This window comes from Niastella caeni (genome assembly GCF_004834005.1).
Lineage (GTDB): Bacteria > Bacteroidota > Bacteroidia > Chitinophagales > Chitinophagaceae > Niastella > Niastella caeni.
Genome location: NZ_STFF01000013.1, coordinates 57,672 through 115,342 on the forward strand (window position 1 = coordinate 57,672; position 57,671 = coordinate 115,342).

Annotated in this window: 49 protein-coding genes, 1 other RNA gene and 1 pseudogene (2 of these 51 cut by a window edge); 32 read left to right on the forward strand and 19 right to left on the reverse strand. The window is 42.7% G+C overall.

Annotated elements, in window-relative coordinates:
• From FAM09_RS28415 to FAM09_RS28440, 6 genes are all read left to right on the forward strand, one after another.
• Positions 1–557: the 3' end of a molybdopterin molybdotransferase MoeA gene (locus FAM09_RS28415; protein ID WP_136580559.1), read on the forward strand. It extends 628 nt beyond the left edge of the window; the window shows 557 of its 1,185 coding nt (coding positions 629–1,185); its start codon lies off the left edge, out of view; its stop codon occupies positions 555–557.
• 142 nt (positions 558–699) lie between these two features.
• Positions 700–1,485 (forward strand): sulfite exporter TauE/SafE family protein, encoded by a 786-nt coding sequence (locus FAM09_RS28420; RefSeq protein ID WP_136580560.1) that lies wholly within the window; start codon positions 700–702, stop codon positions 1,483–1,485.
• 130 nt (positions 1,486–1,615) lie between these two features.
• Positions 1,616–1,849 (forward strand): MoaD/ThiS family protein, encoded by a 234-nt coding sequence (locus FAM09_RS28425; RefSeq protein WP_136580561.1) that lies wholly within the window; start codon positions 1,616–1,618, stop codon positions 1,847–1,849.
• Positions 1,850–2,024: 175 nt separating this feature from the next.
• Positions 2,025–2,471, forward strand: coding sequence for a molybdenum cofactor biosynthesis protein MoaE (locus FAM09_RS28430; RefSeq protein WP_136580562.1), 447 nt, complete (start codon positions 2,025–2,027; stop codon positions 2,469–2,471).
• 136 nt (positions 2,472–2,607) lie between these two features.
• Positions 2,608–3,519 (forward strand): bifunctional molybdenum cofactor biosynthesis protein MoaC/MoaB, encoded by a 912-nt coding sequence (gene moaCB / locus FAM09_RS28435; RefSeq protein ID WP_136580563.1) that lies wholly within the window; start codon positions 2,608–2,610, stop codon positions 3,517–3,519.
• A 244-nt stretch (positions 3,520–3,763) separates the two neighbouring features.
• On the forward strand, positions 3,764–4,441 hold the full coding sequence (locus FAM09_RS28440) for an SRPBCC family protein (protein ID WP_166437296.1): 678 nt from the start codon (positions 3,764–3,766) through the stop codon (positions 4,439–4,441).
• Positions 4,442–4,534: 93 nt separating this feature from the next.
• Here the strand turns inward: FAM09_RS28440 and FAM09_RS28445 are convergent, their stop codons facing one another.
• From FAM09_RS28445 to FAM09_RS28455, 3 genes are all read right to left on the reverse strand, one after another.
• On the reverse strand, positions 4,535–5,032 hold the full coding sequence (locus FAM09_RS28445; RefSeq protein WP_166437297.1) for a response regulator transcription factor: 498 nt from the start codon (positions 5,030–5,032) through the stop codon (positions 4,535–4,537).
• A 99-nt stretch (positions 5,033–5,131) separates the two neighbouring features.
• Entirely contained in the window at positions 5,132–5,716 is a 585-nt protein-coding gene (locus FAM09_RS28450) for a hypothetical protein (RefSeq protein ID WP_136580566.1), read from the reverse strand.
• A gap of 211 nt (positions 5,717–5,927) precedes the next feature.
• A complete protein-coding gene (locus tag FAM09_RS28455; RefSeq protein WP_136580567.1) occupies positions 5,928–6,623 on the reverse strand; it encodes a FadR/GntR family transcriptional regulator in 696 nt (231 codons plus the stop codon).
• Positions 6,624–7,008: 385 nt separating this feature from the next.
• On the opposite strand from FAM09_RS28455, the gene FAM09_RS28460 reads away from it, so the two are divergent.
• The 5 genes from FAM09_RS28460 (at position 7,009) to FAM09_RS28480 (ending at position 16,767) form a co-directional block, all read left to right on the forward strand.
• The gene (locus FAM09_RS28460; RefSeq protein ID WP_136580568.1) at positions 7,009–10,353 is read left to right on the forward strand and encodes a SusC/RagA family TonB-linked outer membrane protein; all 3,345 of its coding nucleotides are present in this window, start codon (positions 7,009–7,011) and stop codon (positions 10,351–10,353) included.
• Positions 10,354–10,382: 29 nt separating this feature from the next.
• Entirely contained in the window at positions 10,383–11,855 is a 1,473-nt protein-coding gene (locus FAM09_RS28465; protein ID WP_136580569.1) for a RagB/SusD family nutrient uptake outer membrane protein, read from the forward strand.
• Between the two features lie 40 nt (positions 11,856–11,895).
• Positions 11,896–13,068 (forward strand): sialidase family protein, encoded by a 1,173-nt coding sequence (locus FAM09_RS28470; RefSeq protein WP_136580570.1) that lies wholly within the window; start codon positions 11,896–11,898, stop codon positions 13,066–13,068.
• A 22-nt stretch (positions 13,069–13,090) separates the two neighbouring features.
• Positions 13,091–14,032, forward strand: coding sequence for a dihydrodipicolinate synthase family protein (locus tag FAM09_RS28475; protein WP_136580571.1), 942 nt, complete (start codon positions 13,091–13,093; stop codon positions 14,030–14,032).
• A 137-nt stretch (positions 14,033–14,169) separates the two neighbouring features.
• On the forward strand, positions 14,170–16,767 hold the full coding sequence (locus tag FAM09_RS28480; protein WP_136580572.1) for a sodium:solute symporter family transporter: 2,598 nt from the start codon (positions 14,170–14,172) through the stop codon (positions 16,765–16,767).
• 119 nt (positions 16,768–16,886) lie between these two features.
• Here FAM09_RS28480 and FAM09_RS28485 read toward each other — a convergent pair whose 3' ends face one another.
• A complete protein-coding gene (locus FAM09_RS28485) occupies positions 16,887–17,723 on the reverse strand; it encodes an RHS repeat domain-containing protein (protein ID WP_136580573.1) in 837 nt (278 codons plus the stop codon).
• 121 nt (positions 17,724–17,844) lie between these two features.
• On the opposite strand from FAM09_RS28485, the gene FAM09_RS28490 reads away from it, so the two are divergent.
• Genes FAM09_RS28490 through FAM09_RS28500 form a run of 3 tightly spaced genes read left to right on the forward strand, consistent with a single transcriptional unit; the run spans position 17,845 to position 23,591 of the window.
• Complete coding sequence (locus FAM09_RS28490) at positions 17,845–19,017, forward strand: DUF3667 domain-containing protein (protein ID WP_166437298.1); 1,173 nt, start codon at positions 17,845–17,847, stop codon at positions 19,015–19,017.
• A gap of 12 nt (positions 19,018–19,029) precedes the next feature.
• Complete coding sequence (mazG, locus tag FAM09_RS28495; RefSeq protein WP_136580575.1) at positions 19,030–19,812, forward strand: nucleoside triphosphate pyrophosphohydrolase; 783 nt, start codon at positions 19,030–19,032, stop codon at positions 19,810–19,812.
• Positions 19,813–19,817: 5 nt separating this feature from the next.
• Complete coding sequence (locus FAM09_RS28500) at positions 19,818–23,591, forward strand: sensor histidine kinase (RefSeq protein WP_136580576.1); 3,774 nt, start codon at positions 19,818–19,820, stop codon at positions 23,589–23,591.
• A 182-nt stretch (positions 23,592–23,773) separates the two neighbouring features.
• On the opposite strand, the gene FAM09_RS28505 is transcribed toward FAM09_RS28500, so the two are convergent.
• The 4 genes from FAM09_RS28505 to rplU all read right to left on the reverse strand — a co-directional run bounded on the left by FAM09_RS28505 (position 23,774) and on the right by rplU (position 30,390).
• A complete protein-coding gene (locus FAM09_RS28505) occupies positions 23,774–25,453 on the reverse strand; it encodes a DNA polymerase/3'-5' exonuclease PolX (protein ID WP_136580577.1) in 1,680 nt (559 codons plus the stop codon).
• Between the two features lie 33 nt (positions 25,454–25,486).
• Positions 25,487–28,918 (reverse strand): pyruvate carboxylase, encoded by a 3,432-nt coding sequence (locus FAM09_RS28510; protein ID WP_136580578.1) that lies wholly within the window; start codon positions 28,916–28,918, stop codon positions 25,487–25,489.
• Positions 28,919–29,667: 749 nt separating this feature from the next.
• Complete coding sequence (rpmA, locus tag FAM09_RS28515) at positions 29,668–29,928, reverse strand: 50S ribosomal protein L27 (RefSeq protein WP_136580579.1); 261 nt, start codon at positions 29,926–29,928, stop codon at positions 29,668–29,670.
• Positions 29,929–30,087: 159 nt separating this feature from the next.
• Positions 30,088–30,390, reverse strand: a complete 303-nt coding sequence (gene rplU / locus FAM09_RS28520; protein WP_136580580.1) for a 50S ribosomal protein L21 — start codon at positions 30,388–30,390, stop codon at positions 30,088–30,090.
• 426 nt (positions 30,391–30,816) lie between these two features.
• Here rplU and FAM09_RS28525 point away from each other — a divergent pair, with 426 nt between their 5' ends.
• The 6 genes from FAM09_RS28525 to FAM09_RS28550 all read left to right on the forward strand — a co-directional run bounded on the left by FAM09_RS28525 (position 30,817) and on the right by FAM09_RS28550 (position 37,164).
• Complete coding sequence (locus FAM09_RS28525; protein WP_136580581.1) at positions 30,817–32,310, forward strand: GH3 auxin-responsive promoter family protein; 1,494 nt, start codon at positions 30,817–30,819, stop codon at positions 32,308–32,310.
• A 56-nt stretch (positions 32,311–32,366) separates the two neighbouring features.
• Entirely contained in the window at positions 32,367–33,536 is a 1,170-nt protein-coding gene (locus FAM09_RS28530) for a 1-deoxy-D-xylulose-5-phosphate reductoisomerase (protein ID WP_136580582.1), read from the forward strand.
• Positions 33,537–33,681: 145 nt separating this feature from the next.
• Entirely contained in the window at positions 33,682–35,043 is a 1,362-nt protein-coding gene (rseP, locus tag FAM09_RS28535; RefSeq protein WP_136580583.1) for an RIP metalloprotease RseP, read from the forward strand.
• A gap of 299 nt (positions 35,044–35,342) precedes the next feature.
• Positions 35,343–35,714: a transfer-messenger RNA gene (ssrA, locus tag FAM09_RS28540) on the forward strand.
• A 394-nt stretch (positions 35,715–36,108) separates the two neighbouring features.
• Positions 36,109–36,390: a hypothetical protein gene (locus tag FAM09_RS28545; protein WP_136580584.1), complete on the forward strand. Its 282-nt coding sequence runs from the start codon at positions 36,109–36,111 to the stop codon at positions 36,388–36,390.
• Between the two features lie 90 nt (positions 36,391–36,480).
• Complete coding sequence (locus FAM09_RS28550; protein WP_136580585.1) at positions 36,481–37,164, forward strand: ferredoxin; 684 nt, start codon at positions 36,481–36,483, stop codon at positions 37,162–37,164.
• A gap of 277 nt (positions 37,165–37,441) precedes the next feature.
• On the opposite strand, the gene FAM09_RS28555 is transcribed toward FAM09_RS28550, so the two are convergent.
• On the reverse strand, positions 37,442–37,651 hold the full coding sequence (locus tag FAM09_RS28555; protein WP_136580586.1) for a helix-turn-helix transcriptional regulator: 210 nt from the start codon (positions 37,649–37,651) through the stop codon (positions 37,442–37,444).
• Positions 37,641–38,030 (reverse strand): hypothetical protein, encoded by a 390-nt coding sequence (locus tag FAM09_RS28560; RefSeq protein WP_136580587.1) that lies wholly within the window; start codon positions 38,028–38,030, stop codon positions 37,641–37,643. The genes FAM09_RS28555 and FAM09_RS28560 overlap by 11 nt, the downstream gene beginning before the upstream one ends.
• Positions 38,031–38,349: 319 nt before the next feature.
• Here FAM09_RS28560 and FAM09_RS28565 point away from each other — a divergent pair, with 319 nt between their 5' ends.
• Positions 38,350–38,733, forward strand: a complete 384-nt coding sequence (locus FAM09_RS28565) for a DUF5946 family protein (RefSeq protein WP_136580588.1) — start codon at positions 38,350–38,352, stop codon at positions 38,731–38,733.
• A 55-nt stretch (positions 38,734–38,788) separates the two neighbouring features.
• Here FAM09_RS28565 and FAM09_RS30830 read toward each other — a convergent pair whose 3' ends face one another.
• Entirely contained in the window at positions 38,789–38,938 is a 150-nt protein-coding gene (locus tag FAM09_RS30830; protein WP_153825481.1) for a hypothetical protein, read from the reverse strand.
• Positions 38,939–38,958: 20 nt separating this feature from the next.
• On the opposite strand from FAM09_RS30830, the gene FAM09_RS31640 reads away from it, so the two are divergent.
• From FAM09_RS31640 to FAM09_RS28575, 3 genes are all read left to right on the forward strand, one after another.
• Complete coding sequence (locus FAM09_RS31640) at positions 38,959–39,150, forward strand: DUF6791 domain-containing protein (protein WP_394347843.1); 192 nt, start codon at positions 38,959–38,961, stop codon at positions 39,148–39,150.
• Between the two features lie 462 nt (positions 39,151–39,612).
• Positions 39,613–40,149: a sigma-70 family RNA polymerase sigma factor gene (locus FAM09_RS28570; RefSeq protein ID WP_136580589.1), complete on the forward strand. Its 537-nt coding sequence runs from the start codon at positions 39,613–39,615 to the stop codon at positions 40,147–40,149.
• 66 nt (positions 40,150–40,215) lie between these two features.
• A complete protein-coding gene (locus tag FAM09_RS28575) occupies positions 40,216–41,100 on the forward strand; it encodes a PhzF family phenazine biosynthesis protein (RefSeq protein WP_136580590.1) in 885 nt (294 codons plus the stop codon).
• A gap of 217 nt (positions 41,101–41,317) precedes the next feature.
• On the opposite strand, the gene FAM09_RS28580 is transcribed toward FAM09_RS28575, so the two are convergent.
• The gene (locus tag FAM09_RS28580) at positions 41,318–42,262 is read right to left on the reverse strand and encodes a T9SS type A sorting domain-containing protein (RefSeq protein WP_166437299.1); all 945 of its coding nucleotides are present in this window, start codon (positions 42,260–42,262) and stop codon (positions 41,318–41,320) included.
• A gap of 56 nt (positions 42,263–42,318) precedes the next feature.
• Positions 42,319–43,251: a hypothetical protein gene (locus FAM09_RS28585; protein ID WP_136580592.1), complete on the reverse strand. Its 933-nt coding sequence runs from the start codon at positions 43,249–43,251 to the stop codon at positions 42,319–42,321.
• A 235-nt stretch (positions 43,252–43,486) separates the two neighbouring features.
• On the opposite strand from FAM09_RS28585, the gene FAM09_RS28590 reads away from it, so the two are divergent.
• From FAM09_RS28590 to FAM09_RS28625, 8 genes are all read left to right on the forward strand, one after another.
• Positions 43,487–44,248, forward strand: coding sequence for a hypothetical protein (locus FAM09_RS28590; protein WP_136580593.1), 762 nt, complete (start codon positions 43,487–43,489; stop codon positions 44,246–44,248).
• Positions 44,249–44,399: 151 nt separating this feature from the next.
• Complete coding sequence (locus FAM09_RS28595) at positions 44,400–47,387, forward strand: ligand-binding sensor domain-containing protein (RefSeq protein ID WP_136580594.1); 2,988 nt, start codon at positions 44,400–44,402, stop codon at positions 47,385–47,387.
• A gap of 2 nt (positions 47,388–47,389) precedes the next feature.
• Positions 47,390–48,160 carry a LytR/AlgR family response regulator transcription factor gene (locus FAM09_RS28600; RefSeq protein ID WP_136580595.1) on the forward strand — a complete coding sequence of 257 codons (771 nt, stop codon included), beginning with the start codon at positions 47,390–47,392 and terminating at the stop codon, positions 48,158–48,160.
• A gap of 22 nt (positions 48,161–48,182) precedes the next feature.
• Complete coding sequence (locus FAM09_RS28605; protein ID WP_136580596.1) at positions 48,183–48,584, forward strand: globin domain-containing protein; 402 nt, start codon at positions 48,183–48,185, stop codon at positions 48,582–48,584.
• A gap of 324 nt (positions 48,585–48,908) precedes the next feature.
• Positions 48,909–49,301: an ATP-grasp domain-containing protein gene (locus FAM09_RS28610; RefSeq protein WP_262711688.1), complete on the forward strand. Its 393-nt coding sequence runs from the start codon at positions 48,909–48,911 to the stop codon at positions 49,299–49,301.
• Between the two features lie 225 nt (positions 49,302–49,526).
• A complete protein-coding gene (locus tag FAM09_RS28615) occupies positions 49,527–51,125 on the forward strand; it encodes a T9SS type A sorting domain-containing protein (protein ID WP_166437301.1) in 1,599 nt (532 codons plus the stop codon).
• A gap of 381 nt (positions 51,126–51,506) precedes the next feature.
• Positions 51,507–51,866: a hypothetical protein gene (locus FAM09_RS28620; protein ID WP_136580599.1), complete on the forward strand. Its 360-nt coding sequence runs from the start codon at positions 51,507–51,509 to the stop codon at positions 51,864–51,866.
• Positions 51,867–51,892: 26 nt separating this feature from the next.
• Entirely contained in the window at positions 51,893–52,114 is a 222-nt protein-coding gene (locus FAM09_RS28625; protein WP_262711689.1) for a type II toxin-antitoxin system ParD family antitoxin, read from the forward strand.
• Between the two features lie 64 nt (positions 52,115–52,178).
• On the opposite strand, the gene FAM09_RS28630 is transcribed toward FAM09_RS28625, so the two are convergent.
• The 6 genes and pseudogenes from FAM09_RS28630 to FAM09_RS28655 all read right to left on the reverse strand — a co-directional run.
• The gene (locus FAM09_RS28630; protein WP_136580600.1) at positions 52,179–52,811 is read right to left on the reverse strand and encodes a hypothetical protein; all 633 of its coding nucleotides are present in this window, start codon (positions 52,809–52,811) and stop codon (positions 52,179–52,181) included.
• Positions 52,812–53,149: 338 nt separating this feature from the next.
• Positions 53,150–53,884 (reverse strand): hypothetical protein, encoded by a 735-nt coding sequence (locus FAM09_RS28635; protein WP_136580601.1) that lies wholly within the window; start codon positions 53,882–53,884, stop codon positions 53,150–53,152.
• A gap of 261 nt (positions 53,885–54,145) precedes the next feature.
• Positions 54,146–55,189, reverse strand: coding sequence for a hypothetical protein (locus FAM09_RS28640; RefSeq protein WP_136580602.1), 1,044 nt, complete (start codon positions 55,187–55,189; stop codon positions 54,146–54,148).
• Between the two features lie 759 nt (positions 55,190–55,948).
• Positions 55,949–56,773 carry a helix-turn-helix domain-containing protein gene (locus FAM09_RS28645; protein WP_136580603.1) on the reverse strand — a complete coding sequence of 275 codons (825 nt, stop codon included), beginning with the start codon at positions 56,771–56,773 and terminating at the stop codon, positions 55,949–55,951.
• Positions 56,774–56,842: 69 nt separating this feature from the next.
• Positions 56,843–56,971, reverse strand: a pseudogene (locus FAM09_RS28650) (SDR family NAD(P)-dependent oxidoreductase); the annotation flags it as partial.
• Between the two features lie 19 nt (positions 56,972–56,990).
• A protein-coding gene (locus tag FAM09_RS28655) for an SDR family NAD(P)-dependent oxidoreductase (RefSeq protein ID WP_136580605.1) crosses the window boundary here: on the reverse strand, positions 56,991–57,671 show its 3' portion. 315 nt of this gene lie beyond the right edge of the window; 681 of the gene's 996 nt are visible here — the last part of the coding sequence; its start codon lies off the right edge, out of view; its stop codon occupies positions 56,991–56,993.

Consider the following 57,671-nt stretch of genomic DNA (forward strand, 5'->3'; position numbering starts at 1 on the left):
TGCAAATTGAAGACGTGCCGGTGTTCGAAGCAAAAGACGATCCGCAAACCGTAAAAGACATATTGCAAAACGCATTAGATAACAGCGACGTGGTTTTATTAACCGGGGGCGTAAGCGTTGGTAACTATGATTTTGTTCCTGAAGCGGCGGCGGCTTGTGGCGTAACCACCTTGTTCCATAAATTAAAACAACGTCCGGGCAAACCATTGTTTGTAGGTAAGAAAGAAAATAAATGGGTGTTTGGGTTACCCGGTAATCCATCGTCAGTGCTCACCTGTTTTTATGAGTTTGTGGTGCCCGCGCTGGAACAGTTGATGCAGTTACCGCCATTTTTGAAAACGATAAAAGCGCCATTAGCGAAAGCGTATTCCAAAACAGCCTTGCTCACCTTTTTCCTGAAAGGGTATTACGATGGAAAAAGCGTTGTGCCGTTGGATGCCCAGGAGTCGTATCGCCTTCGCTCCTTTGCCATGGCCAATTGTTTGTTGTGTTTGCCGGAAGAAAAAATGGATTTTAAAGAAGGGGAGGAGATTGAAGTTCACTTGATACCGGAATGATTAGGATTGTGTGATTTTGCGATTTAGTGATTTTGAGATTTGGAGATATTGCGTGAGGTTTCAATAAAAGAAATCACAAAATCCCGAAATCAGAAATGCCTTCAAATCTGCCATCTGAAATAATAAATAAGCTATGACCCCCATGGAACTACTATTTTATGGTCTTTTATTCTTAGTAGCCTTCCTTTATGCTTCTGTAGGCCATGGTGGCGCCAGCGGTTACCTGGCCCTGATGGCGTTGTTTGGAATAGCACCGGATGTTATGAAGCCAACAGCGCTCTTGTTAAACCTGTTTGTATCGCTCACCTCGTTCATTCAGTTCTATCGCGGAAAACATTTCAAATGGCAGATATTTCTACCATTTGCTGTTGCCTCTATCCCTATGGCGTTCGTGGGTGGGTTGATACATATCGATGGCGGGGTCTATAAAAAAATACTGGGCATTTTATTGCTGATACCTGTTATCCGTTTTTGGTTTTATAGTAAAGTGGATGTAACGGAATTCAGGAAATCGAATTGGGCTTTGTCGTTAGTCATTGGTGGAACGATCGGTTTTTTGTCGGGCCTTATTGGGATTGGCGGAGGCATTATTCTATCGCCTGTTTTGTTAATGCTCAGGTGGACCGACCAGAAGCAAACAGCGGCCATTAGCGCCCTGTTTATTTTTGTGAATTCAATAGCGGGATTGTTGGGTCAATTGCAGAAAGGCATTCACTTTAGCGGCGATATGTATATTTATGTGGTGGTAGCGTTTATCGGCGGACTGGCCGGCGCTTATTTTGGCGCGCTGAAATTTAAACAGGCGATATTGAAGAATATCCTGGCTTCCGCACTGCTGGTGGCTTCCATAAAATTGATCTTTGCGAGTACGGATGCAAAGCCAAAAGAGAAAAAGATCGATGCTCCCGCTGCAGTGAAAGGCGAGTAGTGTTTAGCTAGTAGCGAGTAGGGAGGGACCAGGTGAAAATTTTGAGTGGTGAATGGAAGCCCCCACTAGTCACTTACCACTAGCTAAAAATAAATAAGTAATTTTGACGTATTGAAATAAACTATTATTTATGCCGGTACAGGTTATTGTGTTTGGACAGTTGACTGATATAATGGGCAATAGTCCCGTTACTATCGAGAATGCCGTGGATACCACCGATTTGATCGATCAATTGAATCAACGCTATCCGGCATTGGTGAATAAACCATACATCATTGCGGTTGATAAACAAATTGTAACCGGACATACGACTTTATCTGGCAATAACACAGTGGCGTTGTTACCACCATTTGCGGGGGGGTAGAATCAATCCCCAAGCGAGTAGTAAGTAGTCCCGATTGCTATCGGGAGCGAGTAGGGAAGACAATAGTAACAAAAACTCTGTTGCAATTTATCGGGGCATTCGAAATTAAACCCTACTAGCCACTTACTACTAGCCACTAGCTTATGATATTGACCATTCACAAAAAAACGACATTATGATCACAGAACGCAAGCCAAAGAACATATTTACACAGGGGCCAATTGCGGCTTCCTTTATCGCGGATAGTATTCAAAAGCACGATACAAAAACAAATATTGGCGGTCATAGTATTTTTTTAGGGCAGGTAAGGGCCGATGTGATCGAAGGCAGCAAAGTAGTGGCCATAGAATATACTGCCTATGAAGAAATGGCCCTGGAAAAAATGCACCAGATAAGGGAAGCGATCTTTGCCAAATATCCGCTTGTATGCATGCATGTGCATCATAGCCTGGGAAAGATTGCCGCTGGTGAGATCTGCCTGTTTGTATTTACTTCATCAGAACATCGCAAAGCGGCCATTGATGCCTGTACGGAAACGGTAGAAAGAATAAAAGCCGAATTACCGATCTGGGGGAAAGAGATTTTTGAAGATGAATCCTACCAATGGAAGGAAAATAAATAATTTAAGGTGAGTAGCGAGTGGCAAGTAGCGAGTAGGAAATACAAACAGGTACTTATGGTCACTCTCGAATAACCTACTAGCCACTTACTACTTACTACTAGCTTGCTTTACAAACCACCCACGAGACAAACTAATAATGATAAATATAACTCACAAGATATCCAGTCTAAGACAAGCCATAGCCACCGCCATCGTAAAAGTATCTAAGCAGGAAACGATCGATGCCATACAGCAGCGGAAAGTGCCCAAAGGTGATGTGTTTGAATTCAGTCGCGCCGCCGGTTTGCTGGCCATTAAGAAAACAAGCGATGTCATTCCCGATTGTCATCCCTTGCCTGTTGAATATGCCGCTATTACACATGCCATAGAAGGGTTGAATATTATTGTAACCGTTGAAGTGCATACCATTTATAAAACCGGGGTAGAAGTGGAAGCCATGCATGGCGCTTCGGTAACGGCATTGACCATGTACGATATGCTGAAACCGCTGGATAAAGAAATTGAGATCAGCACTATTAAACTGGAGAATAAAAAAGGCGGCAAAACCGACTTTAAAGATTCGCTCACCAAAAGCCTGCGTTGTGCAGTGATCGTTTGCAGCGACAGTATTTCGGCCGGTGATAAAGAAGACAGGGCCGGAAAAGTGATCCTGCAAAAATTAAAGCAATACAACCTTACTACCGGTATATACGAGATCATTCCCGATGAGGTAGAGGTTATCCAGGCAAAAGTAAAGCAGCTTGTCAACGAACAATATAACCTGGTATTATTTACCGGTGGCACGGGCCTATCACCCCGTGATGTAACGCCCGAAGCCATTACTCCGCTGCTCGATCGCGTCATTCCGGGTATCATGGAAGCCGCCCGTCAATACGGACAACAGCGCACTCCTTACGCCATGTTGTCACGCGGTGTGGCCGGGTTTATTCAAAACACCCTGGTGCTTACCCTGCCCGGGTCTACCAAGGGCACTGAAGAAACCATGGATGCGTTATTCCCTTACCTGATCCATATTTTCAGGGTAGCGGAAGGAATGAGACATGACTAAAGACATTTTCGATTTAGTGATTTTGGGATTTTGGGATTTGCCTGTGTTCGGGCATTCTGTATTTATTTAAATCTCAAAATCTCTAAATCCCGAAATCAGAAATCTTAAAACTTCTTTTGTAGAAAAAAGGCCACAATTTCACTTTCCATGTAATATTGGTAACAGATGGTCCCCCCATGTGCTTGGTATAGTATTTTGATACTTAATGCTATTCTTTCATACTATCCACCTAAAATTATATCTTATGCACAGCAATCGCGATAAACTATTGAGCGCAGCCACCTGTCAAAGGCTGGCTTCCGTAGCAGGAGGAATCATGTTAATTGGCAGTGCATTCAACAGAAATTCTTCCAACCGTTTTTTAAAAGCCGCAATAGGCTGTTTCCTCACTTACAAAGGCATAGCCGGTAAGCGCACCTTTGGCGAAATGTATCATTCCTTTGAAAAAGTAGCCCATGGCCGTTCACTCAACATCAGGGTGTCGATGGTTATTAATAAACCACGGGAAGAAGTTTATGCACTGTGGAGAAATCTTTCGAACCTGCCATTATTCATGAAACACTTGCAGCGGGTAGAAGAACAGGATGAATTGTTTTCAAACTGGGTAATGGAGATCCCCGGCAAGTTAGGTACGTTCCAATGGCATGCCGAAATAGTTAAAGAACGCTATGGTGAAATGATCGCCTGGCAAAGTTTACCCGGCTCGTCTATCGACAATGCAGGTAAAGTAGGTTTTCGCGATGCATTGGGCGGACAAGGTACTACGGTAGATGTGATTTTAACGTATCATGCACCGTTAGGTAGAGCGGGTGAACAGGTAGCCCGGTTATTTACACCGGTATTCAAACGCATGGTAGAAGAAGAAATAAGAGGGTTTAAAGATTTTGTGGAAACACATGAAACGATTTTAATTCCGAGGTAATTTCAAGGTTTGAGAATTTGAAAATTTGAAAATGGAGTTATACAAATGGCTTCATTTTCAAATTACCTCATTTTCAAATTTCAAATTCTAATTCTAATTCGGCACATATTGTTTTAAATGCACCGACTCTTCAAAGAAAGAAGTAAGGATCAAAATATCTTCGGCACTGCACCATTTCATTCCCTTCACATCGAACACCGGTGCAACGGCCACAGGTGGCGCCGCCACAGGCATCATATTATGTAAATTTTCCAATAGCTTTTTTTCACTAAGTGTTACCATAGCTTTTTGTGCTACTGGTTCCGGCCAGATGTTCTCATATACAACTTCCTCATACGTTGTGCCCGACAGGAACATGATAGGTATTAATTTATTTACCTCCCTAATTTTGCCTGCCAGTGAAAAGTTGGCTTGCACCGACTGATTGTTATCCAGCAATACCAGGTCGGGTTTTTTATCAGCATAATATTGCCAGGCTTCTGAAGTATTCATACAATACCAAACCCGGTAACCAGCCTGTTGCAAAACTTGTTTAACAAAAAGGCCCAATACCAAATTATCTTCTGCCAGTAATATAGTCACAGGTTTCATAAAATGTATTAATGACATTTTCGAATAATAATTGTGTATTCTAACAATTATTTTAGCTACAGGTTTCACGATACAGCGGGAAACCTGTAGCATTAAGAGTTATTTAACATTACAGTAGGTAAGATCTTTATAGAAAGTAACCAAACCTTCCATGTTTACCTGCAACACAATCGTTTTGGAGCCATTTGATAATTCCACAAAATAATTGTCTTCATCTGCAAATGCATCGCCGTACAATATCATATCGCTTTGGTTGTACTCATTGTCATCAAACAGGATAACTTTTTGCGTTGTGTAATCACCATAATGTTTTTCAATATATTTTCTGGCACTGGCAGGCATGTCGAAATAGTTTGCAGGAGTTGTAGTGCCGATCAGTTGATTGTCATAGTCATAAAAAGCCTGCATATTTTTTCCATTCAGGGTAAAAGAGGCTTCTTCAAAACCATTGATCTTCCAGCTAACATTAGTAGCATCGGGAAATTGAGTCAGGAAATGCTGCCCGGTTGTGTAGTTCGGTTCGGTGTATTCTTTCATTCTTCTGCTGAACCGGTTCTCTTCTTTTTGTGATTTGCTAACCTTATGTATGCTATTACTGACTATAGCAATTGCCAGTTCGTCTTGTGAAAATGCGGTTGTAGCGCCAAAAAACAGCATGCTGCCGAAAATGATTACGTGTTTCATACCTTATATTTTTTAGTGTGAATGGTTTATTAACTATGGTATGACGTCGGAAAATTTAATTAGTTACTGCACAACGTTCCTGTTAACGGCAGCTTAACCGGTGTTAATTAAATGTATATAGTAAAAAAAGTGCACTACTTGTGATAGCACACTTTTGAAAAAGGTCAAATTCCAAAAATCCCAAAATCTCAAAATCAGCGATCTCAAAATCCTATAGGTGTTCCAAATGTGGCATCAGGTGTTTGCGCATGGCATTAGGATACGCTTCGGAATTATTACCATATAATATTTTAACCAGGTCGGCATGTGTTACAGAACCTACAGACGTATGATCAAGCTTCGATTCGTATTCTACTACGTATTCAAAAACGGGCATCAGGATATCCTGAAAACGTTTCAGGGTTTCATTGCCGGCCATATCATATAAGGTAGAGTGAAAGTCAATTTCACAACGAATGCGTTCTATTTGTGTAGTGGCTTTTTGCTCGCGTTCAACAATAGCATCCAGTTTCTTCAGGTGTTCTTCAGATTTGCGACGGAACAGCAGATCACCCAAACCTACTTCCAGCACCAGGCGCAATTCAAACAACTCTTTGCGAACGTTTTCATCTAAAATGGTAGGGTGAATAATCAGTTCAAGACCTTTCATCACATCAGGTTGGGTAAGTATCATTCCCCGTTTTTTGCGCGACTCTATCATGCCCAGCATGCGCAGCCGGCTGAGCGCTTCCCGCACCACATTTCTGCTAACGCCTAATGCCTGGGCAATCTCGGTTTCTTTAGGAATTGGGTCGCCCGGTTTTATGGAACGTTTAATGATGTATTCGCGCAGGTGGGTTTCAACCTGATCGGCCATCGTGGTATACGCGATAGGCTTCAGTTTAAATAGGTCTTTTTCAATGCTCATAAGTCCAAAAATAATAAAAGTTAGCTGATTATGTAATACTTAATGACGGCTATGTTTTTGTGTCACTTACATTGGACCCCAACCCAAGACAAACGTTTGCGTAAATCTGGGTCATGGTGGCTATACCTGATACTGCCTGCGGCAGTTCATTCCATAATGTATGGGTGTGATTTTACGTGCTTAAGATATTGAAACCGTGCATACTGTACATAAATCGCGAAGGAATTATCGTTCCTGGTCCGGGCAGCCTCCTGATGCTAAAAACTGTTTACAAAGTTATCATGGCCAAATTGTCAGACAAAATTATTTGCGTTAAATCTGGAGAGTTCTATATTTGTAATATGTAGTACATAACTACGTATTGCAAAACTAACGATAAGCCATTATGAAAAAGATTTTTACCTGGTTACTCATAGGCTGCTGGTTACAGATTAGTACCGATAGCTATGGACAAACCAATTCCACTGTTTCGGGAACCGTAACCACGACTTCCACTGCCGAAAAGCTTTCCAATGTTACAGTTACTGTAAAAGGAACCAACCGGTCTGCTATTACCAATAACAATGGACAGTTCCAGATCAGGGTAAATTCCTTAAACGATACCCTGGTGTTTTCGTACATAGGCACTCAACCAAAAGAAGTGGCTATTAACGGGCAAAATGTAATCAATCTAAAACTAGATGTTGAAGCTACCTCGCTTACTGATGTAGTGGTAGTGGGGTACATGACCCAAACAAGGAACAAAACAGCGGCAGCCGTTTCGAAGCTGGCCGCTGAAGAAATGGTTAATACCACAAACCCCAACCCCGTACAGGCCATCCAGGGGAAACTGGCGGGTGTTTCGGTGCCTATTGTTAATGGGCAACCCGGTTCAGGGGCCAATAATATTCTTATTCGCGGTGGTACCAAACTCAATACCTACGGTACAGGTTTGGGAACCAGCGGTGGCAGGGCCAACAGCAATGTAGATGTTTCCAACCCGCTGGTGGTGATCGATGGGGTGTTCCGTTCCATCAATGATATCAATCCCGATGACATTGAATCGTTCCAGGTAATGAAAGACGCAGCTTCAACTGCCGTATATGGCGCCCGCGGCGCTAATGGCGTAATTGTCATTAAGACCAGATCGGGTAAGTTTGGTTCCAAACCGGTTATTACATTCAACTATCGCCGTAACTGGGAAACCCAGATGCGCGATTATGATTATTTAAGCGCCAGGGATTATCTCACCCTCGCCCGCACAACGGTTCAAAATACCGCTGATGCTTTAAATAAAGACAACCTGTTGAACAAGGGTGGCTTCTCCGCAGGCACCACTACGTTTACTGCAAAAGGCCAGTACAGCAACTCTATTAACCTCACTGCTTTATACGATAACCTGGTGGCGGTTGAAGGGCAGGAGTATGTAGACAACCTGTTGGCCAAAGGATGGCAGGTGATGGATGATCCCATCAACCCCGGCACCAAATTGTTGTATGCCGATAACCGTTACCAGGATATGCTATGGAATACGGGCATAAGCAATAATTACAATGCCAGTGTTACCGGCGGCGGCGAAAGCGCCAGCTACAATGTATCGCTTGGCTATGTAAACCAGGAAGGTATTTTTGTTGGAACCGATTATAAACGATACAACGTATTAGGCAATTTTGGTTTTAAGGTCACCAGCAATTTTAAGCTGGATGCAATGGTGAACTATCAGAACGTGATCCCCAGCTATGTTGAATCTTACACCAACGACCTGGTACGGGCTACCCGCATTACGCCGTTGATCCGCATTTTCAGGGACGATGGTACGCCTACCTTTGGTGAAGTAACAAGTACCCGCAACCGTTTTCATACATTGAAGTACGACGATATGCGGGTGAATACCGAACGCATCATCTCGCGTTTGGGTGGTGATGTAACTATTTTGAAAGGGTTGCACTTCAGGCCGGCAGTTTCCTATGTAATGGATGATTACCGCAATATGTTGTTCAGAAAAGCATACCCTGGTTCGGTGCAGTTGTCTACTACCCGCCAGAAATATGAGAACACCAACAACCTGCGCCAGTTAATGGTCGACCAAATACTGCAGTATGATCATTCCTTCAATAACCTGCATAACATCAGCGTACTGGCCGGCTTTAACTATACACGCGAATCAAGAAGCGAAATAACGATAGGTTCACAACGGGCCACCAACGATTATGTGTATACTATTGAAGAACCTACGACGGCTATTGTAAACGGACAAACCGTAACCAATGTAACCGATCTGGGCACTAATTTGACGGAGAAGAAATCGGCCAGTTACTTTGCACAGTTCAGCTACGATTATGATAATAAGTACCTGCTAAGCGGTTCGCTCCGGCACGACGGCTTTTCCTATTTCGCGCCGGGTAATAAATATGCAACCTTCCCATCCCTATCTGTTGGTTGGAACCTGCACAACGAATCGTTCTGGAATAGTAAACATATTAATGCATTGAAGTTGAGAGCAAGCTGGGGTGCTACCGGTTTGAACGACCTTGATCTTGGCGATACGTATGGAAATTATGCAGGCACTACCTATGGCCAAACATCCGGTATCGTGCGCGGTAACCTGGCCAACCCAAATCTGAAATGGGAGTCAACCGAAACAATGGACCTTGCCTTTGATGCGGCCTTCTTTCGTAACCGCATTACATTAACGGTTGACTATTATAATAAATTAACGAAAAACAGGCTGGCTTCGAAACCATTGCCACTCGAAGGGCCTTTTGCTTCCATCACGTATAACAACGGAACATTGCGCAACAGGGGCGTTGAAGTGGAGTTATCAGCCACTGTTTTAAAATACAGGGAATTTACATGGAAAGCCAACTTCTCCTTTGCATTAAACCGCACCGTAGTTGTCGATCTGCCGGATAATGGTCGCGATAAGAACCGCCAGAATGGCGGCACGGTATACGATCCAGCCTCTAAGAGTGAAATAGAAGTAGGTGGCATTGCTGAAGGCGAGCGTCCATATAGTTTGTATGCATTTAAAGTCGATGGCATTTTTTCAACCGATGCAGAAGCGGCTGCCTGGGGTAAAAAAGACCTGATGGCTTCTCCTTCGGGTCAAACCGTAGGCAAACATGCCGGTGATTACATATGGGCCGATTTGAATGGCGATAACGTCATCGACAGCCGCGACATGGTATTCATGGGGTATCGCGCTCCCGACAAGATCGGTGGTATGCAAAATACCTTCAGCTATAAAAATCTAACCTTACGCTTTGCGGTTGATTATGCATTAGGTCATGTGATCAGCAATGGCGCATTGGCCCGCTCGTTAGGGCAGGGCAGGGCCTTCAATGAAGGCGCTCCGGCTGAAGCGCTCGGCAACGACATCTGGAAACAACCGGGTGATGTGGGAAAGAAATATGCCCGCTTCTCTTTTGCCGATTTTGATTTTGGCCAGCGCAACTACATTCGCCAGGTTACTTCTGTTGGAACCAACAGCTCTTATGGTGTTGATGTAAGCACGATGTTTGAAAAGGGCGACTTCCTGGCCTTCCGGGAAATTTACCTGGGCTACGAATTGCCGCGAGAGCTGGTGAAGAAAGCACACATCGGCGGACTGAATGTATTCGGCAGCATTTATAATATAGGTTATCTCACAAAATACAAAGGCGTGAACCCTGAAACATACAGCGGGTTCGATGCCATCGGTTATCCGCGTCCCCGCCAGTTTTCACTGGGCGCTACCGTTCGGTTCAAGTAAACTATTCATAACGATTGTAATTATAGAGTATGAACAAATTATTTTATCTGTTTATAGGCTGCTGGTTGCTGTTGATAGGAACCAGTTGCGAAAAGTTACTGGAAGCAAAAACTGAATCGTCTATTACCGACGCAGATTATTTTCAAAGCGAAAGTGATTTTGATCCATACGTTGTAGGCATATATATGTACCTGCGCGGTTCTGCAAGAACTGGTCCGCAAAACATTACCGGCATTGCCAACAACATTACCTATGGAACGGAACGCGGTGAAGAACTGGTATCGGCCCTCAATTCACGTTTTACGCAGGCCTGGACACAAAACATTACGCCTACGACCGGTGCATTCGATTACACCAACTGGTATAAAGCCATTGGTAATTGCAACCTGCTGCTGGCAAAAATTGAGGCGTTTACTTTTGTCAACGAGAACGCCAAAAAAAGAATAACCGCAGAAACGTATGCTTTACGGGCTTATATTTATTTCAGTTTGCTTCGCATTATTGGCGATACACCGTTAATGCTCGATGCCATCACCAATGAAAATGTGCCCCGGTTACCCCGGTCAAAAGCAACCGATGTAATGAAGCAGATCATCGCCGACCTTGACCAGGCAATAACCTTGTTCCCCGAAAAAACAATTCCGAGCAAATACCGCTTCTCCTACGCATCGGCACAAGCGCTGAAAGCAGATGCCAGATTATGGAGCGCCAAAGTACTGGCGGGTGGCGCTAACGATTTAAACGATGCCATCACCGCGCTGGCTGAAGTAGAAAAAACAACAGGGCTTGCCTTACGCGCAGATTTTAAGGAAGTAACTACTGCCCGGGCGAATAGCGAGATACTGCTGGCCGCTTATTTCAACCGCGATGAATGCAACGCAAATTATGCACTCAATGCATTGCCATACCTCACTGGTATAACCGGCGCCACTAACCTGGATAGCCTGCCTTACTGTATCATTACTTCAAACGGACAAGGGGCCTACCAGATAAGCGCCAAATCAAAAGCCCTGTTTGCCAGTGGCGATAAACGCATTCCGTTTACCTGGGTTACCGAGCGCCAGGGCGCTACCGCTAAAATTTCGTGGATCACCAAACTGCCCGGAACAAAATATGCAGATGACCGGGTATCGGACAATGATATTATTATGTACCGCCTCGGTGAAATATACCTCATGGCTGCAGAAGCCTATGCCGGTATTAACAATACAACAAAAGCGATCGAATACCTGAATAAAACCCGGGTACGCGCAGGGGTGGGTAATTATGCAGGCGCTACTGATAAAGCAAGTGTTGAAAAAGAGATCCTGGATGAACGTGGCCGTGAGCTGTTCTTTGAAAACAAACGCTGGTACGACCTGGTGCGTTTCCATAAAGGCGGCACCATTAATGTGTACACCTACGTGCCGAACCTGGTGGGAAAAACCACGCCGCTGTTCTGGCCGCTGGCAGCCAATGTAATGGCAAATAACGGCGGGTTATTGCAAACAGAAGGGTATTGATCAATGGGCAATAGACAATTTTCATACATAGCTTCAAACTATGCAAAAAATAAAAACGTATTGTTGGTTTATTGGTTTTGTGATGATCATATGGTTACCGATTCCCGTTCGTGCTCAGACCAATGACAAGCCAGATACCCTGGCGTTATTTGTGTCTGGCACGGACGGGTATAAAAGCTACCGTATTCCAGCTATTATAACAACCACAAAAGGCACACTGCTGGCATTTTGTGAAGGCAGAAAGAACAATGCCGCCGATGCCGGTGATATTGACCTGTTACTAAAACGCTCAACCGATGGCGGCCGTACCTGGAGCGCGCAACAGGTTATCTGGGACGATAGCACCAATACCTGCGGTAATCCTTGCCCGGTGGTAGATGAAACAACCGGCGCCATTTGTTTGCTAATGACCCACAACTTAGGCGATGATAAAGAAAAAGAAATTATAAAGAAGATCAGCCGCAGTACCCGCACCGTATGGATAAGCAGAAGCAATGATGATGGTATAACCTGGTCGGCGCCCGAAGATCTTACCGCTACCACTAAAAAGAAAGAGTGGGGTTGGTATGCAACCGGTCCGGGCATTGGTATTCAAATAAAGCATGGCCCACACAAAGGCCGACTGGTGATTCCCTGTGATTATAGTTTTGATGATTCAACCACCGTTCCAAAACAGGGCCATCCTAACATGGGTTCGCATAGCATTCATAGTGATGATCATGGCGCTACCTGGCAATTGGGCGGTACCATTACCCCAAAGATGAACGAATGCCAGGTAATAGAAGTGGCAGATGGCAATGGTACGTTGCTCATGAACATGCGCTCATATTTTCAGCGCTTTTGTCGCGCGCATGCGCTCAGTTATGATGGCGGCATTACCTGGACGGGCCCGTATGATGTACCCACGTTGGTAGAACCGGTTTGCCAGGCAAGTATTATCCGGTATGCGTGGCCCACAAAAAAAACAAAAAGTTGCATGCTGTTTCTGAATCCGGCTTCAGCCAAACGGCTCAACATGACCATCAGGGCAAGTTATGATGAAGGACAAACGTGGCCGGTGATCCGTACTTTATTTGCAGGCCCGTCGGCCTATTCCTCTATGGCCATTTTGCCCGATGGAACCATCAATTGTTTATACGAAGCAGGCCGCAAACATCCGTATGAAACCATCCTGTTTCAAAAATTGAAAGCAAAAGAATTGTTTAAAAGATAAAAAAACTCAATTTAATATAATAATGAGCACATCCACGAGTCACATTACCGGATTGTTAGCTGCACCTTTTACACCTATGCATGCTGATGGAACCATTAATTTCGACAAAGTACCAGATATAGTGAACCTTTTAATTGATAATAAGGTGAAAGGTATGTTTGTTTGCGGCAGCACCGGTGAAGGCCCTTCTCTTACCACAGAAGAAAGAAAACAACTGGCAGCAGCATTTGTAAAAGCAGCGAATAAAAGATTACTGGTATTTGTGCACGTTGGGCATAACAGTATAACAGAAGCGCGTGAACTGGCAGCCCATGCCAAAGAGATTGGCGCAGATTGTATTTCTGCTACGCCTTCCACATATTTTAAAGTAGATTCCATTGACCTGCTGGTATCGTGTTTACAGGAAATTGCAAAAGGCGCACCGTCATTGCCATTATACTATTATAATATTCCGGCTTTAACCGGGATCAGCCTCGATATGGTAAAATTGCTGGAGAAAGCAGGGGAGGCCATCCCTTCATTTGCCGGTATTAAATATACTGCCCCCTTGATCCATGACTACCAGGCATGTGTTAACTTCAACAATAATAAATACGACATTTTGTATGGTACCGATGAAATGTTGTTAGGCGCCTTGGCTACCGGTGCAAAAGGTTTTATTGGCAGTACCTATAATTTTATTGCGCCTTTATACAATGCATTGATCGAAGAGTTTAATAATGGTAATCTGAAAGAAGCGCAACGACTGCAATATATTTCCGTAGAAATGGTACGAATAATTGTAAAGTATGGCGGATTGCGGGCGCAAAAAGCGATGATGAAACTGATCGGTTGCGATTGCGGCAATGTGCGCTATCCGCTGAATCCGTTTGCAGTGCATGAATACAAATTGCTGGAAACCGATCTGAGAAATATTGGTTTCTTTGAGTGGGTTTGTAAGCCGAAGGCGGCTGTTGTATCTTAAATGGTGAGTGGCGAGTAGCTAGTGGGGAAAGCCAAAAAAGGAATAGCTGATAAAAGCGAGGCCCAATATTAATGGCGAGTGACCCGTAAGGTCCTTACTAGCCACTAGCCACTTACTACTAGCTTTAACGAACGAATATGAAAAAACGATTCTTACATATATTTCTTCTCCTTCTAAGTTTAACCAGCTTCGGGAATGATACCACCAAACCCTACCTCCAATGGGCGCAATTGACCGCTATTCCAGACCAGGTGGGTTTTGCCGGTTCTTTTGCCGGCGTATCTAACGGCGCGTTGCTGGTTGCCGGTGGTTCCAACTTCGGTGTAGGCGGTACGCCCTGGAATGGTGGCGTTAAAACCTGGTATGATAAAATATTTGTGCTGGAGCAGGCCAATGGCCAATGGAAAGAAGCTGGTCGCTTGCCCCATCCATTAGCATATGGCGTCTCCTGCACCTGGCAGGATGGCGTGATCATCGCCGGCGGCAGTGACGCTACAAAACATTACAGTGAGGTGTTGATGTTGCGTTATAAAAATGGAACAATCGAAACAGAGAACCTGCCTTCCTTGCCAGCAACCATTGCCAACGCCTGCGGCATTATTATCGGTTCCAAACTATATATAGCTGGTGGCATAAAAGAACCAGGGGCAACCCAGGCTGAAAAAAATTATTGGGTGTTGGATCTGTTACAACCTGCGGCACAACGGGCATGGACGACTTTAGAACCCTGGCCTGGTGCGGGTAGAATGTTGGCTGTAGCTGGTGCACAGGAAGGTGCTTTCTATTTAATAAGCGGTGTTGCATTGTCGAAACAGCCAGGCATTAGCACGGTTCACCGTACCTTTTTAAAAGATGCGTACAAGTATGTGCCCGGTAAATCCGCCGGCTGGCGGAGCATTGCCGATCTGCCACAATCAGTAGCAGCAGCGCCATCGCCTGCATTTACTACCGGACAAACGCATTTGTTGGTATTTGGCGGCGATAACGGAAACTATTTTGATCAGAATGCGTCGCTGCAGCAAAAGCATCCGGGCTTTTCGCGCGAGGTATGGATGTATAATTCTATTACCGATTCATGGAGCACAATAGGAGCGGTGCTTACCGAAAAAAAGGCAGATGTGGAGAGCAACCCCAATGCCAGTACCTGGGCGCCGGTTACCACAACTTCGGTTGTTTGGAATGGTAACCTGGTGCTGCCAGGTGGCGAAGTGCGCCCCGGTACCCGTACCAACCGGGTATTGATGGCAACTCCCATACAGCCTCCCGGTGGTTTCTACCTGTTCGACTGGACCATTGTTGGCATTTACTTTTTGCTGGTGATCGCTATCAGCGTAATTGTATCGCGCAATATGCAACGCACTACCAGTGGTTTCTTTTTGGGCGGCGGAAAAATTCCCTGGTGGGCAGCGGGGTTGAGCATCTTTGGTTCTAAATTAAGCGCCCTTACTTTTATTGCCATTCCTGCCAAAGCTTATGCCACCGATTGGGTATACCTGTTGAACAATGTAATGATTGTGGTGGTGGCGCCGATAGTCGTGTATTTTTATCTGCCGTATTTCCGTAAACTCAAACTCACCAGTGTTTACGAATACCTGAACATCCGGTTCAACCGAAAAGTGAAATGGCTGGGCAGCTTAACGTTTGTATTGTTCCAGGTTAGCCGGTTGGGCATTGTTATTTATTTACCGGCGCTGGTGCTGAGTGCGGTTACCGGTATCGATATTTTTGTTTGTATCATTGGCACCAGCCTGATCACTACTGCGTATAGCGTATCGGGTGGCATTGAAGCCGTGGTTTGGACAGAAGTAATGCAGGTGGGTGTACTGCTGGGCGGCGCGCTGGCGACCTTATTTTTTATTGCCAGCTCTATGAATGGCGGGTTTGGTCAATTGTTCACTGAAGCCATGCAGCACGATAAATTCCGGCTGGCCATCACTGATTGGACGATCACCGAACCGGTGTTATGGGTAGTGTTTATCGGTGGATTTCTTACCCAGCTTGTTACTTATTCTTCTGACCAGGTAGTGGTGCAACGCTATCTCACCACTTCTACCGAAAAAGAAGCTAAGAAATCAATCTACACCAATGCCATCCTGGTAATACCTGCCTCACTTATTTTTTTCAGTGTAGGTACTGCGTTATGGGTATATTACAAACACCATCCGGCCGCATTAAATCCGCATGGCCGTACCGACGATGTATTCCCCTGGTATATCAGCAACCAGTTGCCTTCGGGTTTGGCCGGGTTAGTGATTGCCGGGTTGTTTGCGGCCACCATGTCAACCATCAGTAGCAGCATGAATTCCATTGCCACGGTCATTACTACCGATTTTTATCAAAGTGTTCGACCTGCCAGTACCGACAGGCAACGGTTTGTTTTTGCCCGTTATGCAACCGTAGTGTTAGGCGGGTTGGGTTGTTTGATTGCAGTGTACATGGTTTACCTGCGCAATGCCTCTATTTGGGACCAGTACATTAAAATAATCGGGTTATTTGGCGGTTGCCTGGCGGGCATGTTCGTGGCGGGCATTTTCTTCCCGCGTATTCACAGTACCGGAATTATAACAGGTTTTATTGTAAGCGCCATCAGCCTGTATTTTATTCAGGCAGCAGGCATCATAAATTTCTTCCTGTATCCCGTAGTGGCAGTGCTCATTTGTGTGCTGGTAGCGTATATTACTAGTATAATGGTATCTGGTAAAAAAGCAACACAGTATAAGGCTAGTAGTAAATAGCAAGTGGCGAGTAGGGTTACTACTTGCTACCTTCCTACTCAATTATTTTCAGGCTTCGGTTTTTATCGGCCATCCCCTCAATTGGCCTTCCCCACTAGCTACTTGCCACTGACCACTCGCTAAAGTTTATAACTATACTCGATCTTCCCGATCAGCATTTTGTTCTTGCTAAAACACTCATCTTTCTGTTTTAATCCTTTTTCATCGTACCGGTAAAACCATTTCTGGTAATCTACGCCGCCGCTGGTAGTAACCAGCATCATGGCAATGCGGCCGGCTTCATCGTATTCAAAAATATAATCGGGTAATAATTTTTTAACGCGGCTATTGTATCTTACCACATCGGTTAACCGGTTCTTATCATCGTAATAATAATAAACCACTGGTTGTTCATTGCCGGCATGTACGCTTCTTTCTTCGCTCACATTCTCTTTTTCATCCAGTTTAAAATTCACAATAGTGGTATCTGAACCGCCCTTTATTTTCAGCATTTTTTCGGGCTTACCTGCTTTGTTGTAAAACCAGAAATGTTGTTCCCGGGTTGTATACCCACCGGGTGAAAACGACATATTGGTAATGCCGCTTATCTGGTTGTTGGCATCGTACGTATATTGAATAACTACCTTATTGCCGTCGGTGGTATCGATGCTCTGGATCAACTGTCCCTTATCGTTAAAATAATGCGTGATCTCGTCTTTACCGCTCAGGCTGGTGGTGGTTTCGGTAGTGATCGTAGCAAAGTTGGCCGATACGGTTTGCGAACCGCCAAAACCTTCAATGGGCTGGTTATTGTTATCGAAGCTGGTCATTTTCACCGAGCGCACTTTATTGGCCAGGTATACAGCCCGTTTTTTGACAATTTCATTGGTCATCACCAGGTCATTGTAATAGTGCTGGCTGTATGCTGTATGAGCAATAAAACTAATAAGAAGAGTTAACCCCAATATTCTGGTCATATTATAAACAGCTTATTTTTTTAGCGCTTTAGTAACGAATAATTTGGTCCAATAATACAACGTCTATGTGAATTTTTCTCTAAAATAACCCGTTTCCTTATTTTTAGTTAAAATTTCCACTTTGTCACATAGTAAAGAACGTCATGAGAAAATTTGCCTGAATTGTAATGCTGAACTAAATGGAAGGTATTGTCATATATGTGGACAGGAAAATATTGAGCCAAAAGAAACAGTATGGGGCCTCATCAGCCATTTTTTTTACGACATTACCCATTACGACGGCAAATTTTTCAGTACAACTAAATACCTGATAACCCGCCCCGGTTTCTTACCAAAAGAATACATTGAAGGCCGGCGTGCCCGTTACCTGCATCCCATCAGGATGTATGTTTTTTCTTCGGCTGTATTTTTTATTATTTTTTATTCCATGTTCACTTTTAACTGGGCCGAAAAGCGGGACCAGAAGAGAATGAAAGCAGACAATGCGAAAGTTGCCAAAAATACGCTTGACTCAGCTAAAATAGAGGCGCTGGCCAGTGCAAAAGACAAAAGCGATTCTGCGGTTATAGAGATCGCCTTCGACAATGCAGTTAAACCGTACATTTTAGCGCTGGAAGAAGATGAAGAAGATACAGTTGGCACAACTGATAAATGGAAGGAAAAGTACCGGAAGAAAAAAGAAGCAAGAGAAAAGAAGGAAAAAGAAAGAAAGGAAGGCCCTGATATCAATGTAACCTACTCTGAAACACAGTATACCAGCATCAGTCAATATGATTCTGTACAGAAAACCCTGCCTGCCGATCAGCGGGATAGCTGGCTTGAACGCAAGGTTGAACATCGCAAAATAGAATTGAAAGCACGATATAAGGACAATGAGCGGGCCCTTTGGAGTGACCTGCTTCAAAAATTCACCCATACATTTCCCTACCTGTTGTTTGTATCATTGCCATTGTATGCCTTTTATCTGAAGCTACTGTACTACCGGCGCAAACAGTTCCTGTATGTTACACACGGCATATTCTTAATATACCTGTATATCTTTACCTTCATTGATCTTTTAGTGTACTTTGGAGTAGACAAAATAAAGGATACCCTGGGCTGGGGCTGGATCGGCTGGCTGGAAGCAGTGGTATTGTTATACGGGATATTTTATGCATTCTTGGCTATGCTTAAATTTTATGGCCAGGGCATTGGAAAAACATTGCTCAAATTCATTATCCTGAACATACTTGCTTTCTGGTCCATCATATTTTTGTTCACGGTATTCTTTTTATTTGCCGTATATAAACTTTAACAAATTGAGATTATGCAACAACAAGCGGTGGGCGAAGCATTTATGCGACTGGTAACTATAATGGACGATCTGCGTGAAAAATGTCCCTGGGATAAAAAGCAAACCGAGCAAACATTACGGCCGTTAACAATAGAAGAAATGTACGAACTGGCCGATGCCATCACCGAAAACGACTGGAAGGGAATAAAAGAAGAACTGGGCGATCTGTTGTTGCATATAGTATTTTATGCAAAGATTGGGGCTGAACAGCAACAGTTTACCCTCACAGAGGCAATTAATGGCATTTGCGAGAAGCTCATCAGCCGCCATCCGCATATCTATGGCGATGTGCAGGTTAAGGATGAGGAGGAAGTAAAGCAGAACTGGGAAAAGCTGAAATTAAAAGAAGGGAAGAAGTCGGTGCTGAGCGGTGTGCCGGTTTCGCTGCCGGCAGTGGTAAAAGCCACCCGTTTGCAGGAAAAAGCCCGCCAGGTTGGGTTTGAATGGGATAACCGCGACCAGGTTTGGGATAAAGTGACCGAAGAAACGGAGGAATTGCATGAAGCGGTAGCCGCCAATGAAAAGCACCGTATAGAAGAGGAGTTTGGCGACCTGCTGTTTTCCCTGATCAATTACGCACGATTTTTGCAGATAGATGCGGAGAACGCACTCGAAAAGACCAATAAAAAATTTATTTCGCGGTTTACCCGCATGGAGCAGGTGGCGTTACAACAGGGGAAACCCCTGGCCGATATGACCCTGGCGGAAATGGATGCCATCTGGAACTCGATAAAAAAACAAAACCCCGATAATTGAAGCATTTGCAGCACAAATTATTAAACAGGCATACGTATACATTATTGGCTGCCATAGCCCTGTTTACCCTCGGTTATTTTTTGAACAGGTATGTTACCGATGTTACCTCGCCCCGTTATTTTGCCCGTCTTATTCAAAACAGGATCCAGGAAAAGGAAAAAGATTTTCAGCAACTGACCAGCGATACGACCTTAATGGGTTCGCTCGTTGATCAAACTTATACCGATGCCACGCTGCAGGGTTTGCTGGATACGGAAAAGGGGTACGGTTTATACATATACGATGAAACAGAGTTTGATGTACCACCTGCACTGCTTTTTTGGAATACACAATTAATTCTACCAGTTAAAAATTTATCAGAGGACAGTATGAGCAGCCGACTTGAGCGGCTCTCAAATGGTATTTATATTCATACTGCCCGCGTATTGTATCTGCGGAACGACCGGCGCCTGATCGCAGAAGCGCTGATACCGGTAATGAGGAAATGGCAGTATAATGTGGAAACGGAAAATCTGCAGAAGGAGTTTGTTGATTTGAAAGGCGCTACACGGCAGGTTGACATCTCCAATACGGTAACCGATTTCCCGATAAAAAACCTCGCTGGCGATGTATTGTTCTATCTGCAGCAAAACACGTTGAACGGCCGCCCACATAACACGTGGGTGATACTGGTGGTGATAGCCGGGTTTTCTCTATTGTTTTTATTTCTGCACCAGTTGGCCGATTACGTTTGCCGTAATTATGGCATCTGGTATGGCATAGCCCTGCTGGCCGGTGCGGTTGGCGCCATGCGGTTAATTGTGTATGGTTTTCCTGATATTCTTGCCTTGCGCCAGTTCGAGTTGTTCGATCCCTCTATTTATGGGTCCAGTTATATCTTAAGTTCGCTCGGCGATCTGCTGATCAATGCCCTTTTGTTATGCTGGGTGCTCACCTTCATTAACCGGCGTATAAATATCCCGGCTATCCACCCTTATCCCGAACCCTGGGCGAACTGGCTGGTGCTTGTGGTAACGGTAAGCGCCCTGGTAATTGTAACCTTTACGTTTGCCGCCATTTTGCAAACCATGGTATCGGATGCCAAGATCTCTTTTAACGTTACCAACTTCTTCAGTTTAATTGCAACACCATATAGTTTTGTAGGGTTTATGGTGCTGGCTGTGCTGGCGCTGAGCTATTTTTTCATGTCGCAGATCTTACTGACCGTGGCCGGAAAAATGGTAGGCGACCGGAATTACTTTATGTTCATAATTGCCGCTGCTATTGGATTAATGATATTGTCACTAACCGGTAACCACAGTATTGTAGAACTGAACCTGTATGTATTGCTCTGGTTGCTGGCATTTATGTGGCTGATGCAACAACGCATTTTTGCCGGCCTTAACTTCAGGCTGAATGTTTCGGAAGTATTGTTCTGGCTGTTTGTGTTCTCTTTCTCCATGTCGGCCGTGATCATTTTTGAGAACAGAAAACTTGAACTGGAAGACCGCAAACGTTTTGCAGCAAAACTGGCGTTGCAGGCCGATCCTACCAGTGAGCACCTGTTGAGTGTTAACATGGCGTATATCGACAGCAATTTCGTGGTGCAGAACATGGCCCGCTTCAGCAAGCCGCAAACCAATGCTTATCTTAAAGACAGCATTGTACGAAAAAGCGATCTGATAAATTATAAATATAATATCAGGATCTTCACGTTCGATTCTTCCGATGTGCCCCTGTACAATGATGAACAGGCCTCATACGATACCCTGAATACGATCTTCCAGATCCAGGGTAAGAAAACAGCCATACCAGGTATGCGGTTCTTTGAACGTTCGTTCGATAAATTCGCCTACATCTTCAAACGGGAAATTAACGATGGAAAGCAAAAACTGGGTTCTATATTCATACTGGCCGATCCACGGCGATACAAAACCGAAGCGTTAACACCGGAATTGTTCAGGCAAAACAGCGTCCTGCTGCCTGAACAGTATTCCAGCGTGTACTCATACGCCATTTACGACAGTACCCGCAACCTGATCCTGAATTACAACGATTATGCCTTTCCAACTCATTTGGCCAACTGGCTTATACCAACGGAAGAATTTGAACGCCGCCGCAATAATTCTTTTGAAGAATTGTGGCACCGGCCTTCTTCAGATAAAGTTGTGATCATTGCCCGCAAAAGGAATTCACTTATTGAGGCCATCACCTTGTTCGCTTACCTGTTCAGTACCTTTTTGTTCCTGCTGGCATTTTACCGGCTCGGTTCCATTATCATCCGAAGCCGCTTGCATTGGTCGATATTGAAACAGTACATGCAGTTAAACATCCGGTCGCAAATTCACAGTACGATCCTGATGGTAAGTTTGCTGTCCTTTATCGTGATCGGGGTGGCAACCATTCTTTTCTTCATTAACCGGTATCAGCGTAATAACCAGGACCGGCTTACCCGCGCCATGCAGATCATGGTGAACCAGGTGCAGTCGCATATTAACCAACAACATCCTTTGGGGGCAGACTCTTTATTCTATGAACCGGTGTTCAACGAGCAAATGGAGCGGTTGATACAGGAAATTTCTGAAGTGCATGGTATGGATGTAAACCTTTATGATACCGTAGGAGGATTAAGGGTTACCAGCAACCAGGAAACGAATATTTATACAAGCGGGGTATTAAGTACTAAAATGAACCCGCTGGCATATTACCGGTTGTACCATTTACAACAGATACAAACAGTGACCAATGAACAGGTGGGTAAGCTGGATTATCTGAGTATCTATTCACCCATTCGCAACGAACGCGGGCATGCCGTTGCCTTTTTGAATATACCATCGTACACTACGCAAACCGAGTTGAAACAGGAGATCTCCAACTTCGTGGTAACGGTCATTAACCTGAACGCATTCATCTTCCTGATAGCGGGTGGAATAGCGTTGGTGATTACCAACCGCATTACGCAATCCTTTACCATCATCAGTCAGAAAATGCGGGAAGTGGGCCTGCGTAAAGTGAACGAGGCCATTGAATGGAAACGGGATGATGAGATAGGGGTATTGGTAAAAGAGTACAATAAGATGGTGCAAAAGCTCGAAGAAAGTGCCGAAGCATTAGCCAAAAGCGAGCGGGAGAGCGCCTGGCGTCAAATGGCCCGGCAGGTAGCGCATGAGATCAAGAACCCGCTTACGCCCATGAAGCTGAGCATTCAATATTTGCAGAAAGCCATCGATAATAATTCAACCGATGTAAAAGTGCTCACGACCAATGTGGCCAAAACACTGGTTGAGCAAATTGATCACCTGTCGAAGATCGCTTCCGACTTCTCGCAATTTGCCAATATCGGTAATCCGAAAAACGAAGTATTTGATCTGCACGAAATGCTGCAATCGTTGGCCAGTTTATACAATACGGGCGGTAACCTCGACTTTAGATGGAACCCGGTTGAACAACGGGTATTGCTGTTTGCCGACCGTACGCAGTTGAACCGGTTGTTCACCAATTTACTGCAGAATGCCGTGGAAGCCTGTGCCAACCGCGACCAGCGGATCATCAGGATGAATGAGCAATTAAACGGTGAGTACATTACCGTAAGTGTGACCGATAATGGAGATGGTATTCCTGAACAAACGCAATCGCGCATCTTCACGCCCAATTTTACTACCAAAACTTCAGGCACGGGTTTAGGCCTGGCAATGAGTAAGGGTATTGTGGAACAGGCTAAAGGAGAGATCTGGTTTGTGACCAAGGAAGGCGCGGGAACTACGTTCTATGTTAAGATACCGTTGTTAAGAGCGAATTGATAAAAGTAAGTTTGTAGTTTGTAGTTTGTTGTTTGTTGTTTGTGGTTGCTCCGCATTTTGAGCAGGTTCATTAAATTAGAATTTCTGATTTTTGAAGTTTAGGGTGCTCAAATAAACAGGGCAACCCCGAATTAAAAGAACAACAAACCATAAACCACAAACAACAAACAACAAACTGTTCCCTATATATTCTTAGCTTTCTTTCGTTTCGCCAGATAATCTTCAAACTCAGCTAAACTAAAGCTACTAAGATTTTGCTGTTTCGATAATCCGCCTTTTTGTGCGGCCAGCACACCATAACGGCAATCGTCATATCCTTCTACCGAGTGCGCATCGGGGTCAATGGAGATCAATACGCCTTTTTCAATGGCATAATCAATCCAGCGCCAGTCGATATCCAACCTGCGCGGGTGGGCATTCAGCTCAATCACCACCTGGTGCTCTACACAGGCATTGATGATGGTTACATGATCAACCGGGTAACCGGGACGGCTGAGTAACAACCGGCCTGTCATATGACCTAAGATCGTTGTATGCGGGTTGCGGATGGCGTTCAGCAACCGCATCATCGCTTTTTCTTCCGTCATTTTTAAATTGGAGTGTACCGAAGCGATCACCAGGTCGAAGGTGCCAAGTACATTGTCGGAATAATCCAGTGCGCCGTCGCCCAGGATATCACATTCAATACTTTTGAAGATTTTGAACGGCTTCAGCTTTTCATTCAGCTCATCGATGTACCGGTGCTGCTCGCGAATGCGTTCTTCGGTCAATCCATTGGCATACGCGGCGCTTTTGCTGTGGTCGCTTATAACCAGGTACTCATAACCTTTATCAATACAGGCTTTTGCCATTTCTTCTATCGATTGCACACCGTCGCTCCATTGGCTGTGCGTATGAATGATACCTTTAATGTCTCCGGGTGTTATCAGGGTTACCGGATTGCTTTTTACCGTTTTCAGCACATTGGCCTGTTCGCGCAGCGGCGGGGCAATGAACGGTAATTGCAGGGCGGTAAAGATCTCTTCTTCCGATTTGTACGAAGCAGTACTATTCCATTCGGGCAAGGCCTGCGTAGCCGTTATAAATTCCTCGCTGCCGCTGGTTCGAAAGAGAATGGTATAGAAGTTGTCGGCTGTAGCTCTGTAGAATTTCAACAAAACATTCTCGGGGCCCATCACACTGAAAATATCTTCCAGCGTTTCGCGGGTGGTGTAGTTGTTGGCGCCGAGAAACGCGAGCAATTCTGTTTCGGTGGCTGTAGTTACCCATTCCAGCCGGTCAATGATCTCTGATTGACGTCTGAATTGTCCGGTAAGGGCAAACATCCGTTGCGGGAATTGCTTTTTTAACGTGGCGTCAATTACTACAGCATAGGCTTCAGTTTCAGCATACAGGTGGCTGCCCTGGCTTTTCATATAAAACTCAATGGACTCCTGTACGTTCTTCTGCGTTTTCTCACCAAAACCTTTGTATAGCAATAAGCGGTTCTCGTTGCAGGCATACAACAGCTCACCTACCGATTCAACGCCCATTTCTTTCCAGATCGTTGCCACTTTTTTAGGCCCCAGCCCTTTTATGTTCATCATTTCCAACACCCCGGGCGGCGTTTTCGCAATAATTTCTTCCAGTGCACGCAGCTTACCGGTTTGCAGGATCTCAATAACTTTTTTGGCTACCGAATCGCCAATGCCTTTGATAGATACCAGTTTTTCTTCCGGCATTTCTGCCAGCGGTTGTGTTACTTTCTCAATAGCAAAGGCGGCGCTGGAATAGGTCCTCGACCGGAAAGAATTCTCCCCATGCATGTCCATTAGTTTGGCCAGCAGGGAGAATTGTTCGGCAATGAAATAATTATCAACCATAATTGTGGTAGTAGGTTTGAACTGGGTGCTAAATTAAGAAATCTCCACCACCACATCATCCTGTTCAACAAACACCCCCTCATTCAAAACAACATTCCTCACTACCGCTGCCTGGGGCGCTACGATCGTAGATTCCATTTTCATGGCCTCGATAACGAACAGCGGCGTATTCTTTTGAACGCTATCACCGGTTTTCACCAGTATCTTGGAGAGCTTGCCCTGCAGCGGCGCGCCAATCTCATTGGCCGCGGTCACTTTCCTGTGGGTAGGCTTTATAGAGGTAAAGCTTTTGTCTTTTATAAAGATCGACCGGGTTTGACCATTCAGTTTAAAGAACACCTGTTTGTACCCATTCTCATCCACGTCGCTCATATGTAAAAATTTAATGAGTATGCTTTTGCCGGGCGCCAGTTCTATCAGCGTTTCTTCATTGGGCTTCAAACCGTAAAAGAAAACAGGGGAGGGAACATAGTACACTTCCCCGAACGTACTTTTAAACTGATGGTATTCATCAAATACTTTTGGATAGAACAACGCAGATAACAGATCGAGGCTGGAATACCGGTTACCATATTTGGCTTCAAATTTTTTCCATTCCTTCTCCAGGTTCAGCGGTTGTAAATGTGCGTTGGGCCGGTCGGTAAATGGTTTTTCATTTTTAAGAATGAGCTTTTGCAAGGTGTCAGGAAAACCGCCCGGTGTTTGTCCAAGGTCGCCGCGGAATAAGCCGATCACCGAATCGGGGAAAGAAATGGTTTCCCCTTTTTCAAAGATATCCTGTTCGGTATAGTCGTTGGCCGTCATGAACAGGGCCATATCGCCCACTACTTTCGATGAAGGCGTTACTTTAACAATATCGCCAAACAGTTTATTCACCACTACATAATTCTTCTTGATGTTGGTAAACTGGTTTTCCAAACCCAATGAGCGGGCTTGTGGGCGCAGGTTGGAGTATTGTCCACCCGGAATTTCATGGTCAAACACTTCCGCCGTACCGGCCTTTAATTGCGATTCGAACGGATAATAGTATTCGCGTACATCTTCCCAGTAGTTGGAAAGCTCGTTCAATTTATGCAGGTTCACCGGCAATTCGCGTTCGTGGCCCTTCATCATGGCCACTATGGAATTAAAATTAGGTTGCGAGGTTAGTCCCGACATAGATGCAAGCGCCACATCTATCACATCAACACCCGCTTCAATCGCTTTCAGGTAAGTAGCTGCCTGAATGGATGACGTATCGTGCGTATGCAGGTGAATGGGTATGTCAACCGCTTTTTTCAGTTCCTGTACGAGTATGCCTGCCTGGGTAGGCTTTAACAAACCGGCCATATCTTTTATGCCCAGGATATGCGCGCCCGCATCTTCCAGGCGTTTAGCCAGGTCGAGATAATATTGCAGGTTGAATTTTTGATTGCGTTGCGGATCAAGAAAATCGCCGGTATAACAAATGCAGGCTTCAGCCAGTCCGCCCGTTCTTTCGCGCACTGCATTAATGCTCACCTGCATGCCTTCGAGCCAGTTTAACGAGTCGAAGATGCGGAAGATATCGACGCCGTTCTTCCAGGATTCCTCAATGAAGGATTCCACCAGGTTATCGGGGTAGGCAGTATAGCCCACCGCGTTAGAACCGCGGATCAGCATCTGGAACAAAATATTGGGAATGCGTTCGCGCATCAGTTGCAGGCGTTGCCAGGGGCATTCATGCAAAAAGCGCAGGGCCACATCGAAAGTAGCGCCGCCCCACATTTCAAGCGAAAAGATCTCCGGGTGGTTTTTGGCCACGGTTTCCGCCACCTTCAACATATCGGTAGTACGTACCCGCGTTGCCAGTAGCGACTGATGAGCATCGCGAAACGTGGTATCGGTGTATTGAATGCTGCCCGTATTCTTCAGCCAGTGTATAAATTTTTCGCGGCCCATTTCGGTGAGCCGGTCTTTTGATCCCTTGGTAATATGTTGTTGCACGGTATCGGGTACTACCGGTGTGCGAAATGTTACAGTAGGATTTACAGTTGGTACATCGGGATGGCCGTTCACAATAATCTCAGCAAGGTATTGCAGCGCTTTGGTACCGCGGTCCATACGGGGCACCAATTGAAACAGCTCGGGATGATTATCTATAAAATCAACAGTCGCCTGGCCATTTTGAAACGTGGGATTTTGCAGCACGTTCTCCAAAAAGGCAATATTGGTTTTTACACCGCGAATACGAAACTCTTTTAACGTACGCACCAACCGGTCGCACGTCTCTGCCAGGTTGCGGCCACTGGCCGTGATCTTCACCAATAAAGAATCAAAGAAAGGGGAAATGCTAACGCCGGGGTAGGAGCTGCCTTCATCGAGCCGTATACCCGGGCCACCGGCATTGCGATACGCGATCAGCGTTCCGAAATCGGGTTTGAAATTATTGGAAGGATCTTCGGTGGTTACGCGGCATTGAATGGCCACGCCGGAGATCTGTAGTTGTTCCTGCGAAGTAATATTAATAGGCGCATCGGTAAGCGCATAGCCCTGTGCTACCAGGATCTGGCTTTTTACAATATCGATACCGGTAATTTCTTCGGTAACGGTATGTTCAACCTGGATGCGCGGGTTCACTTCAATAAAATAGATGTTCTCTGCTTTGTCAACCAGGAACTCCACGGTACCCGCATTATTATACTGCACCTGTTTGCAAATGCGAATGGCGTAGTTGTGCAGTTTTTGACGTGTGGCTGGTTGTAAAGAAATGGCCGGCGCTACTTCCACTACTTTCTGAAAGCGGCGTTGTACGCTGCAATCTCTTTCAAACAGGTGAATGATATTGCCATGATGATCGCCGAGGATCTGCACTTCAATATGTTTGGGCGATTCAATAAACTTTTCGAAGAACACGGTATCGTTACCAAATGCGGTTTTAGCTTCATTACGCGCTTCAAGCACGGTTTTCTCCAGGTCTTCATCGTTGCGTACCACGCGCATGCCACGGCCACCACCACCGGCAGCAGCTTTAATGATAATGGGATAACCAATGCGACGGGCTTCCTGTAATGCAATTTCGGTAGATTGAATATTTGCCTGGCTGTCTTCGATCATAGGCACGCCTGCTTGTTTGGCAACTTTCTTGGCGGCGATCTTATCGCCTAGTTGTTCCATGATGGGAGCGGTAGGGCCAACAAAAGCAATGTTTTCTTCAGCGCATCTTTGAGCAAACCGGGCATTTTCTGACAGGAAACCATAACCGGGATGGATGGCATCGGCGTTTTCGCGTTTGGCAACGCGAATGATCTCTTCAATATCGAGGTAAGGTTTCAGCGGATCATCGTTCTTACCGATCTGGTAGGCTTCATCGGCTTTGTAGCGGTGAAGAGAATACCGGTCTTCAAATGTGTAGACGGCAATGGTCTTAATATTTAACTCAGTAGCAGCACGCAGTACCCGAATCGCAATTTCGCCACGGTTGGCAACGAGAATTTTCTTAAACATGACAAGCAGTTGTAGTTTTTGTTTATTATTCGATAAAGGAAAACCTTTTTTTGAGCCATAAACTACGGCAATTGAGCAAGCGCCTCAACAATTTTCACATGTGACGATGAAAAAACGGTACCAGGGTGGTTGGGTATAGGATCTGATCTATAGCATCATCAGAAAGCAAATCACAACATACATCTGTGTAAACAATGGAAGAGTTCCCCTAAAGGTGGTGTAAAAATAAGAAGAGAATGGCTATCAGGATTTGTTTCTTCATTTTCATTTCCAATTCCTCCTTCACTTCAACATTCTACATTGAGCATTCAATATTCGATATTCCTGTATTCCCTTTTTCATTTCTCTGTTTTTCATTCTTAATTTTTAATTTCTGTTGAAACACAGGCTGGGGGCGGGTTTCAGCGATTGTTAAATTTTGAGCGGCTTGTCCTGAGCGGAGTCGAAGGATCGAAGGGGTACAAAAAAAAAGTCCTCCCGATCGGGAGAACTTTGATATTTTTTGCTTCCAAAAAGCTGAAGTTATTTCTTCTTCTTTGCAGCTTTCTTCTTTTTAGGAGCGGCTTTCTTTGCAGCTTTTTTTGCAGCTTTTTTCTTAGTTGCCATGATTTGTGAATTTTAACGGTTAGTAAAATAGAATTTAACTGGTGTAAAAATAAAAACTTATTTCAAACCGCCAAAACTTTTTTTACTTTTTGTAAAAAATTCACTATACACTATACAACTAACAGGTAATGCAACCGCTTAGGTTATGCAACTACTGCTGCTACGCTTACGATAGTTTTATCGTTCTTGGTCTTTCTGAATTCAACAACACCGTCAGTTAATGCAAAGATGGTGTAGTCTCTTCCGATACCAACATTTTTTCCGGGATGATATACAGTGCCACGTTGACGAACAATGATGTTACCTGCAATAGCAGATTGACCACCGTAAATTTTAACGCCAAGGCGTTTGCTTTGTGAGTCGCGACCGTTCTTTACACTGCCTTCCCCTTTTTTATGTGCCATGGTAGATAGATTGAAAATTTGAAAATGACTTATTTAAAAATTCCAAAAACCAAATAACAGAGCCAAATAAAAATCCAAGAACCAAATTTCAAATCCCAAATAAAACCGAATTCACTTTTTCTCTGAATTTGGAGCTTGAGATTTATGTTTTGGAATTTATTAAGCGATACCTGTTACCAGAATTTTTGTGTATTGCGTGCGATGACCGTGTTTCTTGCGGAAACCTTTTCTTCTTTTCATTTTAAAAGCGATCACTTTATCGCCTTGCACCTGGTCAAGGATCTCAGCTTTAACAGCACCTTTTACAGCACTACCTACTGACAGTTTCCCCTCGTTATCTAACAGGAGGATCTCAGAAAATTCCACTTTGTCTCCGGCTTTACCGTCAACGCGCGGTACATATAAAGTTTGGTCCTTTTGAACCTTAAATTGTTGTCCGGCGATTTTAACTATTGCAAACATAGGTTTCCAAAATTAGGAGTGCAAAGGTAAGGGTTTGCAGCAGATTGTGAAGGGTTTAACAGGGAAATTTTTAGAATTTATACAGTAAAAATGCAACTTTTATGAGATAAAATATCATAAATATTGATTTTTAGCAGTTTAGATGGCTGAATGGCTTTAATGGCCTGATGGGTTTGCCTGCCGAAAGCTGTATTATATTATATATTCTCCCCAATCCCTAAAAACCGGGAACCCAGTCATCCAGCCATCCAACAATCAATCCATCAAACTGGTCCTGAATTTCAAAAACTTGGGAACCTAGCCATCGAACAATCAGAAGTTGAAGCAGTTAATATTAACCGGGGTTTATTTTACAATAAATCACTCTTTGCGCATTTCACTAATTGACGTAGGTTTGTTTTTCCTAATGATGGAATACGGGATTCAATGAAAATAAAATCTTTTCTGGCAAAACCTTTTGCCCATTATATATATAAAGGTATTAGAAAGGGCATGACCACGGCAGTAGCCGACCAGGAAAACATCCTGAAAGAGCTGCTTAAAACAGGTAAGGCAACTGAATTTGGTAAAGACCACCATTTGCAGGACATAAACGTGCATGAAGAATATGTACAGGCCGTACCGGTGCGGGATTACGAACAGTTCAAGCCCTATATTGAAAAAATAAAGGAAGGAAAACACAACGTACTTTGGAAAGGACTGCCTATTTACCTGGCCAAAACCTCCGGCACTACCAGCGGGGTTAAGTATATTCCCATCAGTAAAGAATCAATCGACAATCATATCAACACGGCCCGCAATGCCTTGCTGTGTTATATTGCCGAATCGGGTAATACCAATTTTACCGACGGCAAAATGATCTTTCTATCGGGTTCGCCCGAGCTCGAGCGCATTGGAGGCATCCCCACCGGGCGATTAAGCGGCATCGTGAACCATCATGTGCCCAGTTACCTGCGCAAGAATCAATTGCCTTCTTACGAAACCAATTGTATTGACGATTGGGAAACCAAGCTCGATAGAATAGTGGCAGAAACCATTACCCAGGATATGACCCTGATCAGTGGTATTCCACCATGGGCCCAAATGTATTTCGACAGGCTGATAGAGAAGAGTGGAAAAAAGATCAAAGAGCTTTTTCCCAATTTCTCGGTACTGGTGCATGGCGGCGTAAACTTCGAACCTTATAGAAACAAATTGTTCGAGAGCATTGGCGGAAAGGTAGCAGCTATTGAAACGTTCCCTGCATCGGAAGGGTTTATGGCGTTCCAGGATTCGCAGGATGCCGAAGGTTTATTGTTGAATACAAACAGCGGAATATTTTTTGAGTTTGTTCCGGCTAATGAAATATTTAATGCCAATCCAACCCGCTTATCACTGAAAGACGTGAAGGTAGGGGAGAATTATGCCCTACTTATAAACAGTAATGCCGGGTTATGGGGGTATAATATTGGCGATACGGTTAAATTTGTTTCTACCAATCCGTACAGGTTGGTGGTAACAGGTCGTATCAAACATTTTATTTCGGCATTTGGCGAGCACGTAATTGGGGAAGAAGTAGAACAAAGCCTTATTAAGGCCGCAGAAGAAGAAGGTGTACATATTACGGAGTTCACTGTGGCGCCAATGATCACGCAGGGCAAAGGAAAATCGTACCACGAGTGGTTCATTGAATTTGAGAACAAACCCGAGAACCTCGACCGGTTTGCAGAGAAGGTAGATGTGAATTTGCGCAATAAAAATATCTATTACAACGACCTCATCACCGGTAACATATTGTTGCCATTACATATTCGCCCGGTTAAGAAGCATGGGTTCATTGATTATATGAAATCCATTGGTAAATTAGGTGGTCAAAATAAAGTGCCGCGTTTGAGTAATGATCGTAATATTGCATCGGCACTTGAAAAATATGTAGAGTAGTTTTAACGTTAAGGCTGTCTGATACTGCTTACTTAACAAATTATTGAAACCGGATCATGTCGAACAGTTTTCCACACAGACGCATTGCTATATTTGGCTCAACAGGCTCAATCGGCTGCCAGGCGCTTGAAGTGATTGCCGCCAATCCCGATAAATTCACTGCAGAAGTTTTAACGGCACACAGCAATGATGAGTTGTTGATAAAGCAGGCATTGAAGTTCAACCCCAATATCGTTGTAATAGGCGATACCACTAAATACCAAATTGTAAAAGAAGCATTATCCCAAACCGATGTAAAAGTATTTGCCGGAGAGAGCGCATTGGAAGAAGTAGCTGGTATGGATTGTTACGATATGATGCTGGCAGCTATTGTAGGATTTGCCGGCTTACGACCTACATTATGCGCATTGGAGAGCGGAAAGGCAATAGCGCTTGCCAATAAAGAAACGCTGGTAGTGGCCGGAGATATCGTGATGCAAAAGGCCATAGAAAAAAGAGTGCCCGTAATACCTGTAGATTCTGAACATTCAGCTATATTCCAGTGCCTGGTAGGCGAAACCCGCAACAAGATTGAAAAAGTGATCTTAACGGCAAGCGGCGGACCTTTCCTGGGCAAGAAACCCAATTACCTGGTGAATGTAAAACGCGATCATGCGTTGCAGCACCCTAATTGGCAAATGGGCGCCAAAATCACCATCGATTCAGCCACCCTTATGAACAAGGGGTTGGAAATGATAGAAGCCCGCTGGCTGTTTGACCTGGGGCCCGATCAGGTACAGGTATTGGTTCATCCCCAAAGTATTATACATAGCCTGGTGCAGTTTGAAGACGGCAGTATTAAGGCGCAAATGGGACTGCCCGATATGAAACTGCCCATTCAATATGCCCTGGCCTTTCCTCATCGTATACCCAACGATTTTCCCCGGTATAATTTCAAAAATCCCGCCCAGCTTACTTTTGAGGAACCCGATACTAAAACTTTCCGGAACCTCGTACTGGCCACCGAAGCCCTTTTTAAAGGCGGGAACCAGCCCTGTGTACTGAATGCCGCCAATGAAATTGCCGTATTTGCATTTTTACGCAATCGTATTGGTTTTTTAGATATGACTGACCTGATTGAACGCACCTTGCAACATGTGCCGATGATTGAGAAACCCACGCTGGAAGAATATTTTGACAGCGATGGGGAGGCCCGTAATTTTGCTGCCTCGCTGATAAAGCTTTAATTGGTGCCGGTTTCCGGTTTCCAGTTTCCCGGTAACCGGTAACTGGTAACTTTTTGAGAATTTTTGTGAGCGGTTAACCGAGTTGCGGGATAATTCGATATTTTGAGCGTATTATAAAACAAACACACCGCTTATTTAGCGTTATATGATCACATTGTTAGCAATAGACTGGGCTGTAGTAGGTATAAAAGCTGGACAGTTAATATTATGCTTATCTATACTTGTTGTACTGCATGAGATGGGCCATTTTCTGCCCGCCAAATGGTTTAAATGCAGGGTAGAAAAATTTTATTTGTTCTTCGATCCCTGGTTTTCCATTGTAAAAAAGAAGATCGGCGATACGGTATACGGTATCGGTTGGTTACCTCTGGGAGGCTATGTAAAGATCTCAGGGATGATCGATGAGAGTATGGATAAAGAGCAGATGAAGCTGCCACCCGAGCCGCATGAATTCCGCAGTAAGAAACCCTGGCAGCGCCTGATCATCATGATCGGGGGTGTTACGGTGAACCTTATACTAGGTTTCTTTTTATTTGCCATGATATTGTGGGTTTGGGGCGAAGAATACCTGCCGGCAAAAAATGCCGTTTATGGTGTATATGTCGACAGCCTGGGAAAAAGCATTGGCTTGCAGGATGGCGATAAGATCGTAGCCGTAAATGGAAAAGAGGTGGAGAATTTCAGCAGGCTGAGCACCGATATCATTTTAAACGAGGCCAAAACCATTCAGGTTGTTCGTAATGGACAGAACATGGATGTGGCCATACCGTCAGGCACCATCAGCCAGTTGATAAAACGCAAAGGCGATCCGCTGGCCTATCCCCGGTTCCCGGCAGTGGTAGACAGCCTTAACAAGAGCGCGAAATTTACCGCCGGCGCATTGCAGAAAGACGACCAGATCATTGCCTTTAATGGTAAGCCCATCAGTTCGTTTTATGAGCTGAGCGATATAAAAAAGAATTTTAAGGAGAAGGAAGTGGCGTTAACCGTATTGCGAAATAAAACCGATACGGCTGAAGTAAAAGTGATGTTAGCGAAGGATGCGAGCATCGGGTTCTATCCCCGCCCGCCCGATAAGTTCCTGAAATTCGCGGTAAAGAAATATTCGTTCTTTGAATCGTTACCGGCAGGTGTAGCAAAAGGCTGGAGCACCCTGGTAATGAACGTGCAGAACTTCAAACTGCTGTTCACCAGCAAAGAAGTAAAGGCCAGTGAATCGCTGGGTAGCTTTTTAACCATTGGTAATATGTTCGGCGCGCAGTGGGATTGGGAGCGTTTCTGGACGATGACAGCGCTGTTAAGCATTGTGTTGGCGTTTATGAACATTCTGCCTATTCCCGCCCTGGATGGCGGCCACGTGCTGTTCACGCTGTATGAAATGATCACCGGACGAAAGCCAAGCGATAAATTCATGGAGTATGCGCAAATGGCGGGCATGATCTTATTGCTGGGCGTTATGGCTTATGCGCTTGGGCTGGACTTCTGGCGATATTTGTTTAAGAATTAGTAGTTCAGTAAGATATTATATAGAATGACCCCCGACCAATTGGTAGGGGGTCATTTTTTGTCAGGTAATGTAGACAGTATGTTGCTGAAAACCTGCCTGCTGGCAGGCAGGTGAAAAAATTAGGGGATAGGCGAGGCAATATTGGCAGAAGCGGGAAAATAGCATTAATTTTGAGGTTTGTAGTTTGTTGTTCGTAGTTTGTAGTTGGTTTCCGACATTCATTACCCCAAAGAATATGCAGGAACTTTGAAATTCGGGAATTAACAACAAACCACAAACCAGAAACCACAAACCAATTCGGGGGTGTATGGTTTTGACAGCGTAGATCTTTGAAGGTGTAAGCATGTCGTGCGTTGGATAATTAGCACGTAAATCTGAATATTCAAAACTCAAATGGCAATACACAATTTGCCATGGCTGCCTAATCAGTGATTAAGTAGTCATTAGGGCCGCCGAGCAGGTTGTTCTGTTACCACGCTCCGCCGCCGACTCAAAACAAAAACAGGATGCTGCGACCGTAGGCTGTGCCGGTTGCTTAAGACTATCCAGCTAAGGAAATAATTGGTTCGTCCGTCTCCTGTTATTTCCCGACAAATAATGCCGGAATAAACATGTAGAAAGCTTTCGGAGGATATGTTTGGACACCGGTTCGAATCCGGTCACCTCCACGAAATTGTAAAACCCGCTCCTGTAGCGGGTTTTGTGTTTTAATATGTAAGCTTATTCTTTTTTGAAATGTTTTATCGCTTTTAAATGAATCGTTTACTGGTTCGAATCCGGTAGGATGCATGTATATAGATATCTGAATGTGTGTTTTGTACTACTTAACGTTTTCTTATTATTGCCAGGCTTAATTTATCTTTTTCGTTTAATATTTCGGATTTCCTGGAACGGCACCCAGATATCTTTAATAATTCCGATTCAGATAGATTCAACTGTATTTCTGGCTCAAGTTTGAGTATTATTGGGCTAAAAAGACCGATTTTTGAGCTTTAAATATAAATTTATTGAGCTTAAATGCTCTTTGAGTAAATTTATATGTGAGGCAGCACTAAACCATTTTCTATGGCATTAATATTTTTAGGCCAATCAACCTGTGCCCTTTGCGGTCAGCTTCTTATGCCTGGCGAACAAGTAAAAGGCCTGCCTGCAATATCTAACACAATCCATTCTTTATATAAATATTTTGACTGCGTCTTCCATTTGCAATGCTTCCAAAACTGGGATAAAAAGGAGGAAGCTTTAAATCTTGTTAAAGAAGAAAAGCAAAAGTTCAAGAATTCAGAATATTTTAAGGAGATGGCTGCAAAATATGGGATACCAAAATGGTTGGAAGAAGATGACTAAAATTTCAGGACAAACGCTGATGTGTACATGATTGGGTAAAATAGCGGCTGAATATTTTACATTTATACTATGAAACAATACGACTGACTGATGCAATCCTCTAATTACGACAGGCACCCATTTAATAAAGGCGATTTCTATATTAACAACGGTGTTTGTATTGCCTGTGGGGCACCTGAAGCAGAAGCCCAGGATATTATTGAACATTCAAAATCTGACAATCATTGTTATTTTAAAAAACAACCAGTAACTGAAGACGAAATTGATCAGGCTATAAAGGCTATGATGGTTTCTTGTATTAATGCTTTACGATATGGAGGGCAGGACGAAATAATAATAAAACGGTTATACCAAAATGGAATGGAAGATCTTTGCGACAATAAGGCGAAGGACAGATACAAAATATTAATCCGGGACAGAATACATTTTAACTTTTTAGGAACGCTCGCGGATTTATCAGAGCTTTTGGTTTTAAAATATAAATCAATATCTCCGTATGTGAAAGTTGAAGATTATAAAACCAATCAGGTTGACAGTTTTAGTTTTACTCAGAAGTGGACAAGGGGAGCAAGTGGAATAATTTATACTTGCCATTTAAGGGTTGATAAAACGTTTGAGATAACAATAACTCTTGAAAAAGGCCACGAACAAAAGAATATCATCGGAATTTCAGCAATGCTTCACGACTTCTTAAAATCTGATAATCGGGTAATAAATATAAAATGGTTTGAATTGGATAAGCCAAATGACTTGTGGTATGATAAACCCTATTGATTAACATGACAAATAAAACCGAGTACATTTTGGGCCAGAATGGTAATTACCACTGGATTGAATTCCCTGCGAAAACTTTTGATTTATATAGATTACTAAAAGATCATGCAAATGTCTTAATTGGAAAATATTTAGCAGTGGTTTGTTTTGACAGTGGCCCGTTGCGGCTCACGTAGAACAAATAGGGGCTTCATTGATGCGATGTAGCCCATAAGGGACATACATGGAATTGCTAATACGCAGCTTTTGAGCATAGCCAATTTCTATCATCGCCGGTTTACCCCTTCCAGTCTTTTTTTTCCAGGATGAACAATTCTTCCACACCCACCCCCAATGAAAAGGCCAGCTTTAACGCCATAATGGTGGTGGGTATATAATGCCCCTTTTCAATGGAGATAATACTTTGCCGGCTGGCGCCTACCAGGTTGGCCAACTGCTCCTGGGTATACCCGCATTGCTCCCGCATTTGCTTTACATTATTTATCATTGGTTAGCCCGCCCCAGATGGTTATATGAAATATTAATAAATAGAAAACCGACTCGCTCAGCAGGCAACTAAAAGTTGATTCAACCGCTATGACATCAAAGAAAGTAAAAAAACTACGGAATACATAAGACAGGATGCCTGTAATAAAAGCAAAGGCCGCTGCCCGCATCCGTGAGTACCGTATAAATTCGTCTTCCTTTTTTTCCCTGCTCAGGATGATCAATGCCAGGCACAGTATCAACAACAATTCGAAAATTTTTTTTAATACCGGATACTGGTGAGTGTAACCGGTAAAACTTTGTATAATGACAAGGGTCATTACAAAGGACACCGCGCAAACGGCGCCGATGTATTTGAAATAGTTAGGAAGCAGGTTCATATTGTAAACTATACTTTACGTCAAAAATACTTTACATTTAGATATTGACAAATTGCTAAAAACATATTTGTTCCTGTTATTTATAACCTTAACAGGAATATGTCTTTATTATTGAACCTGATCATTCGCCGACTGCAAAAGAGTATTTTATCTGCCCAAATGGGCGTTTGACCTATGATTACAGGGGATCTATTATATTGGTTGGGCTACCGTTTTGCCTGCGATAAACAAACAGGTGAAACAAAATATCAGATGGGTTATTTCAAAGTACATGTATTAATCTATTGCTGTATTTTAACTATGGGCAAAAAAGTAAGCTGTGTTTTACACACTTGGGCATACCGGTGGCATTTTTATTCACCAACATATTGTCGATGCGTTTACCGCACAAAACGCTGACAGGCATGCAAAACCCATTACCGGGTTCTTTGCGCTTGCCGGTCTTTATTTGTACCTGGAGAAAAATTATACGGGGTTGGAAGTAAGGGACGCCCACTTACAAATGGCAAAACAGACAAAGGCTTTTCCCGCCATCACGCTGCCGGACGACTGGGGCGCACTTACCGTCTGTGACGTGCTGGCTGCACCCCCGGGAGCCGACCGCGATGAAATGATCCGGCAATGGTGCCTCGCTGTATGGGATGCCTATGCGGACGAGCACCGTATGGTTATTACGATTACCAAACAGCTTTTAAACATCTAAACATCAATCAGGCAAGGCGGCGTGGGGCGTTTGCCTTTTGACAGGAGCTTCTACATTAATTTATGGAGATTGCGGATACGCATTTGTATTCCTTGATCTGCCAGAAATAAGCGCCATTCTGAATGGCAGCCTGGTAGTTCAGCTGTTTCTTATTGAGCACCTGGCGCAGCAAAGCAATAATATCCGCGTTACATTCAGTATCCATGACAGGTAGACCGGGTACCCATGTTATTTACTTCCAAGGCCAGCATCCCTGCAGAAAGGACGGTAAGATGTAATAGTACTCCGCAGCGATTAGGAATCGATACACATCACTCATTTTCCAATAAGCCGGCGGATGGGTATAATGATTACTATGATAAAGTCACACGTTACGTAGACATCATTTCCGCAGAAGCAATGGCAATTGATCCGTAAGTGACCGCCCAACCTTATAAAGCTGTTGTGGATACAGATGAAACAAGTCCGCTTTGTTTTATTGATACAATTCCAGTCGTGCCAATATCCATGAGATTACGAAGAAGCTGGAAGGCCAGGTAATTTCAATTGTAGGTTTGGGCGGTACAGGTGCTTATTTATTGGACTTCATCGCCAAATGCCCTGAAATTCCCATTTAATCTGACCGATCAGATATTATAATATACTATTTCAAAGTATATTGTATAACCAGTTCATTATTGAACCTGTTGAATTTTGCGATACTCACCTTGATGATTCAACAAATTGCAGCATTTACTGTTAACGGTGACTTTAGGAAGTTCCTTGTAATCGGTTCTTCTTAAGAGTTGTTATTATAGAAGACAGTGGTTATTTTCGCATCTGATGAAGACTCTGCCCATTCATCACCTTGTCATATTCTGTTTGAATTTACTCAAAACCATGAACATACGAATTCAAGAAATATGGACAGACTTATACCAGGAACTGAAAAAATTCATTTCAGGTAAGGTTAAGGATATTGACACTACCGAAGATATTCTTCAAGACGTTTTCCTAAAGATTCAACTTAATATTCACACACTTACCGACTGCACTAAACTTACTTCCTGGGTTTATCAAATTACAAGAAACACAATTGCCGATCATTACCGTAAAACAACAAATTTAGAAGTTCAGATTGACGGTTTTGACCTGGCAGAAAGAGATAACGAAGAGCCACTATATCATTCCTTAAATAATTGTATCAATCAGAAAATAAATATGTTATCTGATAAATACAAGCAGGCTATACTACTTACATATTTGAAGGATTACTCTCAAATTGAATTAGCAAAAAAGCTGAATATATCTTATTCAGGAGCGAAAACGAGGGTACAACGAGGCCGAGAAAAGTTGAAAGACCTTATCTTGAATTGTCCAAATGTTGAAACAGACAGTAAGGGAAATCTTTCTGCATATGAGGCCCCAAAAGAATAAAAATGCGTCTTTTTTGTCTTCGCCACGTCCATAGAGTATAAATGTTTAACAAACTAAAAAGCAAGTATGGACAATTCTAAAAAAATTGAAGTGCAGATCCTTAACGCCTTTGTTGATAATAATAAGGGCGGAAATCCGGCAGGGGTTGTTTTAAATGCGGATAATCTTACAAATGAACAGAAATTAAAAATTGCAACAAAAGTGGGGTTATCGGAAACCGCTTTTGTTGGAAAATCAGAAATTGCCGGCTTTAAACTTGATTTTTTTACTCCTACCCGTCAAATTGCTCATTGTGGACATGCGACAATAGCAACATTTTCATATTTATCACAGTCAGGCTTAATTAAAAACACGCTTTCTTCGAAAGAAACGATTGACGGAATAAGAGAAATTTTATTACAGGGAGATCTGGCATTTATGGAGCAAAAAGCACCTGAATATAGGAATGTTGACAAGCAGGAAGAGCAAATCTTAAAATCATTAGGTCTAACAAAAAGTGATGTTCTAAAGGATGCTCCAATTTCACTAGTTAATACGGGAAATTCGTTTGTAATAGTTGCTGTTAAAAGTGCGGATATTTTAAAAAATATCAAACCCGATTACGTCTTAATATCACAAATAAGTGATGAGTTGAATTTAATCGGCTATTATGTTTTTTGTACGGAGACCAGTAGCCATTTAAGAGATGCAACTGCAAGAATGTTTGCACCCAGATATGGAATAGAGGAAGAAGCTGCAACAGGAATGGCAGCTGGACCACTTGCCTGCTATCTTTTTGACATATTGGGAATAGGAAAAGACCGGATGCTAATTGAACAGGGTTGGTTTATGGCGCAACCATCGCCAAGTTTAATTATTGTGGACTTATCGCAGCTCAACGGAAAAATAACAAAAATTATGGTAGGGGGGAAAGGGATATTAATGACATCTTTGTCTGTAGAAATAGCCTGACCGGAATTAATTGTTTTACAGCATATATACATTTAAGGAATCCTCTCAATTGGTTCGACAATTTGCCGGCGGACTCCACGAAATTGTAAAACCCGCTCCTGTAGCGGGTTTTGTGTTTAATGCAATCAAATTGTTCTTTCGAAGATGCTTAATGTGTTTAGAGTGAACTGTTTACTGGTTCGAATCCACCAGAAATAAGTAGGTCAAAGCGTTTGTCTTACTGTACAATCACACGCTGATTAATATTCCTGTCACTTAAAAGTCTTAATACATAAACCCCCGGTTTCAGATCATTTACCTGTTGCGGACTTTGGCCCGTAATCGTAAATGATTTCACCAGCCTTCCGCCCATATCAAATACCTGTATCACATCTTTTTCGACACCTGTAAGGCTTACGGAAAAATTATTGATGGCAGGCACCGGCCAGGCTTTTAAGTGAATGTTTTTATTCGCTTCTCCTGCAACCCATCTGATAACAGAATACGTATACCGGCCATCGATATCCTGTTGCTTCAACCGGTAATAAGTGCGGCCCGCAAAATTGTTGGCATCTGTGAATGCGTATTCATTTGGAAAAATGCTGGTACCATTAAGCGCTTTTGTGTTTTCAAAAGCAACCATAGCAAAACCGGTATCAGTATCCTTTTTTCGTTCAACGAAAAAACCTTTGTTGTTGATCTCCTGAACAGTTTTCCAGTTAAGCCGGACCTCGTTGCTGTTTATGCGGCTGGCCGTAAAATCAAGGCCCGTTACCGGTAATGCAATTGAATTATAAGGTTGCAAAATACCCTGTGTAAGTAAAGTGCTTTGTTGCTGCAAACTGATACTGGCAACCTCGCCAACCGTATACTCAAGCATAATGCTGCCATTCAAAAAGGTACCACCGCCATTATCGATCCCTGCAAATCCGCCTGTTGTTTGCACATTGCCCACCGTAGGAATAGTTGTTGTTGTGCCTGCATCGGGTTGTAAAAAATCGGGTGTATACATGATGGCAGTACTGTTTACAGCCTCTGCCACAAGGCCGCCTATTGCATCTTCGAGTAACAACCCACCGGCGCTGCGGCTTTGCCCTGCATTATTGGTGGTTTGCGGAGTTAATTGTTGCGCTGATGCGGCGCCGTAAACCAGCAACAACAGAACCACGGTTTTTAATTTCATTACTGCCATCATCATATAAGAAGCTTGTGTGTTTAATAATATTAATTAACGGCAATTTAAAATACGACCTGTATATAACCGCTGTAGTAGTCATTACTGTTGAGTGTAACAGCCGTATTATTGCGTATGCAGGCGCCGACCTTTAAAGCACCTGTCCCAGGTACAACGGCTCCACTGAAACTAAATGTTCTACGGGTTGCATCTACTGGTGCTTCCGCGAAATTAGTAGGGTTAAATGATTGGACCGGACCGCCACTGAATTGATAGCAGGCACAGAACGATACATTTGGCGCGGTTCCATTTGTAGAGGCCAACACTCCACTAAAATTGCCGATAAGCGTTTGGCCTGTTATTGTTGTAGTAACATTTTGGGGTGTACCCACAAATACCCAATTAGTGCCTGAGGGAGCTACTTGGGGTAACTGTCCGGCAAATTTAATTATCGGAGTAGTGGTTGTTGTTATTATTGTTGAAGGCTGCCATGAACTTGTGCCTGAGTTCCAGGTTAACACCTGTCCATTGGTTGGTGTTGTAAGAGAATCTACAGCCCGGCCGCCTATTTTAGTACTGTTAACAGCTTTATCAGCAGCTAATGCAAAAGGCACCGATACTAATTGCTGGCTGCCCATATCGGTAAAAACACCGCTATTATTTACATCCAACTCTACTTTTATAGAGCGTGTTTTGCTGCCGTCTGTCCATTCTGTATTATTAATATTGCCATAAGTAGTGGTAGCGCCGGACGATCCTATCTGCACATTAAACAAACCGAGGGCATTTGTAGTAACGGTTCGGGTTTCGCTGTAAAAAGTAACAGCACTCGTTGCATCTGTCGCATTCAGGCTTATGCGTACTTTAATGCTTTGATTAACCAGTGCCTGCCCGCTGCTGTTGCGTGCCACTGCCTGATAGTTTATTAACTGAGGGGTTTGTGCTGTTGCCATTGTTGTTACAAACAATACAATCAAAAGAAGGTGTAATTTTTTCATTTCAATTTTTTTTTGATGATGCAAAGATTGCCTTCTCTGAAAAAGCATACAAACGGAGTTCAGTCATCAAACTATTCCATGCCCCCAAACGTATAAACAGCGCGGCGAAGTGTTTTGAAAAAACACCACAATTCTTCCCTTTTCACTTTAACCTGTCAAATATCCGTTTCAGTTGGTTACATTTTATCTGGTAAAATGCGCGATGCAGTTTTGCAGTCAAATAAAATAATCGAACATGAGCATTAAAAATTTGAAAACAGTTATTACAGGTCTTGTAATGCTGTCGATAGTAACATCGTGCAAAAAAGATCACTCAACACCATCTGTTACTGAAAAAAGAGTTTCAAAGCTGATGGATGGGAGTACTACTGTTTTTGCGTTTACATATAATGCCGATGGCAGGCTGAATACTTCGTACCAGGAAGTGCAGAAGTACAAAGCCATTTTTGATTACAGTAATCAGTCTTTTGCAATAAAATGGTATTCAAATGACATTTTGGAAACTGAAGCCAAAAATGCGGTTATAAAAAATGACAGGTTGCAGTCCCTGTTTTACCAGGAATACAACAATGGCAGTCCCTCATACAATTATACTTTCCATTTTGCCTATAACTCCGATAGCACTCTTGCCAAATATTATTACGATGATAATGTTTACGTGTTTGAATATAGTGGCGGCAATTTTTCAAAGGTAACGCACAGCGATAATGGTAGTATTAAGGATATAAATACTTATGAATTCTATACCAACAAGCCCAATAAATTCAATATGCCAATCCAGGAATTTTTTACGGAATTCCCTGTGCTGGCAAAAAATTTATTGGGTAAGCAAAATGCAAATCTTATGAAAAAGAAAACAAGAGTAGCAGGCGCGAATACGTATACCTTGACATTTACCTATCAATTGGATGCTGATGGTTATGTTACCCAATATACCCAGGTATATCAAAAGAACAGTGAAGCCCCTGTTACAACCACTATAGATGTTGTATATTAATGGTACATATGGCCCCGGTTTAACCTGCCGGGGCCGCATTTCAATGCCATTTTCATACGGTTTAAGGTCATTTTTATTCCTGTAGCTATCTTTTCATAGCACCTTATTGTATTCATTCGTATTTTGGCAAATTATCGACATCATTAAAATAATGAAGAACTATTGCCGCCTGCTTTGGGGATGGATATGGGTGTTCTTAAGTTTGGGTGCTTATTCTCAAACAGGCAATATCTTCTTTCATGATATAGCTGTAAGAACCGGTTTGAACGACGGTAATGTAACTTCCATTACCCAGGATAAATACGGATATATCTGGATTGCCACACAGGGTGGTCTCAATCGCTTCAACGGCACTACTATTGAACGATTTACCCATAAACATGGCGACAGTACATCGGCGCCGGCCAGTATTCCTTATTCAATTACCAGCGGGCCCGATGGTCGCCTGTGGTTTGGCTGCGACAACGGACTATATGAATTTGATTTTTCGACCAATAAATTTAAAAGGCATCCCCTGTTGCAGAATTGGTATATAGCGAAAGTAGTTGCCTCATACGATCAGTTATTCCTGATATGCAATGGTAGTTTGTACGGGTACAATACAATGCAACAACAACTGACCGATCTCAAAGCCAAAAATACTGTGATCAAACAATACCCCAATTATTCATTATTTCTAAACGGTGATATGCTATATATAGGAAGCAGAGGCGGGTATACAATATATAACATTGAAACCAAACAGGCTGTGTTTAAACCCGTTTCTGTATTGAATCAACTAGCCGTGAACCGCATTATGGCCGACAAATCGGGTTATGTATGGCTAAGTAATTTTTCGCATTTTAAATTAGTCAGGTTTCATACCGATGACGGGCAGGCCGAGATCATATCTGATCACCCTGCTATAAAAACATTGAACAAAACAACTTCTTATAACGATCTTATTTGCGATTCAAAAAATAATACCTGGATAACAACCAATGTTTCGGGTTTGCTTCAGTATTCACCGGCAACCCGGCAGGTGAATCATTATCTTAACTATAAGATCAAGGATTCGTATAGTGCCGACTACATTCTGAATTGCATATTTTCAGATGCCGGTGAACGGTTATGGATCGGAAAAATAGGAGGGTGCAGTTTTTTTTACCCGGATAAAAACCTATTTTCGACATTACTTCCCTTTCCCAAAAACGAAAGAATTCAGGCAAGCCGTATTGTAAGGCAGGACCAACATGGGAATTTCTGGTTCTCCACCGGGATCGGTATCTCATGCTATGATCCCATTAAGAATACTTACAGCGTATGGAGAAATGAACCCAATAAGAACAATGTCATTTATAATAATTCGGTTCGCGGACTTGAAATTGGCAGTGATGGCAGAATATGGATTGCCAGCGCCGGCGGTGTGAACTGCTATGATCCGAAAAACAAAAAGATGACGTTTTATGATGAGAAAGATTCCATTCCAAAGGTGTTCTATTTTACAGCCAACAAGGATCGTAAAGGACGCATATGGTTTGGCACCAACCGGTACGACGGCTTATATTATTACAGCGAAAGCGCCAATCAATTTTACAGTGTACGGCACCACCCGCTGCTCAAAAAATTCATAGGCTATCCGGTACGGATCGTTTATGAAGACAGCAAAGATCGCATATGGGTTGGTTATGGCAATGGACTGGCAATGGCAGATGAAAAAAACGGCGTATGCAAATTCTGGGATAATAACGACAGTAGCCGCAATACGATCATTGGCAATATGGTCATCGATATTAAAGAAGATAAGAAAGGTATTGTTTGGGTAAGCACTTTCAACGGCGTAACGGGTATCGATCTTGAGAAAGACCAATACCATTGGATAGATGAAAGCAAAGGATTAAAAACCAATATTACTTCTTCGCTGGCTGTTGATACTGCCAACCGTTTATGGATCGGCTCTGCCGCCGGCTTGTATATGATGGATGAAAAAAGAAATAACCTTTATTATTTCGACGAAAGTTCAGGGCTTGCGGGTGCTGAATTTACAGAACACGCAGGGTATCAGAAAGATGATATTATAATAATGCCCACTACAAAAGGTTTCATTCAATTCAGGGCTTCTGAATTCAAAAAGGTAGAGAGTAAGATCCCTTTTTATATAGCATCTGTTGAAATAAGGTCTGGAAAGAAATGGGTCGACAAGGGCAGTGACAATCACCTGCAACTGAATGCCGGTGAAAACTCGTTCACCTTATACCTCGAAGCGCTAAATTACAACAGCCCGTCGCACACGTGGTTTGCCTATAAACTATCAGGCTTTGAAAAAGAATGGCATTTTACAAAAAATGCGAGGGTAGTTTATACGAACATACCCGGCGGTAACTATACCTTTCATTACAAAGCGGCGATGCGCAACGAATTTGAGCATGTCAATGAAAAGCAATTAATAATTTCCATTAAAAAATACTTCTACGAAATGCTTTGGTTTTGGGCGCTGATAACCGTTTCCGTTGCTGTTGCACTGTATGTGCTTTATCGTAACAGAATGAACAAACAGCGGCATATTCTGCTTTTGGAAACAAAGGCCGAAACGCTGGAAAAAGAAAAGACCCTGGTGCAGTACGAAAGTTTAAAACAACAACTAAACCCCCATTTTTTATTCAACTCATTAACCTCCCTGCGCAGTTTAATAAAATCCGATACAAAACAGGCTACAGGTTTCCTCGATGGACTGAGTAAGGTATATCGTTACGTATTGAAAAGCGGGGAGCAGGAACTGGTGACATTACAATCTGAACTGGAGTTTGTTAGGGTATTTATTGAATTGCAAAAAACACGATTCGGGGAAGGACTTCGTGCAAATATTACAATTGATGAGGATAGCCCTGGAAGGTATATTGCACCGGTGAGTTTACAGAACCTTGTTGAAAATGCGATTAAGCATAATACAACCGATAAAGACAGTCCGCTGGTAATAGACATTTATACCGATGCCGGTTATATCGCTGTAAGAAATAACCTGCAAAAGTATCATATTGTGGAAACCAGCAACAAAAAGGGGCTTGCCGGTTTAAAAACGTTGTATAAATATTATACAAGCAAACCGATAGAAATAACAAGTGATGAAAACTATTTCATTGTAAAAATTCCATTGTTGTAAACATGAAAGCATTAATAATCGAAGATGAACAATTGATTGCAGCCGAAATGCGGGAAACGATTGCCGGTGTTGCGCCTGATATAGAAGTGCTGGATATCATTCCCAGCCTGAAAGCCGCCCGTAAATGGTTCATGAATAACAACGAGCCCGATATACTGTTTATGGACATAAAGCTAAGTGATGGCCTTAGTTTTGAATTATTTGATCAGTTTCAGTTTCAGTGCCCCATCATATTTTGTACTGCATATGAGGAATACGCTATCAGGGCATTTAAAGTAAACGGTGTAGATTACCTGTTAAAACCGGTTCAGGAGGACGATCTGCAAAAGGCCATCGGCAAAGCGCGTAACTTGCGGTCAGGTAACTTTGCTGAATCGGTGGACATGCAGTATCTGATGAATTTTTTCAGCAATCCGGGCGCACGTAAACAGCAATATAAAGAACGCTTTATTATCAATACCAATAACAAGTGGACGCCTGTTGAAACCAGCAACATCGCCGTGTTTTTAAAAGATAACCTTAATTACATATACACATTCAGCGGAGAAAAACATATCTACGACTATTCAGCACTCGATGAGATCGAGGAAGTACTCGATCCGCAGCTATTTTTTCGGGCCAACCGGCAGGCGATCATTCACATCAACGCCATTCAATCTGTTAAACCATTCGGCAACCAAAAATTGATGATACAGGTAAAGCCGCCTTTGAAACTCGAAATCGATGTTAGCCGTGAAAAAGCACCTTTATTGAGGAAATGGATGGATAGATAATTACAACTACACTAACAATACCATGACCCAAACACAAATACAATTAATAAAAAAAAGCTGGCGGCTTTTTCAGCAAATTAAGCCAGAGATCGTTGGCGACGTGTTTTACAGCAAACTATTCGCCATTCACCCGCCCCTGCGGAAAATGTTTGGCGCCGATATGAATACCCAGTACAAAAAGCTGATGGATATGCTGAGCATGATAGTTGCCAGGCTCGATAGCCTCGACGTTATTTCAACAGAAATTCATGAAATGGCTGTTCGCCATGTTAAATACGGAGCTACACCTGCCCATTATAAAATGGTAGGAACTGCCTTGTTATGGACGCTGGAACATGGCCTCGGAAGCGACTGGAGCCCTGAATTAAAAGAGGCCTGGGAAGAATGTTATAGAAAGCTTTCCGACGCAATGTTGAAATTATAATTTCTTTTTTGAAAAAGGATATCATGGAAAGTAAATAGATCTCATATAACGATTTGTGAAATAGTCGATATTTTATCTATCAATTGTTTTGCAGAATAAATACGCTTAAATAATTCCTTTAATTGGTTCAACAATCTGCCGGCGAACTCCACTTTTTTGTAAAGCCTTCCGCCAGCTGGCGGAGGGCTTTGTTTTTTATCTACACCGGATAAGTCGAACCTTTTGATTTCTATAGTATTAAATTTGTGACGTTTCACATTTGCATATATTAGCTTATATGACACCTTAGTTGCAAGACTGGAAGGGAAATGGACAATAAGGAGTATTCAGCTAAGACAGACCGGGCAATTGTCGGCCAGGGATTTTTCAACATTCATTAAGCCTGTTGTTCCTAACATATTTATTGCAGGGATTTTTCAAAATAAAGAAGATTTCAAAAAAGTAACCGAAGAACTGTCGGATGCGGAAGAGATCCTGATCTCAACTATTATTCCTGATATACAAGCCGAAGCCAGGTTTTATATCATGAACGGCGTCGTAATGGACCTGGCCTTTTATGAAGGTTCGGCCGACCTGCAAGCGGGTGAGAAATTTGCAGCCGACTTTATTGCTGAAAATAAAGGCGGCCTGCCCCAGGCAGTTGTTGTAGATATTACATTTAGTGGGCAAACCGGTTGGTTCGTTCTTGAATTTAATGCCTGTTGGGTGCAGGGCTGAATCATTGCAGGGCCGTATAGAACATCACCAATAATTAAGTATTAAGTACTACTTCCGTTACACTATTCTACCTAACATATTAAAGTACAAGCGCCAGACAGATATGGCAGGCGTTTATTTTCGTTGATGTTAATGGAATTCTTCTCAGAATCTTTAACCCCATCTTTAAATCCAATGTATCCTCACCTAACTCTTCCCCGAATTTCTTCAATCAGGATTTTCTTTATGTTTCTTCTTTGTAGTTATGTGAACACGTTGTCGGCCCAGTGTACTACGGGCAGCGCCGCTACCTCTTATACCAGTAATAATGGTAGTCGGGGCGCTATGTTCAATATTACGGCAGGCGCCAGCTCCATTACTATTACCAGTTTTGATGCGAATATATATGGTGGAACAACTGCCCGATATGAAATTTACTATAAGGCTGGTTCATATGTAGGATCAGAAACTACATCGGGCAATTGGACAATGGCGGGTGGCGTTAATAATCTTACTTCTTTAGGTAACAATGTAGCCACACCTATTCCCATCTCGTTGAGCATTACTATTCCCGCTGGCACCACGTATGGATTTTATATCACCAATACAGCTTCGGGCGGACTAAATTATAACAGTTCTGCGACAACAGGGGTAACCCTTGCCAGTAACAGTGATATGACAGTTACCGGCGGTGTAGGGAAATCCTATCCTTTTGGTTCTACTTATTCATACCGGCTTATCAATTGCACTGTACATTATTACACAGGCAGCGTTACCGAAAGCAGTACACTGGCAACAGGTGCCGCAACAAGTCCTGCTTTTACGCAAAATGGCAGCGGTAGTACATTATACAGCGCCGCCTGCGATGCCCTAATAGCCAAAGTAACCGGTACCGGCGCTTCTCCAGCCAACGGCAGCACATTGGCAAGGGTGTGGGTCGATGCTGCACAGCCGGTACAATATGTTAAACGGCATTATCAGATATCTCCTGCCGTTGATGGCTCAGGCAGAGTAACCCTTTATTTTACGGATGCAGAATTTAGTGCATTTAATACACAAAGTCCTGCGCCGCCATTACTGTTACCGGTAAGTACTGATGCAGGCACCATTAACAGCCGTAAAGCCAACCTGCTTATCGAAAGGCGCCCAGGCAGCAGCAGCGATAATACCGGTAACCCCAATACTTATTCCGGTACACCTCAAACCATAGACCCTTCCGATGGAGATATTGTATGGAACAGTTCTGCTGGCAGATGGGAAGTAACCTTTGATGTGTCAGGATTTAGCGGTTTTTTTGTAAAAACTACCTCCGGAATATTACCATTGGAATTACTGAACTTCAACGGCAGTCGTGTCAACGATAGGGTAAAGTTGCAATGGCAAACTGCGCAGGAAACGAATACCGGGGCGTTCATAATAGAAAGAAGCACTGATGGTAGTTACTTTACAGGGATAGCTACCTTAACTGCAAAAGGATACGGTAATAATACTTATGAATACAATGATATTTTGGGCTCAGGCAATCCGGTATATTACCGGCTTAAAATGACCGATCTGGATAACAAATACAAATACTCTAAAATTATACGGATCACCAGCGATGAGGATAAGAAAGAAGCATTACTGGTTGTGTATCCCAGTGTGATAAAAGGTAATACCCGTATAACTATTAAGAGCAATGCCGAAGCGGGTAGTAAGGCCTGTTTTACTGATATTACCGGCAGAATGCTGAAAACAATTACAATCAATAATACTTTCGAAACCGTAGATATAAGCCGGTTCCCGGCAGGTATATATATTCTACGGCTTAACAATGGCGTCACACAAAAAATAATCAAGGAATAGCAGCCGCAAAAAGGCTATTGTATGATCTGAAGTTGATTTATAAATAGTTTTACAGTATAAATACGATAAAAGAATCCTTTTAATTGGTTCGACAATTTGCCGGCGGACTCCATGATGGGAGTAATCGAAAGATTGCTCCTTTTTTTGTAAGTCTTAATAAGTAATTTCACATTTGGTACGCACTGCGTTCCCATTTCTATCGGTATATTCATCTCACCGAAACGAGGTCTTTTCTTTTTTGCACATTCTTCACCCGCTTTTCTATTTACTTTATCAATATCATTGACTTATGTTGCATTATTGTTTACGCATGAAGACGATATCAAGGTTATAAATGAACGAATCACTGTACTCATTATCTTTGCGGCATCTATGGCAAACATGACATACGAAGAACTGGTAAAAAAGCATCCTGGCTCTCTAGTAGAGAAGATCGTGACAGAAGTATTAAGCAAAGATACCGTTGACGTTTACTTTGAAGATGAGGGCGACGAACAGTGGGCAGTAATAAAAGTGCATATCTATGAAGAAGACAAGGAGATGGCGCTCCGGTTACTATCCGATAACAAATGGATATTGCAGTTTGGATACTATGACGACGAGGATGAATTTATTGAACTGCTTCAGCCGCTTACTCAGCCTGAAATCGACCTAATACCCAAGGGCCTTCAAAAGGTCATGCTAAAAGTCGTGACGAGTGAAGAAGGCTTACGGCTCCCGGGAAATTTTTTATCCAGATAGAGTCGGACTTTTATAATACTTCCATCCTGCCGGGTGAACATTTTGAAGAGTTCATTAATAACGAAGTATCTTCCGGTCGTTATAGCTCCGCCAGTGAAGTAGTCAGAACAGCTTTAAGGCTTCTGGAATCAGAAGAATCTAAAAAGAAACAGCTTAATAAAGCCCTTGCCACGGGAGAAACAAGTGGATTCGAAAAGAACTTCGATCCAAAGACTCATTTAAAAAAACTTCATAATAAGATCAAATGAAATCGCTGCGTTTGCCGGAAGATCTTTCAACGACACTGTAATAACCCATTTCGAACAACACTTTTCAATGCTCAGTTTGCTTTAATTGCAACCTGTTTCCTTTGGCTTCAGAGTTTTCATAATACCAAGGGACGCTATCTTTCATGATGATATGTGACTGTAATTCATTTTCATCCAAAGAACTGCAGGAATGAAACTGCATCTCATCAAGCACTACCCATCCTCCGTTTCGGAATGTGTAACAGGTAAGATCGGTAAAGCAAGTTATTTTGTGAATTGAAAAAACTGAAATTTCATCCTTTCCATCATGATTGAGGTCACCTTCATTGGTAACAGCCACTTCTACACCCGTGATATCTTTTATTTCCCCCAACCTGTTTCCCCCGAAACGAAGACTATAATTATAGGTAGCTGTGTCTTCATGATCATCCTCTTCCCCCTTTAGCTGTACTTCCTCCTGCTCCAATTCATGTCTGATAATTCTAACTAGCACCAGGTTTCCTGTATCTGGAATATTATCTCCATCAAAGTTACCGGTAACCTGGAAAATTTCTTTTTTCTCTTGTGCAGTTTTTTCATTAGTTGCCAATTGGGGAGAAAAAATGGCCTGAGTTGAATCAATATTGGTAATAACAGCGCTGCGAACAGATGTTGGTTGGTTGCTTTCATCTGAATTACACGCTATAATAAGTACCATAACAAGAGTGTATACAACTAAAAGAGATTTATGCATGGATCAAAAATAAAATAATAGATAGCTTAATGAATATATGAGCAACTGAAACTAAAAATATTATTGAAATATATTCAATGACTGGTTCGATAGAAGCTTTATATCTCCCATTTCAAGTGTGAGTTACGTTTAACTTAAATTAAACATCTGGTGAAAGTAATTCTAAAAAGACAATAATAGAATGTGCCAAATTTTATCTATCGATTGCTTTACAGTTGCCATACGATTAAATAAAATTTTTAATTGGTTCGAAAATTTGCCGGCTGACTCAACGATTTTATAAAGCCTAGCGTTGCAGGGCTTTATTTAACCGACACCTTACTTATTACGTCAGGTGGAACATGGTTAGATAGTACAGTCAACAATGAGCCTATTATTTGGGGGCTGTTGTCAAGGCCCATATCGGCCACTAACTCATACATATTATCGCCTCGTGCTATCAGTGAGTGTATGTAGTTAATCACCTTATCGGAATGGGTGCGGTTCCATGTGTTCGCAAAGTCTGCAATACCGCTATTCATGGTTTCAATTAATTGTTGCGAAGGAGGGTTTAAGAAAACGATTTGCAGGAAAATATCGGGAAAGGTATTGTAGTAATAGTCAACATCAAAGTGTAGGTTGGTTTTGTTTTTCTTTTCTTTTTTGTATGGCTTCACAAAGTGCATTACTTCTTCAATTGGAAAATTGCCACCCCAATGAAATGCTATGTCGATGGTCGAAACATCCTGGGTGTGAATATTAACTATATCTGCACCTGCTGCATTCCAGTAAATCCATGCCGAATGAGAAGAAGAAGCCGGAGAAATAAATGAAATCATCGCAAACATATTCTCATCTATTTGTTGCAGCCTCAAGTCTTCCTGGCCAACCAACAACATAAAATCATACTTTTCGAATCCACGAATACCTGTCTCTTTACTGCCTTTTTCAAAAAGCTGCCGAGCTAATTTTTGTTTGAAAGTAGGATGAAAATCTCCTGCATATTCATCAAAAAATGTAGCCCACTCAGTTGACCAGTTCTCGTTATTGGTTGTCATGTTCAAGCGTATTATGAGTTGGTTGTAACGTAGCTGTTATTCTTACGGTCAAGATACCTTTTTATCTAAGTGTTCCAACTAATAGAATAAGATACAAAATTTAGTTATATGAAAATATAGTCGTACATCTCATTTGTGGCTGTACTTTTTGCTATTAGAGAAGAAATAAAGAATGCCTCTCCTGATAGTGCTGTTGTTAACAAAAAGATCAAAAAAGCCCACCAGAGTGGGCCTTATACTATTTAATTATAGAGTAAAACATTACTGTCCTAATGCAATGGCATAAGCAAATGCATTATTTGTGGTGGGATTCAGTGGAACGGGTGTAATACTACCGGTGGGGCTAATAATCCAATACATTGCTTGCCCGGGATATTCGCTACCGCAAGCAAATATTTCACCAGTTTGTGTATCTACGGTTACTCCCATTCTGCCAGTTATTTGTTGTCCAAAACCTAAAATGTTAGGCGATCCAAAATCATTGGCCCAATAACAAATATTCTGGTTACTTGTGCCCTGAGTACCTACAACAACCGGATTGCCAAATCCATCAACCGCAACAGCATACCCATATGACATTGTTGGTGAAAGTAATTCAGACCGCACCCCATTTCGCCAAAGTACTCCCTTTTTTGTCCTAAGGCCCGATGAGCCGGTTGCATATACATTTCCTCCGGATGCAACAACACGAACTACAGATGTATTTGATAGCGCTGGTAAAGGAACCAGAACTCCATTCTTCCAGTACGAAGGGTTTGATGCATCCGAATTGGCTATGTATATATCACCATTGTCAATCGATATGCTATTTGCTTCCCCATTACCCAGGTTTATTGCCACTCCATTTTTCCAATATACACCTATATTACTAAACATGTCAATTCTACCTGTCACATATACGTCCCCTGCCCATACTGCAATTCCGGAGGCGAAGGCGGTGAAACTATTGTCATAAGGAAGATAAGTAGGCACTCCATTTTTCCAATATACGGCACTCGTTTTACCAGTAACAGGATCTCCTCCCGTTCCACAGGCATATACATCTGTTCCTACGACAGTGATCCCGTAACAATCTGATCCTCCGGGTAAAGTAACACCAACACCATTTTTCCAGTATTTAGCCTGGCCGCCTTCGCTTCCGGCAACATAAATATCACGGGTTGTTAATGTCGCTAATGAACGATTTTTACTTTCATTAAATAGTGAGTCGGCCTGAGTTTCTACTAAGCCCTTCTTACATGCGAAAGTTTGTAAAAAAATTATTGCGGCTAAAAGTAACTTAAATACACTTGCTGTTCTTTTCATGGTGAATAAAGTTAAATTGTTAAAAATATAATGGTAGGAGCACACTTGAATAGATAGATATATTGTTAGCAAGCATAAATGCCAGCCTGAATAATTTATCCATTCAGTAATTTAAATTGGTACTATAGTTTTAAAGAAAGTCGCAATGCATCGATATCAAGGCATCAGGTTAATAATGATCGGCTTTCATTATGTTTTCGGAAAAACAAGATAAGAATGCAGAAAAAGATAATAATAGTGCAGGAAGACAGAAGTTGTTTGATAATGTTTTCTTCATGATAAGGTTTCTTTTGGTTGATCATCGGATATTGGTGTAAGTTACCATTTTTAAATAGCCATTCAAAATTAAATTTCGATCAATGAAGTTATTATGAAAGCTTCTCAGATGCTTTAGGTGCTGAAGTAATTTTAAAGTCCTATGCCATTCTCACCTTTTCAGGCATCTTTTACCAGTGCCTCAACTCGTTCATTTATGTCATCCAATATTTTTTCATCATATTTTTCAGCAAACCCTTCAAGTTCTTCAGGTGTTATTACGACGTTCTTTATGGAGTTTTATAATGACGAAAGGAAACAATCAAATATAGTATTTATCATTTTGGAGTAAGAGCCGTCCAGCTTAGCAAGTTTGTCTTTAACCAGGAAGCGGGATGGTTGTTTAAAAAATGTTGACATGCGGCTTGAACTCTATCAGTTGATGTGGTGTAAAAATCTTTTCCTCCAGCTTCAATCAGGCCCTTAACCAGTTACCAGCGGATTTCAGCTATTAGCTGGTGGATTTTTGCCAGTCAAGTCGCTGGGTGTATACCCAAAGCGTTTTTTGAAAGCGTATGAAAAGTGCGACAAGTTCTCAAAGCCAACCTCGTAGCAAACGTCAATTGGTTTCTTTTTCTTTTCGACAAATTGGTAATGTGCTAAATCCAAACGCTTTTGTGTAAGCCAGCGCTGGGGTGTGGTATTGAACACCTTTCTAAAATCACGTTTGAAAGTTGTCAGGCTGCGACCCGTGAGATAACCAAATTTTTCTAAGGGCAGATTGAACATGAAGTTCTTTTCCATATAGTCTGCCAAATCAATTTTCCCTGGTTCTTCAAAGTTTGCCAATATGTTGTCAATTGCTTTATCAATTGTCCTGAGAATACTGATCGCTTCTGTGATTTTTAACGTAGCAATATTTTCAGGCAGTTCTTTCATTTCAAAGTAAGGAATTAACGAAGCCATACAACTTTCAAGCAAGGGGTGATTATTGAAGCTATATATTTTAAAGGAATCCGGTGCCTTTGCTGTCACATTCAAGTTGGCGTAAAAATCTCTTAGCCTGTTTGTAGACAAATGCATCACTACTGTTTTATGCGGCTCTCCGTTTGTGGGATAGTTAATGATAGTTGCCAGTTGATTTCTTGGAATTAAAAAAATATCACCTTTCTTAAAAAAATAAGTAGCATCAGCCTGCACAATTTTGGTCTCACCCGAAATGAACCAAATGAGCATATGTTGGTCGAACATAATATCCGATTTGAAAAACTTATCGTCGTAAGACGAAAGTTTAATGTCCTCGGTTATATATTTTGCCTGATAATCCATTGCTTATACTTTAAATTCCCTTCTACACACGGTTAAGATTAAAACAAAAATAGAAATATTCTGATGCTAAACGGCTTCTTTTCTTCTGCCTGTAATGATCACTTTAGCCCCGTTTTCATTAAAAGCTTTTGCTGCGGCATATCCGATGCCGCTGTTGCCACCTGTAATCACGGCAACTTTGTCTTTTAGATTTTTCATCTTAGTATCTTAAGTTGAATCAGATAATGTTGAATATTATACCCGTCATTTCTTCGCTTAGTTTCCATAAGCGTTTGGCGTTTGCTTCATCTAAAGCGTAACGTTTTACGCCATTTGAATTGGAAGTGTCAGAAGCCAATTCGGCAACGTCTGCATCTTCGCAATAAACACCTCCAATATTGTTTAATAAAGGGCTCGTGGCGCACCAGACCGTTGTGGCCGCACCTTGGGGTATAGTTTTTAATGATGCGGCTACTTCCGGTAATAGTTTGCCATCAGCGTCACAGAAACCCATTTTTTGAAATAGTTCCAATGATGCTTCTCTGCCCAGTTCAGTTCCGGCAATAGAACCGGGGTGCAATGAGTAAGCCCTAACATCGAAACTCCTGGCAAGAGTGTCTAACTCAAGGGTAAATAAATTGCTGGCAGTTTTTGATTGCCCGTAAGCCTGCAGGGTTTCGTATTCCCTGTGGAGAAAATTAGGATCGTCAAAATTGAAAGCTGCAAATTGGTGCCCCTGAGAAGATACATTAATTACTCTTGCACCCTCGGCTTTTTTGAGCGCAGGCCAGAGCCTGGCAGTCAATTGAAATTGTGCTAAATAATTGGTGGCCAATTGTGATTCAATGCCACGGCTGTCCTTCCGCAGCGGCACCCACATAATGCCTGCATTATTGACGAGTAAATGAAGCGGTCTGTT

Coding starts and splice junctions, on each gene's coding strand:
- FAM09_RS28580 (WP_166437299.1), bottom strand. CDS start 42,262: ATGAAATTAAAAACCGTGGTTCTGTTGTTGCTGGTTTACGGCGCCGCA.
- FAM09_RS28590 (WP_136580593.1), top strand. CDS start 43,487: ATGAGCATTAAAAATTTGAAAACAGTTATTACAGGTCTTGTAATGCTG.
- FAM09_RS28615 (WP_166437301.1), top strand. CDS start 49,527: ATGTTTCTTCTTTGTAGTTATGTGAACACGTTGTCGGCCCAGTGTACT.
- FAM09_RS28545 (WP_136580584.1), top strand. CDS start 36,109: ATGGCATTAATATTTTTAGGCCAATCAACCTGTGCCCTTTGCGGTCAG.
- FAM09_RS28455 (WP_136580567.1), bottom strand. CDS start 6,623: ATGAGCATTGAAAAAGACCTATTTAAACTGAAGCCTATCGCGTATACC.
- FAM09_RS28630 (WP_136580600.1), bottom strand. CDS start 52,811: ATGGTACTTATTATAGCGTGTAATTCAGATGAAAGCAACCAACCAACA.
- FAM09_RS28595 (WP_136580594.1), top strand. CDS start 44,400: ATGAAGAACTATTGCCGCCTGCTTTGGGGATGGATATGGGTGTTCTTA.
- FAM09_RS28485 (WP_136580573.1), bottom strand. CDS start 17,723: ATGACCAGAATATTGGGGTTAACTCTTCTTATTAGTTTTATTGCTCAT.
- FAM09_RS28440 (WP_166437296.1), top strand. CDS start 3,764: ATGCACAGCAATCGCGATAAACTATTGAGCGCAGCCACCTGTCAAAGG.
- FAM09_RS28550 (WP_136580585.1), top strand. CDS start 36,481: ATGCAATCCTCTAATTACGACAGGCACCCATTTAATAAAGGCGATTTC.
- FAM09_RS28430 (WP_136580562.1), top strand. CDS start 2,025: ATGATCACAGAACGCAAGCCAAAGAACATATTTACACAGGGGCCAATT.
- rplU (WP_136580580.1), bottom strand. CDS start 30,390: ATGTTTGCAATAGTTAAAATCGCCGGACAACAATTTAAGGTTCAAAAG.
- FAM09_RS28420 (WP_136580560.1), top strand. CDS start 700: ATGGAACTACTATTTTATGGTCTTTTATTCTTAGTAGCCTTCCTTTAT.
- FAM09_RS30830 (WP_153825481.1), bottom strand. CDS start 38,938: ATGGATACTGAATGTAACGCGGATATTATTGCTTTGCTGCGCCAGGTG.
- FAM09_RS28605 (WP_136580596.1), top strand. CDS start 48,183: ATGACCCAAACACAAATACAATTAATAAAAAAAAGCTGGCGGCTTTTT.
- FAM09_RS28575 (WP_136580590.1), top strand. CDS start 40,216: ATGGACAATTCTAAAAAAATTGAAGTGCAGATCCTTAACGCCTTTGTT.
- mazG (WP_136580575.1), top strand. CDS start 19,030: ATGCAACAACAAGCGGTGGGCGAAGCATTTATGCGACTGGTAACTATA.
- FAM09_RS28465 (WP_136580569.1), top strand. CDS start 10,383: ATGAACAAATTATTTTATCTGTTTATAGGCTGCTGGTTGCTGTTGATA.
- moaCB (WP_136580563.1), top strand. CDS start 2,608: ATGATAAATATAACTCACAAGATATCCAGTCTAAGACAAGCCATAGCC.
- FAM09_RS28480 (WP_136580572.1), top strand. CDS start 14,170: ATGAAAAAACGATTCTTACATATATTTCTTCTCCTTCTAAGTTTAACC.
- FAM09_RS28640 (WP_136580602.1), bottom strand. CDS start 55,189: ATGAAAAGAACAGCAAGTGTATTTAAGTTACTTTTAGCCGCAATAATT.
- FAM09_RS28470 (WP_136580570.1), top strand. CDS start 11,896: ATGCAAAAAATAAAAACGTATTGTTGGTTTATTGGTTTTGTGATGATC.
- FAM09_RS28425 (WP_136580561.1), top strand. CDS start 1,616: ATGCCGGTACAGGTTATTGTGTTTGGACAGTTGACTGATATAATGGGC.
- FAM09_RS28475 (WP_136580571.1), top strand. CDS start 13,091: ATGAGCACATCCACGAGTCACATTACCGGATTGTTAGCTGCACCTTTT.
- FAM09_RS28525 (WP_136580581.1), top strand. CDS start 30,817: ATGAAAATAAAATCTTTTCTGGCAAAACCTTTTGCCCATTATATATAT.
- FAM09_RS28600 (WP_136580595.1), top strand. CDS start 47,390: ATGAAAGCATTAATAATCGAAGATGAACAATTGATTGCAGCCGAAATG.
- FAM09_RS28635 (WP_136580601.1), bottom strand. CDS start 53,884: ATGACAACCAATAACGAGAACTGGTCAACTGAGTGGGCTACATTTTTT.
- FAM09_RS28505 (WP_136580577.1), bottom strand. CDS start 25,453: ATGGTTGATAATTATTTCATTGCCGAACAATTCTCCCTGCTGGCCAAA.
- FAM09_RS28620 (WP_136580599.1), top strand. CDS start 51,507: ATGACATACGAAGAACTGGTAAAAAAGCATCCTGGCTCTCTAGTAGAG.
- FAM09_RS28530 (WP_136580582.1), top strand. CDS start 32,367: ATGTCGAACAGTTTTCCACACAGACGCATTGCTATATTTGGCTCAACA.
- FAM09_RS28560 (WP_136580587.1), bottom strand. CDS start 38,030: ATGAACCTGCTTCCTAACTATTTCAAATACATCGGCGCCGTTTGCGCG.
- FAM09_RS31640 (WP_394347843.1), top strand. CDS start 38,959: ATGTTATTTACTTCCAAGGCCAGCATCCCTGCAGAAAGGACGGTAAGA.
- FAM09_RS28555 (WP_136580586.1), bottom strand. CDS start 37,651: ATGATAAATAATGTAAAGCAAATGCGGGAGCAATGCGGGTATACCCAG.
- FAM09_RS28450 (WP_136580566.1), bottom strand. CDS start 5,716: ATGAAACACGTAATCATTTTCGGCAGCATGCTGTTTTTTGGCGCTACA.
- rseP (WP_136580583.1), top strand. CDS start 33,682: ATGATCACATTGTTAGCAATAGACTGGGCTGTAGTAGGTATAAAAGCT.
- FAM09_RS28445 (WP_166437297.1), bottom strand. CDS start 5,032: ATGAAACCTGTGACTATATTACTGGCAGAAGATAATTTGGTATTGGGC.
- rpmA (WP_136580579.1), bottom strand. CDS start 29,928: ATGGCACATAAAAAAGGGGAAGGCAGTGTAAAGAACGGTCGCGACTCA.
- FAM09_RS28510 (WP_136580578.1), bottom strand. CDS start 28,918: ATGTTTAAGAAAATTCTCGTTGCCAACCGTGGCGAAATTGCGATTCGG.
- FAM09_RS28645 (WP_136580603.1), bottom strand. CDS start 56,773: ATGGATTATCAGGCAAAATATATAACCGAGGACATTAAACTTTCGTCT.
- FAM09_RS28460 (WP_136580568.1), top strand. CDS start 7,009: ATGAAAAAGATTTTTACCTGGTTACTCATAGGCTGCTGGTTACAGATT.
- FAM09_RS28585 (WP_136580592.1), bottom strand. CDS start 43,251: ATGAAAAAATTACACCTTCTTTTGATTGTATTGTTTGTAACAACAATG.
- FAM09_RS28570 (WP_136580589.1), top strand. CDS start 39,613: ATGAACATACGAATTCAAGAAATATGGACAGACTTATACCAGGAACTG.